Genomic DNA, 56921 nt, shown 5'->3' on the forward strand with positions numbered 1-56921 from the left:
CGCCCCGCGGGCAGCTGGTCGTTTTGGCCGGACCGTCTGCCGTAGGTAAGTCAACGGTGGTTAGCCGCCTGCGTGGCGAGGTGCCGGACCTCTACTTTTCTGTCTCGATGACAACTCGGGCTCCACGCCCGGGCGAAGTCGACGGCAGGGATTACTACTTCGTCTCCTCGAATGATTTTCAACAGCGCATCGATGCTGGTGAGATGCTGGAATGGGCTGACATTCACGGAGGCCTTCAGCGCTCGGGCACGCCTGCGGGTCCGGTCCGTGAAGCTCTTGCAGACGGGCGCCCGGTACTCGTAGAGGTGGACCTCGCAGGTGCTCGCAACATCAAGCAGCTCATGCCTGAAGCGCGTACAGTGTTCCTTGCACCCCCGTCGTGGGAAGTCCTCGTTGAACGTCTCACGGGTCGTGGGACCGAGACGGAAGCTGTGATTGAGCGCAGGCTCACCACCGCGCGCGAGGAGCTCGATGCGCAAGGGGAGTTCGACACCGTTGTTGTGAATGACGATGTCGACGATGCCGTTGCACACATTGCGCGCATCCTTCTAGGCGCAACATCCGACAACAATTAGCGAGTGGGTTTTAGTGACTGAATCAACCAATGACCTGTCGCAGGACACCGCTGTTGAGGAGACTCAGCAGGAACGTGTCTACGACACCCCGGACGGCATTACCGCGCCCCCGATCGATGAACTGCTGACGAAGGTCTCGTCGAAGTACGCTCTGGTGATCTTTGCAGCCAAGCGTGCACGTCAGATCAACAGCTTCTACCAGAACTCCGAAGATGGTGTTTTCGAGTTCATCGGCCCGCTGGTAACGCCAGAGCCTGGTGAGAAGCCGCTGTCGATCGCGCTGCGTGAGATCGAGGCAGGCCTCCTCGAGCACGAGGAAGGCCAGTAAGCGCTTCTGCTAATGACGCCGTTGTGCGAGCCATTGGGGCTTCCGCAACGGCGTTTTTGTATGCTTGGCCCACATGAACGAAGCCACGTCTGCCCCCAAGAACGTTGTGATCGGTGTCTCCGGTGGAATTGCTGCGTATAAGGCATGCCACTTGGTTCGCGACTTTAAAGAACATGGCGATAATGTGCGCGTTATCCCTACGGAAAGCGCGTTGTCGTTCGTGGGCGCAGCAACATTTGAGGCGCTGAGCGGAAACCCAGTTGATACTGGGGTATTCAAACGTGTCGACGAAGTCCAGCACGTCCGTCTCGGTCAAGAGGCCGATCTCATCGTTGTCGCACCTGCAACCGCTGATCTCATGGCCCGTGTCGCAGCAGGCCGAGCAGATGACCTGTTGGCTGCAACCATTCTTGTGGCCACATGCCCCGTCGTGCTTGCGCCTGCAATGCACACCGAAATGTGGCATAACCTAGCGACGCAACACAATGTAGAGGTGCTTCGTTCGCGTGGGATTACGGTTCTTGAGCCGGCGCATGGGCGCCTGACGGGAAAGGACACGGGTCCGGGTCGTTTGCCGGACCCTGAGCCGATTGCGCAGCTAGCTCGTACGGTGTTGGCAACCGGTCCAATGAAGCAGACGCTCGCAGGAACCCGCGTACTTATTAGCGCGGGAGGAACGCAAGAAAATATTGATCCTGTGCGTTTCATTGGTAACCGATCCTCTGGCAAGCAGGGGTTTGCGCTCGGGGACATCGCAGCGCAGCGGGGAGCACAGGTCACGATCGTGGCTGGAGCAACCGCGGAACTATCTGTGCCCTCAGGGGCGGAGGTGGTGCGTGTGCAATCCACACGTGAGATGAAAGACGCGATGGATGAGCGTGCCGCAGACGCAGACATCATCGTGATGGCGGCCGCCGTGGCCGATTACCGTCCAGAATCGGAAGCTACGACGAAACTGAAGAAGGGCAAGAGCGATGACGCGCTCTCCGTTGTTCGCTTGACCGAGAACCCGGACATCCTTAAAGGTCTCGTCGAAAAGCGAGATGCTGGCGAGACTCATGCCACGATCGTCGGGTTTGCAGCTGAGACGGACAACGAACTTGAGAATGGTCGCGCGAAACTCAAGCGTAAGGGCGCGGATTTGCTCATGCTGAACTCGGTTGCTGGTGGCAATGTGTTTGGCCAGTCAACTAACCGCGGTTGGTTGTTGAGTGCGTCTGGCAAAGAACTGGAAATTGAGGACGGAACGAAACACGAGGTAGCTGCTCGGATCTGGAATGCGATTGAAAAGCTTCGCGCTTAGCTTTGCGTACTTAGACCGCTTGGTCTAGTGTGTTGGAGAATCAGCCTCAAGGCCACGTAAAGGAAAGATCCGTTGTCACTCGACACTTACTACCGACTGTTCACCAGTGAGTCCGTCACTGAAGGGCACCCAGACAAAATCTGCGATGCGATCTCGGACGCGATTTTGGACGACATGCTCGCGCAGGACCCACAGTCCCGCGTTGCAGTGGAAACCCTCGTTACCACTGGACAGGTTCACGTTGTTGGAGAGGTGCGCACGTCTGCGTACTCCAATATTGCGAAGATCGTGCGCGACAAATTGGTGGAAATCGGGTTCACCTCTTCCGAGGTTGGTTTCGACGGCAACAGCTGTGGCGTCAACATCGCAATCGGTGATCAGTCGCAGGAGATTGCGGATGGCGTGACCACCTCCCAGGAGGTGCGCGAACAGGCCTCCACTGAAGAGACTGACCAGTCTGGTGCGGGTGACCAGGGGCTAATGTTTGGGTACGCCTCCAACGAGACCCCTGAGTACATGCCGTTGCCGATTGCGACTGCGCACCGCCTTTCACGCCGATTGTCCCAAGTGCGCCACGAGGGCATCGTCGACGGCCTTCGCCCAGACGGCAAGACTCAGGTCACGTTTGCGTACGACGGTGATACCCCGGCGTTTATCGACACGATCGTGATCTCCACGCAGCACGACCCACACTTCACTGGTGAGGCACTTGAGAAGGCGCTGCGAGAGCACGTTATCGCTTGGGTCATGGAAGATGCCGGTCTGGAGAAGTTCTACCGCGAGGACACCAAGGTCCTGATCAATCCGTCTGGCTCGTTTATCTCCGGTGGTCCGATGGCGGACGCAGGCCTGACCGGACGCAAGATCATTGTGGATACCTACGGCGGTATGGCACGCCATGGCGGTGGCGCGTTCTCTGGCAAGGATCCCTCAAAGGTGGACCGCTCCGGCGCGTATGCGACACGTTGGGTGGCGAAGAACATTGTCGCTGCGGGCCTCGCAGACCGTGTTGAGGTTCAGGTTGCGTACGCAATTGGTCGTGCAACCCCGGTTGGCCTGTACGTGGAGACGTTCGGTACCGCCGCTGAGGGGCAGACCAACGAGTCGATCCAGCAGGCAGTGGAGAAGGTCTTCGATCTGCGACCGGATGCGATCATCCGTGATTTGGATTTGAAGCGCCCGATCTACAGCCAAACCGCTGCCTACGGCCACTTTGGTCGCACAGACATCGATGTGCCTTGGGAGCACACCGATAAGGTGGACGACTTGCGCGCAGCCGCAGGCGTTTAAGTTTCCTTCGAAGCCGCTTGGGGTTTGTCCCAGGCGGCTTTTTGCTGTTCAGACTTCTTGTGGTTGCGCAAGGCCACGATTCCGACAACCACGCCAATGAGGATTGGCAGCCAGATCTTGGAGTATTCGAGCGCAACAAGAACCCACTCGGGCAAGTCCGGGAGGTCGAATTCAGGCCAGTTGATCTGGGGGAGCGGAAGATCCATCTGGGGAAGGTGCGGGACCGGAAGATCCATGTGCGGCAAGGTGATGTCGGGAAGTTCCCAGTCCGGAAGGTATCGCAGAAGCCGGTCGATGATTCGGCTTACGATCGGACCGAGGACAATCACCGCCAGCGCCCAGCCACCTTTGCCCAAGCCTTCGGCCATAGGGATGAGTGTGCGCTTGAGCGAACTCGATTCCATTGTCCGACGCCGTTTCGCACCGCGTGAGCCTTCTGGAGGGTCGAACTCGACGATGGTGTCGCCCTCCCGAAACTCGACACTGAGCAGTTCGTCGAAGCCACTTGCACGCAGTTTAAGGTGAGGCTTTTGGCGGTCAACGCCGATCCCCATTGGAGTCTCGAGTTTTGCCCCGCCGTTTCCAAAAAGGGGGAGTCGCCCGCTGTTCACGTCGTTGTAGCGGTGCTGCACGGTGCCGTCGACACACACTTCCATGCGCTCACTCGGATTCTTTGCCCAGAGTTCGATGCGTTCGCGCAGGGTGTGCTCGTCTGTGGCTAGCGTACCTTCCTTGTCAGTCTCATCTCCGGGCCACTCAGGGTCCTCTGCCGCGAAGTCGCGGTCGAATCCCACACGCAGTTCGATAAGCCCATACTTCGGGTGGTTGAGGCTCCAGGTTTCCATCGGCTACACCTGCGCACTGCTTGTCGACGACACCGGGGCCGGCTGCTTGCGCACCAAAGACATCAGCCATGCGCAAAGTGCCGACACGACAGCCACGCCGAGTGCATAGATGAAGGTGCCGTTATTGAAGTAAAGGATCTTCGCCACCCAGAAACCGCCAGCGGCGGATAGTGGCAATGTCCAAGAGGGACGGAAGCAGTAGCCGTCGACAAGCCCCGCGATAGCAGCGACAGCAAAGATGAAACCAACGAGGAGCCATGGCGTGCCAGCGACGGGAATGAGGAGTGCAGGTGCGATCACATACAGTGCAAAAACGGCATAGGGAAGTGCCTTGAGCCAACCTTCGCGGTCTGCAGTGTCTTCCGATTGCTCGTCTGTATGCTCGCCTGGATCAGTCATGGCGACGAAGTCTAACGGCTAATTCGCGTGGGTGTACACACGCCCCGGGACGGGGTCCTTAATCATCTCGTCGAGGCTTACCGGACGCAGCCCCTTGGCGCGCAGACCATCGATGATGCATTCCGCTGCGTTGATGGTCGGCTCGTGGATGTCGTGCATGAGCACAATCGATCCAGCTTGCGCCTGATTGACCGCTATGGAGCAGGTGCGTGCGGTGTCACGGTGGCTCCAATCCATCGTGTCAACGTCCCAAATTGCCAGCGATAGGCCACGGGCCTTGGAAGCATTGATTACACGGCCGTCGTAGGAACCATAGGGCGGGCGCACCCAGTGCACCTTCACTCCCGATTGCTTCTCAATGGCAGCACTCGTGTCGCTGAGCTGTGACCCGATCGTCGCGTCGGACTGGCGCGCCAGGTCCGGGTGTGAATACGAGTGGTTGCCAATCGTGTGGCCCTCGGCGCGGATGCGGCGCAGGATCTTCGGGTTTGCATTGACGTTGTTACCGACGACGAAAAACGTCGCATGCGCATTCTTGCGCTTGAAGATGTCGAGCAGGCGCTCCGTACCGGGAACCGGTCCGTCGTCGTACGTAATTGCTACGCAATTGCTGCAGTTGGCCGCGTTAGGAGACAACGTTGGCTCCGCTGCCGGGACCACGGTTACCGGCACAGTCTCTTCTTCCTGCGGTGCAGGGCGCAGGTGAGGTGGCACGCTATCTCGAACTTGTTGGGGGAGTTGGTTGTATGCCTTGCGCCAGTTGTCCTGTACGGCTTGCTGTGCGCCTTGCGACGAGCCGTGGATGTAGGCGGATACGTTGTCGATCGGCGAGCCGTTACCTGGACTAAGTATCGGGCCAAGGGAGGAGCCTGCAAAAAGCAGTTGTGTCTGCTTGCTTCCTAGCGAAAGATTTGTGACGTCAACCGCATGTGCTTGGGGAGCAGTCATGGCTCCTGCGGCAACTGCAGTGGATATACAGACGGATAAGACTGCGGGAAGCAGACGTTTCATGGCGGAAGCGGGTCCCTCATCGGCGCGATTGATTTGTGATGCATCTATTACTACCGCACTGTTTCGCACAGCTGAGCCTTAGGTCCGGAGTGTCGTGTCGTGGCGTGGTTTAGAATGCTGCACCATGTCCAACACGCGAGCTGCCAACCTGCCTGTGGCCCGCGTGCTGCCTATGTTGGGGCTCGCGCACCTTGATCGGGCCTTCGATTATCTTGTCGACGAGCAGGATGCCGAAGCCGCACAGCCAGGCGTCCGCGTGCGGGTTCGGTTTGCAGGCAGGCTCGTGGATGCGATCGTGCTGGAGCGGGTGTCGTCGACAAGCCATGAAGGCTCACTGCGCTTCATCGAACGCGTTATCTCACCCGAGGTCGTGGCCCCGGAGCACACGCGCATGCTTATCGACGCACTCGCGGACCGGTACGCAGGCATCCGATCCGACATTTATCGCTCTGCAATACCCGCACGACATGCGAAAGCGGAAGAAACGGATACCTCCACACCATGGGTGGAGCTCGGGGAGGTCGCCGAGCCGGACCTTTCCGCATGGACGACGTACACACACGGTGAGTCCTTCGTCGATGCCGTAGTAGAGGGAAAGCTGGCTCGTGCCGCGTGGCAGTTGGTGCCGGGCGAGGATTGGCCTGCCGCGCTTGCCGCACTCGCTGTCAAGGTGGCAAAGGACGGCGGTGGCGCGCTCATCGTGGTTCCGGACCAAGATGCTGTTGACCGTTGCGAGGAAGCGCTACGCGAGCTCGTTGCGGCAAAACAAGTGACGACTTTGACCGCCTCCCAGGGACCCCAAGCACGGTATTCCCGCTACCTGTCCGTTCTGCACGGCCAAGGGCGCATCGTGGTAGGGACCCGCTCCGCCGCGTTCGCGCCGGTGCAGAACTTGCGGTTGATGGTCGTGATGTTCGACGGCGATGACAACCTCGTGGATCCCCGCGCGCCCTACGTTCACGCCAGGGAGGTGCTCACGACGCGCTCGAGCCTTGAGCGCGCATGTTTGGTCATTGGCGGATTCTCACGCACAGCAGAGGCGCAACTGTTGGTGGAATCTGGCTGGATGCACGAACTGGTTGCACCCCGCCAAACGCTTCGTACACGTTCGCCTTACATTCACGCCGCGGGCGATTCTGACTTTGAGCTCGAACGGGATCCAAGGGCGAAACAAGCCCGTCTTCCTTCGTCAGCATTTGCGGCTGCGACGAAAGCCCTTGAGCGAGGCACTCCTGTGTTGTTCCAGGTTCCGCGCACCGGGTATATCCAATCACTCGCCTGTGGGCAGTGTCGTACACCGTCGCGTTGCCGTTGGTGCAACGGACCGCTGGGGTTGCCGTCCGGTGGTGAAGCAGCGGCACCGACATGCCGGTGGTGTGGCCGAATGGACCCTGCACATGTGTGTCCGGCATGCGGTTCCCGGCGTGTGCGGGCTGTCGTACTGGGCACCGAACGCACCGCAGAAGAGCTTGGCCGTGCGTTTGCGAAATATAGGGTCAAAACGTCCGGGGGCGATCGTATTTCGCGCACGATTGACGCGGGGCCTGCGATTGTCGTCGCCACGCCAGGTGCGGAGCCTCGAGTACCAGGCGGATACGGTGCTGCTGTGCTGCTTGACGCGTGGGCGCTCGTGCAACGCCCTGACTTAAGGGCAGTGGAGGACACGCTGTCGAAATGGATGGCTGCTGCCACGCTTGTCCAACCGCATGCCGATGGCGGAGAAGTCGTAGTGGTAGCGGAGCCGAGCATGCCGGTCGTGCAGCATCTCATTCGCTGGGACGCGCCGGGATTTGCAGCTGCAGAGCTGGCTTTGCGCGGCGAGGCGAGATTTCCGCCGGCGGTCCACGTTGCCGTGGTTGACGCGCCCCGAGACGCGCTGGAGCCGTTCTTTGAGCGCACCGACCTGCCGGACTACGCGGAGATCCTGGGGCCTGTGGATTTGCCCCCGGGTGTGCGTTTGCCCGGCGAGTGGGATCAGCGTGAGTACGGTCCGGCGCAGCGCATGCTGGTGCGCGCGCCGTTAACTGGGCGGTCTGCGCTGGGCAAGGCGCTGCGGGCAGGGGCAGTCGCGTGGACGACGTCGAAGCAGGAGCTGCCACTGCGTATCCAGGTCAATCCGGTGGATATCGGGTAAGCGAAATTTCGCTTGTCCAGGTCAGTACACTTGGCGTTCATGGCCATACGCGACATTCGTCTATTCGGGGATCCGGTGCTCAACACGGCAGCGGAGGAGGTGGATGTGTTCGACGAACGCCTGCACAGGCTCGTGGGCGACATGCTTGAGACGATGGATGCGGCTGGGGGTGTTGGCCTAGCGGCAAACCAGGTCGGTGTCGCACAGCGAGTGTTTGTGTTCGATTGTCAGGGCCTTCGGGGACACATCGTGAACCCGGTGTGGACGCCGTTGGGCGAAGATACCCAAATTGGTGTGGAGGGATGTCTTTCGGTGCCTGATGTTCGCGGGACTGTTGAGCGGCACAACACCGTGGTTGCCCATGGCGCCGACATGTGTGGGCGCCCGCTGACACTACGCGGCAGCGGATTGCTCGCACGCTGCATTCAGCACGAAGCAGACCATCTCGACGGCGTGATGTTTACGGCCCGAATGTCGCCAGCTGACCGCAAAGCGGCACTCGATGCGATTGCCGCGGCGGAGTGGAATAAGGAGAACTAACTGTGAGACTTGTATTTGCAGGTACCCCTGAGCCGGCGGCAGTGGCACTGGAGCGGCTGCTGGCATCGGAACATGAGGTAGTGGCCGTGCTGACGCGACCCGATGCACGCAAAGGCAGGGGGCGCACGTTGCATCCGTCGCCGGTGAAGGCAGTTGCACTCGAGCATGGCATTGAAGTGCTCACACCCGAGAAACTTGACGACGACACCGCGGCCCGACTGCGCGACATCGCCCCAGACGCGATCCCGGTCGTTGCGTACGGCAACCTGATTCCTGCTGGCATGCTCGATATTCCGACGCACGGTTGGGTGAACTTGCACTTCTCGCTGCTGCCGCAGTGGCGCGGTGCTGCGCCGGTACAGGCCGCGATCCGCGAGGGCGATGCCTCCACCGGTGCGACGACGTTCCGGATCAACGAAGGGTTGGACACCGGCGACATTTTGGACACGCTCACAGACACAATTTCCGACGACGACACCGCCGGTGTTCTTCTCGAGCGTTTGGCGTACTCCGGCGCAGACCTGCTCGTTCGCACCATGGATGGTCTTGAATCCGGCACACTGACGCCGAAAGCACAGCCTGAAGAGGGAACCTATGCGCCAAAGATTCTCACTGCAGATGCGCGCGTTGACTGGGCCGCCGATTCCACGGTCATCGATCGGGCAATTCGTGCGCATACTCCAGCGCCTGGTGCATGGACTATGCGAGGCGAGGAGCGATTCAAGCTCGGGCCAGTAACGTCTGTCGATTCAACCGAGCTCGCCCCGGGCCAGGTTGCATTTGGCAAGAACGAGGTGCGAGTGGGAACCGGCACTCGTGACGTCGTGCTCAGCACGATTCAGGCACCCGGCAAGAAAATGATGAACGCAGCTGATTGGGCTCGAGGCTTGGCCAACGATGTCCGGGCGGAAGGGATGACGTTCGAATGAGTGGTGGATTCCGGTCACGCGCAGCAGGGCGCCGTGAACACCAGCCGAAGCGAAACGGGCGAGCAAACACGCGGCAGGCGCCGAGGCGTCGCAAAGAAGCAGCACCTGTGAACGCAACCGCACGCATCGGTGACCCGGCGCGCGAGGCGGCATTTGAGGTGTTGGTACGCGTCGAGCGCGACGCGGCGTTTGCAAACCTCACCCTGCCGACGGTCTTGCGTGAGCGAAAGATCACCGGTCGTGACGCTGCGTTTGCAACCGAGCTGACTTACGGCACGCTGCGCAGCCTTGGTGTTCTTGACGCTGTGATTGCAGACAACGCATCCCGCGGCCTGGACCGAATGGCTGTTGAAGTGCTGACTTCGTTGCGGCTCGGCACCTACCAGTTGCTGTACACGCGAGTGGAGGACCATGCGGCCGTCGACACCTCCGTACGTTTGGTTGAAGCGGCCGGTCAATTCAAGGCCAAGGGCTTTGTCAACGGCGTGTTGCGCTCGATTACGCGGACTCCAGCGGAGGAGTGGCTCCGCAAGCTTGAACCGGAGGACCCGCTTGCTGCGGTGGCGTTCCGCCATGCGCACCCGGTGTGGATCGCGGAATCGATCCGTGCTGCACTGGGCTCGAGAGACGACGAGCTTGAGGCTGCGCTTGAGGCTGATTCAGCCCGCCCGGTCGTACATCTTGTTGCTCGACCAGGCGAGATGAGTGCGGAGGAGTTAGCGCTGGTCACTGGCGGAGAAGAGGGGCGCTACTCACCGTACGCCGTCTACCTCCCTGAAGGTGATCCAGGACAGTTGCAGCCGGTACGCGAGGGGCTCGCCGCAGTTCAGGACGAGGGCTCGCAGGTGATTGCGCGTGCAGTAGTGGACGTGCCGGTCGAAGACGACCAAGGCCGATGGCTCGACTTGTGCGCTGGGCCGGGAGGTAAGGCGGCGCTCATGGGGGCGCTGGCTGCTATCGATGGCGCAGTAGTTGATGCCGTCGAAGTGAGTCCGCACCGTGCTGAACTCATTCGGAAAACCGTGCGTGATCTTCCTGTGCGCGTCCATACTGCCGATGGTCGTCGTTCTGGCCTTGAGCCGGGCTACGACCGTGCTCTCGTCGACGCACCCTGTTCCGGTCTCGGAGCGCTTCGCCGCCGCCCAGAGGCGCGTTGGACCAAGCGTGAGGAAGACATCGCGGAACTCAACGTGCTTCAGCGCGAATTGCTCTCGGCTGCAATCGAGCTAGTTAAGTCCGGCGGTATTGTCGTCTACTCCACGTGCTCACCCGATGTGCGAGAAACCAGGGGAATCGTCGACACGATCCTCGCTGATGGCAAGGTCGAGGAGCTCGATGCGAGCCAGTACGCAGCGGGCATGGATGACGTTGGCGACTTGCCAAGCGTCCAGATGTGGCCGCACCGACACGGAACAGACGCTATGTTTTTCGCTGTACTGCGAAAACTCGGACCCGAGCCGACCACCGAAGTTTAAGGACACCTCATGATTTACATCGCACCATCAATTCTTGCCGCTAATTATGCAGCGCTTGGCGACGACGTCCGCAAGGTCCCCAACGCAGACCTGATCCACGTTGACATCATGGACGGCCACTTTGTGCCCAACTTGTCCTTTGGTCCCGACGTGACCAAGGCGGTTGACGGCGTGACGGACCAATTCCTGGATATGCATTTGATGATCGAGGAGCCGGAGCGGTGGTTTGAAACCTACGTCAAGGCCGGCGGCGACCGCCTCGTGTTCCATGTCGAAGCGACCGACGACCATGTAGCTGCTGCGAAGCAGTGCCGCGAACTCGGTGTACAGTCCGGCTTCGCCATCAAGCCAGGGACCGCAATCGAGCCGTACCTCGATGACCTCGAGCATTTTGATCAGGTCATGGTCATGAGTGTCGAGCCAGGATTTGGCGGCCAGAAGTTCATGCCCGAGGTCCTGGGCAAGGTGATGACGCTTCGCGATCGCATTGCGGAAGCGGGCCTGGACACAATCATTGGTATCGACGGTGGCATTGCCAACAGCACTATCGCACAAGCGGCAGCGGCCGGTGTGGACGCATTCGTTGCTGGTTCCGCCGTATTCGGCGCTGATGACCCAGCCCAGGCGGTAGAGCGCCTCCGCGAGTTGGCAACTGAGGCTGCGCAGGCGTGACACGTGATAACCCCGCGTTAGCCAACGCGGTTTCTGCGGCCATAGCGGCGGGTGACGCAGTGCGCGGGACGACCTCGCCGAACCCGCCGGTGGGCTGCGCAATCGTGACCGCATCCGGGGAAGTTATCGCGACTGGCGGGACCTCTCCCGCGGGCGGGCCCCATGCTGAGGTCAACGCCCTGCGTGAAGCGGGACCACGGACGAAGGGCGCGACAGCCGTTGTCACTTTGGAACCGTGCAACCACACTGGCAGGACAGGTCCGTGCACCCAAGCGTTGGTGGATGCCGGAATTGCGAGGGTGGTGTATCTGACCGCTGATCCGTTTGAGCCTGCATCCGGCGGCGCGGATTGGCTGCGAACACATGGATTGGATGTGGCCCTACTTCACACCCGTGTGGAGGCACTGCAGCCCTGGCTTCGCTCGGTGCGCAACAACCGCCCGAGTGTGACGCTGAAGTTTGCGTCGACGCTGGACGGGTTTACGGCAGCGGCCGATAAGACGAGCAAGTGGATCACTTGCGACGAAGCCCGCGCCGCTGTGCACGCAGATCGCACGAAACGTGACGCGATTGTCATTGGCACGGGGACCGCGCTTGCTGACAACCCATCGTTGACCGCCCGCCACAGCGATGGCGCTCTGTATGAGCACCAGCCGCGACGTGTGGTCGTCGGTAAGCGGGCTGTTCCCAGCGGCAACCTGACCGAGCTCGGGTTTGAGCAATACGACACTCCACAGGCCGCGCTGACAGCGCTGTGGGATAGCGGCGCGAGAGATGTGCTTGTAGAAGGCGGGGCAACATTGGCGGCGAGTTTCCTGGAACTCGACCTGGTCGACGCGGTGCAGGCCTACATTGCCCCTGCACTGCTGGGGGCCGGACGGGGAGTGCTCGACTGCGAAATCGCGGGAACGATTGGTGACGCTAAACGTTTCCGCACCACTGATGTGCGCCGGATCGGCAACGATGTGCTTATAGAAATGGAGAAGGACTGAACTGTGTTTACGGGACTCGTTGAGGAGATTGGTGTCGTTGACACGCTTGAACAGCTCGAGGATGCCGTTCGGATCGCGGTACGTGCGTCGAAGGTCACCGAGGATGCATCACCGGGAGACTCCATCGCGGTCGACGGCGTGTGTCTGACGGTGGTTGACAACGTTGCTGGCGTATTCACCGCTGACGTGATGCGCGAAACGCTGGATCGCTCGCGTCTCGGCACCTATAGCGAGGGGAGCAAGGTCAACCTAGAGCGCGCGTTGGCTGCTGGTCAGCGCATGGGCGGACATATCGTGCAGGGCCACGTCGATGGTGTCGCCGAGGTTGTCTCTCGCACGCCTTCGCAGCACTGGGAGGTAGTGCGCTTCACTCTGCCCGCGAATCTTGGTCGGTATGTGGTGGAGAAAGGATCCATTACGGTCAACGGAACATCGCTGACGGTTTCCGCAGTCGGAGACGACTTTTTCGAGGTGTCGCTGATCCCCACCACGCTGCGCGATACCACTGCTGGTGACCTTACGGTCGGTGATCCAGTGAACCTCGAGGTGGATATCGTGGCCAAGTACGTTGAGAAAATGGTGCAGGGCTAGGGTTGAACGGTATGACAGCATCCGCCGGTAGCGCCGGTAATCACACCACCGACTTGGACACCGAGTTGAACACTGTGGAGGAGGCGATTGCCGCCATCCGCGAGGGCAAAGCAGTCGTCGTCGTGGACAGTGAGGATCGCGAAAACGAGGGCGATCTCATCTTCGCTGCACAAGACGCCACGCCGGAGTTGGTGGCGTTTATGGTGAGGTACACCTCTGGCTACATTTGCGTGTCCATGTCGGACGAGCGGGCCACTGCCCTCGATCTGCCCCCGATGGTTGCGCAAAACCAGGACCTTCACGGCACTGCCTACGCCGTGACCGTTGATGCAGCAACCGGCACCACCGGTATTTCCGCACGTTCGCGCGCCACGACGATCGCATTACTTGCCGACGATTCCGCGACCCCAGAGTCGTTTACGAGGCCCGGACACGTTGTGCCCCTGCGGGCGCGTGACGGGGGAGTACTTGTCCGGGACGGACACACGGAGGCAGCGGTAGACCTTGCAACGCTTGCGGGTAAGGCCCCTGTCGGTGCCCTGTGCGAGATCGTTTCTGAAGATGACCCGGCAGACATGGCTCGATTCGACGAGCTCCGCAGGTTCGCGAATACGCACGGGCTTTCGATGATTTCGATCGAGCAGCTCGCTGCGTACCGTCGCCAGCATGAACGATTTGTCGAACGCAGCACTGCTACTCGTTTACCAACGGAGTTCGGTGAATTCACTGCGGTTGGCTACCTGGATACGTTGACTGAGACCGAGCATGTTGCGCTGATCGCGGGGGAACTTGATGCACTGCGCGACGCCGAGGACGTTCTCGTCCGCGTGCATTCGGAATGTCTCACCGGCGATGTGTTTGGCTCCCGGCGTTGTGACTGTGGTCCGCAGCTTCAGGAATCAATGCGCCGCATTCAGCAGGAAGGCCGCGGCGTTATCGTCTACTTGCGTGGACATGAGGGACGCGGAATCGGGTTACTCGCCAAGCTGCGCGCCTACCGTTTACAGGACGACGGGCTCGACACCGTTGATGCAAACCTTGAACAAGGCCTGCCAGTCGACGCACGCGACTATTCCGCAGCAAGCGACATCCTTGCAGACCTGGGTATCGGTTCGGTCGATCTGATGACCAACAATCCCCAAAAAGTCGATGCCTTTGCCGGTCTGATCCCCAAGGTTGCTCACCGCAGTAGGATCGAAGTGGTTCCTAACCACGACAACATCGCCTATTTGCGGACGAAGCGCGACAGGATGGGACACGACCTGCCCGGCATTCTCGGTTGGGCTGAAGAACACAACACACAACACCCACAACACCACACCAACTAGGTATCAAGGAGACCCACCAGTGGCAGCTACTGGAGCACCCGAGGACTATTCCCTGCAAGCGGAGGGGCTTACCGTCGCCGTCGTTTACACCCGCTGGAATGAAAAGATCGTCGAGATGCTGCGCGCTGGCGCACGAGATGAGGCCCGAGAACTGGGCGTTAAAGTCGATGAATATGCGGTAGCAGGCGCGTTGGAGTTGCCAGTTGTGGTGCAGGCATGCGCAAAGCGCTACGACGCGGTAGTGGCCCTCGGCTGCGTCATCCGTGGCGAAACTGCCCACTTTGATTACGTTTGCGACTCTGTCACCGCTGGCCTCACCCGTATTGCATTGGATGAGGAAACGCCGGTAGGCAACGGCGTGCTCACGGTTGAAGAAGAAGACCAGGCTTACGAGCGTGCCGGTGGGGAAGACGCGAAAGAAGACAAAGGCGCCGAAGCGATGCGTGCGGCCGCTGGGGCCTTAGTTGAACTGCAGAAAGTTCGCGCTTTGCCGCTAAAGGGTTAAAGTAGCCGGAGCGAGCGCGGCACGGAGTCGTCGAGAAGCAAGAGCGTTTTCAAGTTGACAAGGAGTGCGGAAGTGACTGATCAACCAGCAGGCACACACATAACGAACGAGCAGGAAGCTGCTTATCTGACTGCGCTTGATCCGCACGCCAACACCTCGACGAAGCCGTGGGAGCTTGAGATTTCGTCGAGGTACCTGCGAACCGTGGCGATCGGCTGGATCATCCTTGTCATGGCCGTGCATTTCTTCATGGCGTGGGCCGTGGACGCGCAATTCTCGGGCATCGCGATTACCAGCGTGGATAAGTTCGCGTTCGTTGGCGTTGGCCTGATTATTTCGGTCCTGTCCTGGATCGCACTGACTCGCCCTCGGGTGCGCGCCAACGAAGACGGTGTCCAGGTAGCCAACATCATCGGCACCCGTTTCTACCCCTGGACCGTCATTTACGGTTTGAGCTTTCCCAAGGGCTCCCGCATGGCGCGACTCGAACTTCCGGAATTCGAGTACGTCACCCTGTGGGCGATCCAATCAGGCGATAAAGAGCGCGCGATTCAGGCTGTCGAGCAATTCCGCAAGCTCGAAGCCAAATACATGCCTAAGGATTAACCCTTGGCTGACCCCCAGTCTTACCGCCCAGCGCCCGGAACGATCCCAACCGATCCGGGCGTGTATAAGTTCCGGGACCGCGACGGGCGTGTCATCTACGTTGGCAAAGCCAAAAATCTTCGTGCGCGCCTGAGCAACTACTTTCAGCCACCGGAGACTCTGCATCCGCGGACCCGGCAGATGGTCTACACCGGCGCTTCAGTCGAATGGACCGTTGTCGCATCCGAGGTAGAGGCGCTCCAGCTCGAATACACATGGATCAAGCGCTTCGACCCATGGTTTAACGTCATGTACCGCGACGACAAGACGTACCCAATGCTTGCCGTCAGCGTGCGCGAACGCTACCCGCGCGCGTTCTTCTACCGTGGCCCCAAACGTAAGGGCGTGCGCTATTTCGGCCCGTACTCGCACGCGTGGGCGGTGCGCGAGACCCTCGATCTGCTCACGCGCGTGTTCCCGATTCGGACGTGTTCCAACGGTGTGTTTAACCGTCACGAATCCCTTGGACGCCCTTGCTTGCTTGGGTACATCGACAAGTGTGCGGCACCCTGCGTCGGTCGTGTCGACGAAGCCGAGTACGACGAGATCGTCCAGGGCTTCCTTGGCTTCATGGCAGGTCGCTCCGAGAAGCTTGTCCGTGGCATCACCGCACAGATGGAGGAGGCCGCGGAAAACCTCGAGTTTGAAAAGGCGGCGCGGCTTCGCGACGACCTCGGCGCCGTCGAAAAGGTAATGGAGCGCCAGACGGTCGTCCTCAGCCAAGACACCGATGCGGACATCATCGCCTTTGATACCGACGAGCTTGAAGCGGCGGTGCAGATTTTCAACGTCCGCGATGGGCGCATCCGCGCACAGCGGGGCTGGGTTGTCGAAAAAACGGGCGATGAGCCCGGAGCCGCAGAACGTCTGGAGGAAGGCCAGACCGACCCAACGTTGCCAACGTTGATGCAGAACTTCCTGGTCCAGTACTACTCGGATGCGGTCGAGCGAGTGAAGCAGGAGCGTGAAGAGGATCGCAAGATCGAAGCGCAGAAGGTTCGTCGCCGAGGCGTAGATCAGGAGTCACGTGCACAGGCGGCGGCACCGATGCCGGTGCCGCGTGAGATTCTCGTCGAGACGCTGCCCGCGGAACTGCCGGAAGTGACCCAACTTCTCGAAGAACTACGTGGCGGGCCTGTGGACCTTCGCGTGCCGCAGCGCGGTGATAAACGTGCACTGATGGAAACAGTGCACAAAAACGCCGCCGAAGCGCTCCACCAGCACAAGTTGAAGCGGGTCGGTGACCTGACCGCACGATCGCAGGCCCTGCAAGATATCCAGGACGCGCTCGGGATGGACGAAGCGCCGCTGCGTATTGAATGCACCGATATTTCCCACATCCAAGGCACCGACGTTGTAGCCTCCCTCGTGGTGTTCGAGGACGGTTTGCCCAAAAAGAACGACTACCGTCGATACCGCATCAAGGAAGCAGCCGGCGATGGTCGATCCAACGACGTCGGGTCCATCGCCGAGGTCACACGCCGGCGCTTCAAGCGCTACAACGAGGACAAACTCGCCAACCCTGATGAGGTCGCTGAGGCGCAGACCTTCGAGGACGAGGCCGACGAATCGACCGGTGCGAAACGCTTCGCTTACCCTCCCCAGTTGTTCATCGTCGACGGTGGCAAACCCCAGGTTAATGCCGCACAGGCTGTGTTCGACGACCTCGGCATCGTCGATGTACAACTCATCGGATTGGCCAAACGCCTCGAGGAAGTGTGGGTGCCAGACGACGACGAGCCGGTGATCCTGCCGCGAAACTCCGAAGGCATGTATCTGCTCCAGCAGGTGCGTGATGAGGCCCACCGGTTCGCCATCACCTACCACCGCCAGCAACGCTCGAAGCGCATGCGAGCGTCCGCCCTCGACGCAGTCCCGGGACTAGGCCCCGCGCGGAGAACCGATTTGGTGAAGCACTTTGGCTCGGTGAAGAAGATCAAAGAGGCTTCTATCGAGGAGATCCAGGAGGTTAAAGGCGTCGGTCCGAAACTCGCCGCGACGATCTACGAGCACCTTCATACGTAGCTGGTTTTGAGGCTGGTTATGAGGCAGGTTTTGCGGCAGCTTTTGCGGAACCGCGACGCGGCTCGCTGCGCTTCGTTAGGATGAGCGCCATGTCCACAGCTTCTGCTCAAGCATTGCCACACGATTTGCGTTCCGCCAGTTGGCGTCCGGTGATCATCACCGGCTTGTCCGGTGGCGGATTGTCCACCGCAGCGAAAGTATTCGAGGACAAAGGTTTCTTCGTTTCACAGAATCTGCCACCCCAGTTAATTCTGGAGCTTGTGGACCTTGCAGCAGCGGACGATTCCCCAGTGGAACGGCTGGCGGTCGTGTCGGACGTGCGCGCAGACCGGTTCAACGGTTCATTGGCCGACACCCTTGAGGGGCTCCGTCGACGTGGTTACTCACCGTTCGTGCTGTTTCTTGAGGCGCGTGACGATGTGCTGATCCGCCGATTCGACTCCGTGCGGCGCACGCACCCGCTGCAGGGCGATGGTACCTTGCAGGACGGCATCGATCGCGAACGCGAGGAAATGGAAGGCATCCGTTCGGCCGCAGATGTCATCATCGACACGTCCAATTTGTCTGTGCACGACCTACGCCGCGCTGTTGAGGCATCGGTCGGCGAGCTGCCGGTGGAGCGTCAACACGTCACTATTGAGTCTTTCGGATTCAAGCATGGTTCGCCACGTGACGCTGATCTGATCATTGATGTGCGATTCCTACCCAACCCATACTGGGTTGAGGAGCTGCGCGACTTCCGTGGTATCGACGCACCTGTAGCAGACTATGTCCTGTCGCAGGATGGTGCGAAGGAATACGTGGACCATTTCGTGGATCTGTTGTCGAGCACGTTGAAGGGCTACCGCCACGAAGGTAAGGACTTCATCACTGTGGGCGTTGGCTGCACAGGTGGGCACCACCGCTCGGTTGCGGTCGCAGAAGCGATCGGGAAGCGACTGCGACAGCAGGGCCAAGTTGATGTCAATGTCATCCACCGTGATTTGGAGAAGCACTAATGCGCGCGACTGATCCCGCGGCGATGACGTACACATGCCTCGGGGGAGGGCATGGGCTCTACCAGACGCTCACGGCCGCGCGCGTTGCCGGCGCAGCTCGTATTAACGCTGTGGTGACAGTTGCCGATGACGGCGGCTCGTCGGGCCGCCTGCGTCGCGAGATGGAGATTGTTCCTCCGGGAGATCTCCGCATGGCGCTGGCAGCGCTTACCGACGACAGCGGGGACGGCGCAATGTGGCGCGACACGCTCCAGCACCGCTTCGGTGGGCATGGCGCAATGGCTGGACACGCCTTGGGAAACTTGATCATCGCCGGACTTGCGGAGCGCCTTGGTGACACACAAGCGGCGCTGGACCAGGTTGGCAAATGGACCGGCTCCCAGGGACGAGTCATTCCAGTGAGCCCACAACCCCTCGACATTGAAGCTGATGTTGCAGGGCTTGACGACGACCCACGGGTGCTGCGCTCTGTACACGGCCAAGTCGCCGTTGCGACGACACCGGGCACTGTGCGCCGTGTGCGGCTGACTCCGTCCGAACCGCCAGCGAGCCGGGACGCCATCCAGGCGATTATGGACGCGGATCTGGTCACCATTGGGCCTGGTTCGTGGTTTTCCTCTGTGATCCCGCACCTGTTGGTGCCTCAAGTGTGTGATGCTCTGAACGAGACCGAAGCAAAGGTGGTTGTGGTACTCAACCTCTCCCCAGAAGCAGGGGAGACCCATGGTTTTACCACCGAGCGTCATATTCATGTCTTTGCGCAACACGCCCCCAACCTGCGGGTTGATTGCTTCCTGGCGGACAGCGACATGGTGACTACGCACGGCGAACGTGAAAACGTCCGTCGTGCGGCGGAACGGCTCGGCGCGGACGTCGAATACCGCTCCTTACGTGTCGAAGGCGACGATGGTGTGAAGCGCAACCTTCATGATCCGTTGAAGCTTGCTGCTGCGCTCAAGGACCTCTCGACGAGCAGCTAAGAGCAGCAAGCTACACTGCTCCGGGTTAAAGGGGGCGATGAAAGGACGGAAACATTGGCGCTTACGGGCAAGGTGAAAGAAGAGCTACTCGCCGTATCATGTGGTACCACCGAGGCTCGGGCGGCGGAAGCCACCGCGCTTATTCGTTTCGCCGGCTCGATCCAGCCTTCCGATAACGGTCTGGCCATCGTCGCAGAATTCGGCGAGAAGCCGGTGGCGGTGAGGCTCGCGGAATCCATTCAAGAACTCTGCTCAGTTCAGCCTGCCATCGAGACCGTACCCCCTGTCCAAGGCAGTAAGGACACCACGTATGTCGTTCGGGTGGAACGTGACGTGGCTGATGTCATCCGCCGGCTGAAGCTTGTGACAGCGTCTGGTCACCCGGTGGTTGGTATGCCGCGACAGGTGATTTCAGGATCAATGGCCGGCGTTGAGGCAGCTTGGCGTGGCGCGTTTCTCGCGCGAGGAAAGCTGATGGAGCCTGGTCGTACCGCGACCCTTGAAGTGGCGTGTCCGGGCCAGGAAGCGGCGCTCGCACTCGTTGGGCTGGCTCGTCGTCTGTCGGTGACCGCGAAGACCCGTGAAACTAGAGGTGTGGAGAGGGTAACTATCCGCGACGGCGAGACCATCGGAATCCTGCTGAGTCGTATGGGGGCACCACTGACCCGCCTGGAGTGGGACCGCAAGCGCGCGGCGAAGGCTGTGACAGCGAAGGTAAACAACCGCTTGGCTACCTTCGATGACGCCAATACGCGCCGTTCGGCGCAGGCTGCAGCAGCTGCTGCAGCTCGGGTGGAGCGTGCGATGGACATTCTTGGCGACGACGTTCCTGAGCACCTTGCAGAAGCGGGCTACCTCCGCGTGGAACACCGTCATGCTTCACTCGAGGAACTTGGTCGTTTGGCTGACCCGCAGATGACCAAGGACGCCGTTGCAGGACGTATTCGACGACTGCTGTCGCTCGCTGACCGTCGAGCAGCCGAGATGGGGATCCCGGACACACACGGAGTGGAAACGGCTCCGAATCCTGTGAATTCAGATTAACGCCCAGAACGTGTCCGGAATCACAGTTGCCTGTGGGATACATGACATGCCCTGAGCGGGCGGTATTTCCCCAAGGGGAGTGGGGGCGCTGAGGTGTCGTGGTGTGGGAAACCACATTCAGAATCGGCACGACGGGGGAATGCTCCCCCTGGTTGTGGGGAGGGGGCCTTGGGGCGAATTTGCGCCCTGCAGGCTGTGAGAGGCGCAGATACACTGGCTTGCGTACGAGGTTTTCTACAACCATCGAGGAGAAAATACAGTGACTACGCGCATTGGCATTAACGGTTTCGGTCGTATCGGACGTTCCGCGCTCCGCATCATCGAGGACGAGTACAAGGGCGAGCTCGAGGTCGTCAAGATCAATGACTTGACGAACAATGAGACTCTCGCGCACTTGCTGAAGTACGACACGGCCTACGGCCAGTTCAAGCACGACATCGAGTACGACGACCACTCGATCTCTATCGATGGCCGCCGTATTGAGGTCTCCGCTGAGAAGGACCCGGCAAACCTCGCCTGGGGTGACCTGGATGTTGACATTGTGCTGGAGTGCACCGGCGTATTCCGCAAGGGGCCGGAGGCTCAGGCACACATTGATGCTGGCGCGAAGAAGGTCATCATCTCCGCACCGGGCAAGGAAGTTGACGGCACCTACGTGTGGGGCGTGAACCACGCCGACTACACGGGCGAGGAGAACATCATCTCCGCGGCATCGTGCACCACGAACTCGCTCGCGCCGGTTGCGAAGGTCCTCGACGAGGCGTTCGGTATCGAGCGTGGCCTGATGACCACCATCCACGCTTACACAGGTGACCAGCGGATCCAGGATGCTCCGCACAAGGACCTGCGTCGCGCCCGCGCGGCAGCGCAGAACATCGTTCCGACGACCACCGGTGCAGCTAAGGCTGTGGCGCTCGTGCTCCCGAGCCTTGAGGGCAAGCTCGATGGCTTCGCAATGCGTGTGCCGACCATCACCGGTTCCGCCACCGACCTCACCGTGACCCTGGGCAAGGATGTCACTGTCGAGGAGGTCAATGCGGCAGTGAAGAAGGCTGTGGAGGACAGCGAGTTCGGCCAGGCGCTGAAGTACACCGAGGACCCGATCGTCTCTTCCGACATCATCGGTGACCCGCACGGCGCTATCTTCGACGCTGGCATGACTCGCGTCATCGACGGCAACCTAGTCAAGATCATCTCGTGGTACGACAACGAGTGGTCTTACACCGCCCAGTACATCCGTCTGACCAAGCTGGTCGCGGACAAGCTCTAAGTTATGGCACCCCCGGGTCCGTGGCGCTTCCAGCGCGGCGGACCCGTTTTTCATACGATGGGATGCGTTCACCGAACTAAAAGGAGAGACCCCTTGACTAAGAACTTGCAGCAGCTTCTCGACGAAGGCGTCGACGGCCGCCACGTCCTCGTTCGTTCCGACTTCAACGTTCCGCTCGACGAGAACGGCAACATCACCGATGCCGGTCGCATTGACGCGTCGCTGCCTACGCTGAAGGCGCTTCTCGACGGCGGCGCGAAGGTCATCGTTATGGCACACCTCGGCCGCCCGAAGGGCGAGGTGAACCCGAAGTTTTCTCTCGCACCGGTTGCAGAGGCGCTGTCGGAACGTCTCGGGCAGTTTGTCCCGCTGGCAGGCGACGTCAGTGGCGAGGACGCCCACGAGCGTGCCAACGGCTTGACCGAGGGCGAGATTCTGCTCCTGGAGAACGTCCGTTTCGATCCGCGCGAGACTTCAAAGGACGAGCCGGAGCGCGCTGAATTCGCAGCTGAGCTCGCTGCGTTGGCGGCTGACAACGGCGCGTTCGTATCTGACGGTTTCGGCGTTGTGCACCGTGCCCAGGCGTCCGTGTACGACGTTGCGAAGAATCTACCGGCGTACGCGGGCTTCCTCGTCGATAAGGAAGTAGAGATCCTGTCTGCGGTCAAGGACAAGCCAGAGAACCCCTACATTGTGGTGCTCGGTGGCTCGAAGGTGTCCGACAAGCTCGGTGTGATCGAGGCGCTTGCAGAGAAGGCAGACAAGATCATCATCGGTGGTGGCATGTGCTTCACCTTCCTTGCGGCCCAGGGCCACAACGTGCAGAAGTCGCTGCTGCAGGACGACATGATCGATACCTGCAAGGAGCTCATCGCACGTTTCGGCGAGAAGCTGCTTCTGCCGGTTGATGTCGCTGCGGGTGCTGGCTTTGACAAGGACACCGAGAAGAAGGTCGTCGGTCTGGATGAGATTCCGGAGGGATGGATGGGCCTGGATATCGGACCGGAGACCGCAAAGAACTACGCCGAGGCAATTAAGGGCTCCAAGACGGTGTTCTGGAACGGCCCCATGGGTGTGTTTGAGTTCCCGAACTTCGCCGACGGCACCAAGGCAGTGGCTGAGGCAATGATCGCAGCGACGAAGGACAACGGTTCCTTCACGGTTGTCGGCGGCGGCGACTCGGCGGCATCCGTGCGCACTCTGGGCCTCGACGAAGAGGGCTTCTCCCACATTTCGACCGGCGGTGGCGCTTCCCTCGAATTGATTGAGGGTAAGGACCTGCCTGGCGTTTCTGTTCTGCAGTAAGGAGGTCTATCCATGGCACGTACACCACTCATCGCGGGCAACTGGAAGATGAACCACGATCACCTTGAGGCGATCCAGAGCGCGCAGAAGCTTGTCTTCGCGTTCCCGAAGGATGGTTACGAGGTAGTCGATATCGCCCTGACTGTCCCGTTCACAGACCTTCGTTCAATCCAGACGTTGGTGGAAGGCGACAAGCTCCAGATCACCTACGGCGCGCAGGACGTGTCTGAGCACGACAACGGCGCGTACACCGGCGACATTTCTGCCGCGATGCTGGAGAAGCTCGGCTGCACCTGGGTGGTCGTCGGACACTCGGAGCGTCGCGAGTACCACGGCGAAACCAATGAGCAGGTCGCTGCCAAGGCGAAGAAGGCCCTTGAACACGGCATCACGCCAATCGTCTGCGTCGGCGAGCCACTCGAGGTCCGCGAGGCGGGCGACCACCTCGACTTCGTGGTCAAGCAAACGCGTGAGTCGTTAGCTGGTGTGGATGCGTCCAAGGTCGTCATCGCCTACGAGCCCGTCTGGGCAATCGGTACTGGCAAGGTAGCCTCCGCCGCGGACGCGCAAGAGGTCTGCCACGGCATCCGTGAACTTGTCCGTGAGCTTGCGGGCGACGACGCAGCCGAGCAGGTCCGCATCCTCTACGGCGGTTCGGTGAAAACGGACACCGTCGCAGAGATCGTGGGCCAGCCCGACGTCGACGGTGGACTCGTCGGCGGTGCCTCCCTGGATGGCCAGGAGTTTGCGAAGCTTGCTGCCGCTGCCGCGAACGCGTCGATGTAAGTTCCCACCAGAAAGTGGTGTAGGCTCAACAGAGTTTGCACCAATGTGATTTGGAAAGGTATCGCAGATGGCTCTTGCTCTCGAGATCGTGCTGGTGATTTCGGCGATCCTCATGACCGTGTTCGTCTTGCTGCACAAAGGCAAGGGCGGCGGTCTGTCCAGCCTCTTCGGTGGCGGTGTTCAGGCGAACCTGTCCGGCTCCACCACCGTGGAGCGCAACCTGGACCGCGTGACCGTGCTGATGGCGATCATCTGGATCGCCTGCATCATCGGTCTGAATCTGATCCAGACGTTCGCGTCCTAACAGCGAATTAGTTCAACGGTCCTGCTGCATCCTCGGTGATGCGCAGGACCGTTTCTTTACGCCCAACTGCGCCGGCGACCGGCCAATCCTGAGCTGCCGTAACACCGTCACCTGCGTGGGAGGCAGCCTCGGCTTTCTCTGCGCCGGAAACGAGCAACCACACACGGTCGGCTGACTGGACCGCAGGCAGGGTCAGGGTCGCCCGCTCGGCTGGCGGCTTGGGGGAGTCAGTAACCGTGACGACCATGGCATCATGTTCGCGCACGGCGCTGGTGTGAGGGAACAGTGAGTTGATGTGACCCTCGCCGCCCATACCGAGCAAGTGGAGGTCGAAGCCATCCGGCGCAAACTTCGCTAAGGCTGCTTCATAACGCGCTACCGCGGCATCCATGGGCCCACCGTCCAACCCGTAGCCGTGGATGTTCGCTTCGGGTATGTCGACATGGTCAAGCAACGCCTCCCGGGCCTGGCCCTCGTTGGACTCGGGGTGGTCTACCGGTACGTTGCGTTCATCGCCGAAAAATATGTCTACGTTTGCCCAGTCGATCGCTTCGGTGCGCAGACGTCGCAGGAGAGCGATGCCCGCGGTTCCGCCGGTCAGTACCACTCGAGCGCGGCCGTCGCCTGAGCGCTGAGCGTCGCGGATGGCGGCCGCAACGTCGGCGGCGGTGTCGTCGATAAGAGCCTCGAGATTCGGATAAATCATGCGTGTCGTACCTTTCCTAAGCCGTTCAAAGCGTTGCCGTAGATGGCATCGGGACCGAGGTGGCGAAGTTCTTCGGCAAGACATTCGGCGTCAGTGCGCTCACCCATTGCGACGCGCGAGTCAGCCATGTCTGGTACCGAAATGCGTACCGTGTACTCACCCTCAGCAACGACTTCAACATCGCCGCCGTCAGTGTGGATGATGGTGTGGGCGATGGGGAAGCCGGAGATATGCTCGTCGCAACGTGTTACCTCCACATCGAGGCTGTCAGCGAGCCAGCCGGCCGCAAGATCCACGCTGGGGTCTCCAGGAGCACCGGCGACCTCTGCACCCGTGATTGTGTGCTCAGGGAACCGGTCAAGCGCCGAAGCGAGAATTCCCCTCCAGGGAGTGATTTGAGACCACAACATATCGGAATCGCCGGGCGTATAGCCTGCCGCCAACTCCGCGAGCGATCCATCGCGGCTCGCACCACGAATGTTGGTAATGCGACGTTGCGCAATGTGTCCCAACTGCTCTTCGGCGGGCCGTTTTGGAGCAGCGCCTGGCCAATATGAGACAACGGGGGTGTCGGGAAGCAGAAGGGGTGTCACCACCGCACCGAGGTGCTGCGTCAATTCCCCGCGCAGATGCATGACGACGACCTCGGAGGCGCCTGCGTTGGACGCAACCATCACTTGGGCGTCGAGACGCGATTCCTTAGCCGGGTCGCCGGAGACCAGCACGAGTACACGTGCTGGGTGCTCGAAAGAGGCGTCCCGGAGGGTGGACAAGGTGTTGTCGAGAAGCTCGCTGTCTTCATCTACCGCAACCAAAAGCGTCAGGACGCGACCGGTAGCTAGCGAATGGCTCTCGCGCACGCGTGCGAGTGACGTCTCAATTTGTTTCGTGGTGGTGTTAGGAAGATCGATGATCATACGTCGAACCCTTTCTGCTCCGTTACGGACGACGCCACGCCCGGCCCTCGCGGGCAAGCATCTCATCAGCGGACGCAGGACCCCAGGTGCCTGCCTCATAGTCTTCAGGGGCGCCATGTTCCGCCCAGTAGTCCAACACCGGATCCAGAATCTGCCAACTGCGCTCCACCTCGGCGTTGGTGGGGAACAGGCTGGACTCGTCAAGCAGCGCATCAAGGATGAGACGCTCGTACGCCTCTGGGGACTGTTCCGTGAACGCCTCCGAGTAGTGGAAATCCATGTTCACGTCCCGAAGCTCCATACCCGCACCAGGGACCTTCGAACCGAAGCGCATGAGAACACCTTCGTCGGGCTGGACGCGGATGACCACTGCGTTGTTGGTCAGCAAATCCGTCTGGCCTTCTGTAAACGGCTGGTACGGGGGTTGTTTGAAGACAAGCGCGATTTCGGTCACCCGTCGGCCTAGGCGCTTGCCGGTGCGCAGATAAAACGGCACACCAGCCCAGCGTCGCGACGCGATTTCTAGCGTGCATGCTGCGTACGTCTCAGTTGTCGAATTCGGATCGAATCCGTCTTCCTCCCGCAGCCCTACGACGCGTTCAGAGCCCTGCCAACCCGCGGTGTACTGGCCGCGTGCCGTCGTCTCAGAGAACGGACCGACAGCGGTGGTGGCACGAAGCACCTTAAGCTTCTCCGCGCGCAGCTGCCGTGGCGAGAACGATGTCGGCTCCTCCATGGCAACCAACGCGAGCAGCTGAATCAGGTGGTTCTGGATAACATCGCGCGCTGCGCCGATGCCGTCGTAGTAGCTCGCCCGACCACCGAGGCCGATGTCCTCGGCCATGGTGATCTGCACATGGTCGATGTAGTGCGAGTTCCACACGGGCTCGAAGAGCTGGTTAGAAAAGCGCAGGGCCAAAATATTTTGGACGGTTTCTTTGCCCAGATAATGGTCGATGCGGAACACGGAGCGCTCGTCGAACACGGCGCCTACCACCTCGTTGAGCTGGTGTGCTGACTGCGCGTTGTGCCCAAATGGCTTCTCGATGATCACGCGCCGCCACTCGCCTTCACCTGCGTGGGCCATACCACTGCGATCAAGTTGGTGGATCACATCCGCGAAAAAATCGGGAGGTACCGACAGGTAGTACGCCCAGTTGCCAGCAGTGCCGCGTTCCGCGTCGCTGCGTTTCAACGTGGCCGCAAGGGCGTCGAAGGCGTCGTCGTCATCAAAGTTGCCCTTGACAAACTGAAGACCTTCAGCGAGGCGCTGCCACACATTCTCGTGAAAGCTAGTGCGCGCGCCCGCATCGATTGCTTCACGGACATAGGCCTGAAAATCAGCCTGTGTCCAGTCCCTCCGCCCGTAGCCGACGAGCGTGAACCCGCCGGGGAGGAGGCCACGATTCGCTAGATCATAGATCGCGGGAAGAAGCTTTTTGCGGGCCAGATCGCCGGTCACACCGAAGATAACCATGCCGGAAGGTCCAGCGATCTTGGGCAGCCGCTTGTCCTCAGCGGAACGGAGTGGGTTAGTCACATTAGGCGAGTTTAGCTGTCATCGAATCGAGCAGCTCCTGCCACGCGTCCACAAACTTCTCTACGCCTTCGCGCTCTAGCGTGGCGACGACATCCTCAACGTCAATGCCAACCTCACGCAGCGCCGCAAACACCTCGCGGGAGACAGCTTCGGTGCCGGTGAGCGTGTCGCCGTGCACACCGCCATCCGCGAGCGCCGCGTCAAGAGTCTTCTCCGGCATCGTGTTTACAGTATCCGGTCCGGCCAGCTCCGTGACGTACATCGTCGCAGGGTACTCAGGGTTCTTCACACCCGTTGACGCCCAAAGCGGACGCTGCTTGTTCGCGCCGTTAGGCAGTTCGTCGATGAGCTCCGCCTCGAACTCCTTTTGGAACAGCGCATACGCCAAGCGGGCGTTCGCAATGCCTGCCTTGCCACGAAGCGCGAGAGCCTCGTCGGTGCCGATGACCTCGAGGCGCTTGTCCACCTCGCTATCCATACGGGATACGAAGAACGATGCCACCGAATGGATAGTGCTGACATCGTGGCCGTTCGCGGCAGCCTGACGGATGCCCTCCTTGTACGCGTCGATGACCTGCTGGTAGCGCTCTACCGAGAAGATCAGCGTCACATTGACCGAAATGCCTTCAGCGAGGGCGGCGGTGACGGCCGGAAGCGACTCGTCGGTCGCGGGAATCTTGATCATCAAGTTCTCCCGGTCGACCTGATTCCAGAGCTCCTTTGCCTGTTCGATGGTCTTTGCCTCGTCGGCTGCGTAGCGAGGATCTACTTCAATGGACACGCGACCGTCCTTGCCACCCGTTGCCTCGAACGTATCGCGGAACAGGTCGCACGCATCTTGAACGTCCTTGACGCTCATTGCGTAAACCGCTGCATCAGCAGCAGATCCAGCAGCCTTCAACTCGGCGAGTTGCTCGTCGTAGTGTGTGCCCGAGCTCATCGCCGCAGCGAAGATCGCCGGGTTAGTGGTTACGCCGACAATCGATTTCGATGCCTTCACTTCAGCAAGGTTGCCGGTAGCAATGCGTTCACGCGACAGGTCATCCAGCCACGTTGACGTGCCTACGTTGTACAGATCGTCGATAGCAGTCATGCACTCCTACTTTCCGTCGCCGCGGGTTGGTTCGGACTCGGTGTCGCCAACACGCTGGCTCGTTGGCACGCTGCGGTTATCTCGCACGCATGCAAGAGTCTCGCGGGCGACGCGGACAACGTTGTCGGTGGTGAAACCAAAGCGTTCGAAAAGCTCCGCGCCCGGGGCAGAAGCACCGAAGTGCTCCAGCGACACAGCGCGGCCGAACTCGCCGAGGAAGCGGAACCACGGCATGGAGGTTGCTGCCTCGACAGACACACGGGCCTTGACCTCGCGAGGCAAAACAGCGTCGATGTAGTCTTCGTCCTGTTCCATGAACCAATCAATGGACGGCACGGAAACCACACGCGTTGCGGTGCCATCTTCCTCGAGCACCTTGGCGGCCTCAACCGCGTACTGCACCTCGGAGCCGGTCGCCATGATGATCAGGTCCGGAGTCTCCTTCGAACTCTCAACCAGGACGTAAGCGCCGCGGACGACACCGTCGAACGCCTTCTCCTTGGTGCCCTCGAGCACCGGCAGGTTCTGGCGCGACAGGGCCAGGGCCTTCGGCTGTTCCTTCGCCTCGAGTGCCGCGATCCACGCAGCAGAAGTCTCGTTCGCATCTGCCGGACGAATCACTGCAACGTCCGGGATAGCGCGCAGCGCAGCCAGAGTCTCCACCGGCTGGTGAGTTGGGCCGTCCTCGCCAAGGCCGATCGAGTCGTGCGTAAACACGTAGTAGCCATCGATGCCGGACAGTGCGGCAACGCGGATGGCGGGGTAGAGGTATTCAGAGAAGATGAGGAAGGTGCCACCGTATACGCGAGTACCACCGTGCAAGGCAATGCCGTTCATGACAGCGCCCATCGCGTGCTCACGAATACCGAAGTGGAGGTTGCGGCCGTACGGGTTCGCCGTGAACATCTCCGTAGAGATCGACTCAGGACCGAACGACGGCTCGCCCTTAATGAGGGTGTTGTTGGAACCAGCAAGATCCGCAGAACCGCCCCAGAGCTCAGGCAGCATAGCGGCCGCAGCCTGGATCGCAGCTTCAGAAGCCTTTCGGGTAGCTAGGCCCTTGGCATCCGGTTCCCAAGTGGGGAAGTCCTTCTTCCAATCCGCAGGCAGCTCACGGGCAGTGAGGCGATCCAGCAGCGCCTTGCGTTCCGGGTTTGCCGCAGCCCAGGCGTTGAACTTCTCATCCCACTGGGCACGCTTTTCGGCTGCGCGCTCACGCAGCTTGCGGGTGTGGTTGATCACGTCGGCTTCCTCAGGGAAGTGAACGTCGGTATCGAAGCCGAGTTCAGCCTTCACCGCAGCTACCTCGTCCGCGCCGAGAGCTGCGCCGTGGATAGCACCAGTGTTCATCAGGTTCGGGGCCGGGTAGCCGATGACGGTCTTCACACGGATAATGGTCGGCTTCGTGGTCTCGGCCTTCGCCTCTGCGACGGCTGCTTCGATTGCCACGACATCCTCGCCCGACTCGACGGTCAGCGTCTGCCAACCGTAGGCCTCGTAACGCTTCATCACGTCTTCGGTGAACGCGATTTGGGTGTCGTCCTCAATGGAGATCCGGTTGTCGTCCCAGAACAAGATGAGGTTGCCCAGCTGCTGGGTACCTGCAAGCGAAGATGCCTCTGCGGTGACGCCTTCTTGGAGGCAGCCGTCGCCAGCGATGACATAGATGTAGTGATCGAACGGGGACTCGCCAGCAGGCGTCTCAGGGTCGAAGAGGCCGCGCTCTCGTCGAGAAGCCATTGCCATGCCCACAGCGGAGGCAAGGCCCTGGCCGAGTGGACCCGTAGTGATCTCCACATGGTCAGTGTGGTTGTACTCCGGGTGCCCCGGCGTCTTTGCACCCCAGGTGCGCAGATCCTTCAAGTCCTGCAGCTCGAGGCCGAAACCACCGAGGTAGAGCTGCACGTACTGGGTCAACGACGAGTGGCCGTTGGACAACACGAAGCGGTCGCGGCCAACCCAATCCTTGTCGGACGGGTCAACATTCATCACACGCTGGAACAGGGTGTAGGCGAGCGGCGCCAGGGACATCGCCGTACCCGGGTGTCCGGACCCGCAGTTCTCCACCGCGTCGGCCGCCAGCACGCGGGCGGTATCAACCGCGCGGGTGTCAGTATCGGTCCAATCCGACGGGTAGTTGCGGACAGTCATGGCTTGCAGCTCGGGTGGCAGCGTCACTTCATTCCTCGCTTAAGTTGAGTCTGATGAGGTCTCCCAAGAGCATACTGCGTGACCCTTATGGCGTGTTCGATTCGTGCCTACAGTGGGGGAACGGCTACCATCGTCCAAAGGTATGAGTGCCCTGCGCCACCTGAAGAATAAAAAGGAGAGAGTTGTTGGAGACCATTAAGGCATATTTCGCGTTGACGAAGCCGAGGGTCATTGAACTACTCCTGGTCGCCGCAATCCCGGCGATGCTCCAGGCTGACCGCGGCGAAGTTCACGTTTGGCTCGTCTTCGCAACTCTCCTCGGAGGCTGGATGGGTGCCGGCGCTGCAAACACGTTCAATATGGTGGCCGACTACGACATCGACCAGAAGATGGGGCGTACGCGCGCCCGCCCGCTGGTCCGTCACAAGATCACCAAGCAAAAGGCCGCCATCTTTGCATGGGCACTGCTGATCATCAGTGTGCTGTGGCTTGGTTTGCTCTGTAAGTCCTGGTTGGCGGCGTTCTTCATCATCTTGACCAACGCGTTCTACATCTTCGTCTACACGAAGTGGCTCAAGCGCCGCACGTGGCAAAACGTGATTTGGGGCGGCGCGGCTGGCTGCATGCCGGTGCTCGTCGGTTGGGCCGTGATCCGCGACAACGTCACCGACGGAACGCCAGACCACTGGTGGCAGGCCATCGTGATGTTCCTGATCATCTTCTTCTGGACACCACCGCACACCTGGGCGCTAGCAATGAAGTACAGGGAAGACTACGCGCGTGCGAATGTGCCGATGCTGCCGGTGGTGGCCTCGCCAGAAGAAACCAGCCGTCAGATCGTGCTGTACTCCTGGCTGACCGTCATTGTCTCGTTTGGCCTCGTGCCGGCTGCGTCGTGGATTTACCTCGTGATTGCCGTGGTATCCGGTGTCGCATTCCTCGTCATGGCGACCAAGCTGCACAACGGCATCGTCCGTGGCGAGAAGGTCAAACCGCTGAAGCTGTTCATCTTGTCGAACAACTACCTCGCGGCCCTGTTCCTCGGTCTGTCCTTTGACGCCGTGCTTGGCTGGGAGACTATCGGAGAACTGCTCTTTTAATCCCGCTCGATCTTGAGCACCACAGAACCTGTGGTCTTACGCGCCTGCAGATCCTCATGGGCTTTGCGGGCGTTCTTGAGCTCATACGGCGGGTGGACGCGCATCCGGACGGTACCGTCCTCGATAGCACGGACAACTGCCTGTGCGCGCATGAGGAACTCCTCGTCTGTGGCAACGTAGTGCTTCAGCGAGGGGCGGGTGAGGAACAGCGCTCCGTGCTGGTTCAACTCTTGAATCTTGAACGGCTCCACGTCGCCCGACGCGGAACCGAAGGAGCACACGAGGCCGCGCGGACCTGTGACCTCAAGGGCAAACTGGAAAGTGTCCCTGCCAACGCCGTCGTAGACCACGTTGACGCCCTTGCCACCGTTGGCTTCCTTGATTTCCTCTGCGAGAGCGGAGCCCTTGTCTCCGTATCGGAACACCTTGGTCGCTCCGGCTTTGTACGCGAGATCCTCTTTCTCGTCACTAGAAACAATCGAATAAACCGTGGTTTCGAGCGCCGCAGCCATCTGGGTCAGGATAAGGCCGACGCCACCGGCGCCAGCAGTGATGACCATGGTGTCTCCCGGCCTGGTATCTCGAACACCGTGGAGAAGGTAGTGCGAGGTCATCCCCTGTAGAAGCATGGATGCCGCAACCTCGGGCTGCACGCCTTCCGGCACTGCGACGAGACGGTTGCGGTCGACGGCAACCTTCTCTGCGTAGGACCCTGGAGCGTCGTGCCAAGCGACGAGCGTACCCGGCGCGATTTCCCCCAATGGGTCGTCGACCACTCGGCCGCAACCTTCGGTGCCGGGGACGTAGGGAGGCTCAGAGGCGTACGTTCCGGAGCGGAAGTACGTGTCTATGTAGTTGACGCCGGCATAGTCGACGTCGACAAGCAATTGCCCCTCGCCTGGAACGGGATCGGCGATCTCGGTGTATTCGAGTACCTCCGGGCCGCCATGTTTGGTAACAAGAATTGCCTTCATGTCACACTAGCGTAGGCAAACGACGCTTTCCGTGTGCGAAAAGGAATGCACTAAATGCCACGACCGTTGATGACATGCCGATGTGGACTGGGATTGTCCAGCGTGGAACACCCATCCTGAACTGGATGACGCCGATGGCCCACTGCACAAAAATCAATGCAATGAGCACCCAGACGGTTCGTTTTGCGTCTGCAGGGGCATCAGAGCGGCGCAAGATGAAAGCGACGACGAAGGTTGCGATGAGGTAGACGTACATGCAGATGGCGTGGACATAGGCGAGCATCCGGGTGTCGAGGTCGAGACGACCTTCCATGCCAACACCGGAATCACCCGAGTGTGGACCCGAGCCGGTAACCATAGTGCCGGTAACGAGGACAAAGCAGAGCGCGACGGCGGCGATGACGGTCCAGGTCTGAGCATGCGCGGGAAAGCGGCGCGTCGGATCGGCCGCATCGGTTTCTGCGATGCGCATGTAGAGCACTGCCGCAACCCACACGAGCAGCATCGACGGCAGGAAGTGCACCGCGACGGACCACCATTGCAGGTCGAGGCGTACTGAAATGCCGCCGATGACGGCCTGGACAACAACGCCGAGGAAGGAAACCCAAGCCATCGTCTTGATTGCGTCGCTGCGCTTCGCTTTGTATACCGCAATTAGGACAAGGACTGCGGCAGCGGCGACGACGAAGGCGAGCAGGCGGTTACCAAACTCGATTGTCTGGTGAATCCAAGGTGCAGCGCCCGCAACCGGCACGAGTGAGCCCTCGTGGCACAGCGGCCAGGTGTCGCAACCGAGACCGGAACCGGTCACGCGGACAAGCGAGCCGGTGACCGTAATGCCACCTTGGCAGATGAGCAGCACCATGCCGAGAACGCGCTGCAGGTGGAGTGAGGGATCTTCCCAGGCCTCTTTGAAACGGCTTTGGGACTTTGGTTGGGCAGTGGTGGTCGACAAAACTTCTCCAACTTTCGGATGAATAACGGCTTGAGTGTATCGCGGTTAGTCGTCAAAGCGGAACAGGCGCACCGCCCCGATGATCGCTAGGACAGTCCATACTGCGAGCGAGACCCAAGCGGACACGTTAAAACGCAGGTCAACAGCATCTGCCAAAGCGCCGGCTAGCGCGACCGTGGGCACAGCATTCCAAACACCGGCACTAGAAAGGTCTCCGGAATAGACCACCCATCCAACGATGCCCATGAACGCAATCCAGATCAGGTTTGCCAGCGCAAGGACTAGCTCGGAGCTCAACGTGCCGCCCATCAGTAGTCCCATGGCGGTAAACGCCGCCACGCCGAACAGCAGGGTAATCAGGCCGAATCCAGCGCCTGCGACCGAGACCCGCCAGCCCAGGTACAGGGCAATCGCGCCGAGGACGACGATCTGTACCAAAACGGTGGCGAGAACACCGAAGATTTTCCCGGCGACAATGGTCCATGGTGGCACGCCCGAGGCGCCCACGCGCTTGAGCGCTCCGTATCGACGATCAAACGCAAGGGCAATCGCCTGGCCCGTGAAGCCAGCCGAGGTAGCAGCAACAGCAAACACCATCGGAACGAGTGCGTTGAAGTCGGTGTCGTCGCCAAACATCGGTATGTGCGTGGCTGCGATGAGCACCGCAGCAGGGATGATGAGGTTGACGAGGAGCTGTTCGCCGTGGCGCAGCATCAGCCTTGCTTCAACGCGGCCTTGTGCCAGTGCCATCTGTGCAAGTGATGCACGTTGCGGGTTCGGCGTGAAAATACCAGGGGTAAGAGCTCGGTCGGTGGTCTGGGCTTGCGTGGTCATTGCGTTAGCTCCTCAACTCTCGTCCGGTGATATCCAAAAAGACGTCCTCAAGGTCGCGGTGCGACATCGACAAATCCCGGATCAGCACGTTTTGCTGGGCAGCACTTCGCGCAAGCGCTTCGATGACGGCCGGGGAACCGGCGCCAAGAATTCGGTAGCGCTGAGGGCTGACTGCCTCGGCGGTAATGTCGAGCGCTCGGAGTTCGTCGTTAAGCAGGTGCACATCGAGCTTACGGTCCGTGCGGACAGCAACAACCGGGTACTCCTCATGACTGGTCAACTCCGCTGGGGAGCCTTGGGCGACGAGTTTGCCATGGTCAATGATCGCAACGTCGTCGGCGAGCGTTTCCGCTTCGTCCATCAAGTGGGTGGTAAGGAGCACAGTGGTGCCGTCACGCTTCATCGCCTGGATGATGTCCCATACTGCGAGGCGCGACTGGGCATCCATGCCTGCAGTGGGTTCGTCGAGGAAGATTAGTTCTGGGCGACCAATCATCGCGAGCGCGAGCGACAGTCGCTGCTGTTGGCCGCCCGACAGGCGGCGGTACGTGGTCTTCGCTACGCCTTCAAGCCCGAGCAGCTCTATAAGCCAGTCCGGGTCGTGAGGATTGGTGTTGTACCGCGCAGCGAGCTGCAGGATCTCGCGAACCTTCAACGACGCATAGGATCCGCCCCCTTGCAGCATGATGCCGATGCGGTCACGGACCTTCTGCGGTTGCGTAACAGGGTCGATGCCAAGCACCCGGATAGACCCGGAGGTTGGTGTGGTAAACCCCTCGCACATCTCAATCGTCGTCGTTTTGCCGGCACCATTCGGGCCGAGCAGTGCCAAAAGTTCACCACGTCGCGCGGTAAACGTCAGCCCGTCGACAGCCCGCTTTTCGCCGTACTCCTTGACGACATTGTCGACTTCAAGAGCAAGATCACTCATGGCCGATCAGTCTAGCCCGCGGCCCCGCCAGTACCGGAAACCCAACCAGGCAACGAGCACCAACGCAGCGAACGCAACAGCAGCAGACCCGTAGATTGTCACCACAGCAAACGGCGGCAGTGCCAGCCCGCGCGGGAGTACAAGGAAACTAAAAACCGCGCTATAAGACGCCACAATCACCCGGAAAAAGAACCGGTTCGCCCAAGCCGCTAGCGGCAAGATCGCCCAGAGCGGATACCAAGGGTGCACCACCGGGAACAGAATCACGAGCACCAGCATGGATACGCCGAGCCCGCCGACGGGGTGGATCGTGCCCTTGAACGTGGCCCACAACATGCGGACCGCGAACGCTGCAGCTACGGCGAGCCCTGCGCCACGCGTAATGACGAGTATCGCCTCGGTCTGATCGCCAAGTCCCAGCAGCATCCCAATGAATCCGCTGATGACGCCGATGTCGGTGGTCAGCGAGAGCCAACTGCGTATCGACGCAGCACCGCCCTGTCCCGTCACCCACCCGAACCCGATGCCGGTACCGAGGGAGACGAGTGTGATCGTCGCTAAGAAAATAAGCGTTTGCACGGCGACTGCCCGCGCAATGGAGCGCACCGTAGAGACTCCCTTGAGGTGAAAACTGCGCGCGAGCGCCATGCCAATAAACCCCAGCGGGATGAACCCGGTCACCTTCACCAACCCCGCACAGGAGAGGAGAACGCCCGATGCTATCAGGGTGATCCAGGTACGGAACGTTGCGTCGCCAGTTCGGATCGGATCGACTGCTCTGAGCCCGAGCTCGAGGCCGACGAGGACGAAGCCGACCAGTAACGCCTCGTTGTGAATACCTCCGACCAGGTGCAGGATGGTCAGTGGGTTGAGCAGGCCGAGCCACAGCGCAGCCGAGGCGTTGACGCCACACCGTTGCGCAAGGGCGCGCAGCCCCCACGATGCTGCGAGCAATCCCGCGACAGAAAGCACACGGTGCAGGAAGACCCCCCAAAACACTGCATCGGCGGTAACAATGGAAATTAACGCCGCGATGCCGAGTGCGACCGGCCCGTACGGGCTTGGAGAGTGCGCCCAAATGAACGGCACAGATCTGGCCAGTGGGTGGTCGACGCCGAGGATCTCTACTGGCCCGGCGGCGTACGGGTCAAGGCCCATGCGCACAATCGCGCCGTTAGCCAAATAAGAATAAATGTCCTGAGTGAACAGGGGCACGGTCAACATTAATGGCAGCACCCATGCGACGAACGTGCGCTGCAGCGCCGGTGCTCCGATGCGTGGTGCGTGCCCACCTGCGCCGACAAACGGCGCCATAATCAGCCATGACGCGACAAGCATGCCCACGCCGATGAGCACGATGGCGTTAGAAGCCAGCATCATTCGGCTCATGGTCGCCCCAAAGGGGAAGGCGAACCACGGATTATCGACGACTGGGAGCGCCCCGCCACCTAAACCACCGAGCGCGATGAGACACGCGCCCAGGGCTCCGAGCCAGCGCAAAAGGAAAAACCGGTCCCGCTCCCGGTAAGACGGTTGTGGAATGGACGAACCACCATCAAACCCGGGCGACGGATTGTGCAGTTCCGAGGAACGCGAACCGGGCCGCCCCATGTGGGGAAACTCCGCAAGGACCGCACGGCCAGGGCGCCGCAGACGCGGCAATCTCGGCGAGCGGGGAGGCTGGGCAGTCACGTCGCTAGAGCTTACTTGGTGCGCGCCACGCCAAGGAGACCTGCTTCGGCGGGAATAATTACGACACACTAGTGTTGTGTAAAGGCGAGCAGAGAGCCAAGGAAAGGGGTTGCATGGTGGCAGAGAAAGACACTGCATACCGCGCGAACGGAACAACCCGTTCGCAGGTGATGTCTATCCTGCTCAAACAAGGGCCCGTTGCGGCGGCCGAAATCGGCACCGAGCTTGGACTTTCGCCCGCCGGCGTACGACGCCATCTGGACAAACTCGTTGAAGAAGGGATGGCAGAAACCTGCCCGCCGCGTGCGGTAGCAGGGGATCAGGCATCCCGCGGCCGTCCGGCAAAGCACTTCCAGCTCACCGTCAAGGGCAGAGAAGAGTTCGGTACGAGCTACGACACCATCGCACTTGAGGCCGTTGATGTGATCGAATCTATCGGCGGCGAGGAAGCGGTGCGTGAATTCGCTCGCAGGAGGGCCGAACGCATCTTCGCAGATGTCCAGACTGGTGCTGACAGTGACGACCCGGAAGCAGCAGTGCAAGCTGTTGCTGCCGCGCTCGAAGCCCACGGATACGAGCCCACCGTCAGGCGTACGCCAGCAGGTATCCAACTGTGCCAACACCACTGTCCAGTCTCCGCGGTAGCGGCTGAGCATCCAGAATTGTGCGAGGCGGAACACGAGGCCATTGCGCGCATCGTCGATACGCATGTGCAACCGCTCGCCCTTATTGTGGACGGACACGGCATCTGCACGACTAACATCCCTCTCGCCCCAAAGGCGGGAAACGAAACGAAAGGAGCGGCTGACAATGACTGAAGCGAAGCCAACGCCAGGTCTTGAAAAGCCGATGAACGACGACGAGATCATCGAGTCCATCGGCGCTTACAACTACGGCTGGCACGACTCCGATGTTGCCGGCGCATCCGCGCGACGCGGCCTCAACGAGGACGTTGTCCGCGACATTTCCGGCATCAAGGAAGAGCCGGAATGGATGCTGAACCAGCGTCTCAAGGCGCTCGAGATCTTTGAAAAGAAGCCGATGCCGACCTGGGGCGCAGACCTCTCCGGCATCGACTTTGACAACATCAAGTACTACGTCCGCTCCACCGAGAAGCAGGCGACCTCCTGGGAAGATCTGCCGGAGGACATCAAGAACACCTACGACAAGCTGGGCATCCCCGAGGCAGAGAAGCAGCGCCTCGTTGCAGGCGTTGCAGCACAGTACGAGTCCGAGGTTGTCTACCACCAGATCCGCGAGGACCTGGAGGAAAAGGGCGTCATCTTCGTCGATACTGACACCGCGCTGCGTGAGCACGAGGACCTGTTCAAGGAGTACTTCGGCTCCGTCATTCCAGCCGGCGACAACAAGTTCTCCGCGCTGAACACCGCAGTGTGGTCTGGTGGCTCCTTCATCTACGTCCCGCCGGGGGTCCACGTGGACATCCCGCTGCAGGCCTACTTCCGCATCAACACCGAGAACATGGGCCAGTTCGAGCGCACGTTGATCATTGTCGACGAAGACGCGTACGTGCACTACGTCGAGGGCTGCACCGCTCCGATCTACAAGTCGGACTCCCTGCACTCCGCGGTGGTGGAAATCATCGTGAAGAAGGGCGGCCGCTGCCGCTACACCACCATTCAGAACTGGTCGAACAACGTCTACAACCTGGTCACCAAGCGTGCTAAGGCTGAAGAGGGCGCGACCATGGAGTGGGTCGATGGCAACATCGGATCCAAGGTGACCATGAAGTACCCGGCCGTCTGGATGACCGGTGAGCACGCCCGTGGCGAGGTGCTCTCCGTCGCCTTCGCAGGCGAGGGCCAGTTCCAGGACACCGGTGCGAAGATGACGCACATGGCTCCGCACACGTCGTCGTCGATCGTGTCCAAGTCCGTCGCCCGCGGCGGTGGCCGTGCCGCATACCGTGGCTTGGTCCAGGTCAACGCCAACGCGCACAACTCCGCATCTAACGTGGAATGTGACGCGCTGTTGGTTGACAACATTTCCCGCTCGGACACGTACCCCTACAACGACATTCGTAACGACCGCGTCACGCTCGGCCACGAGGCGAAGGTGTCCAAGGTCTCCGAAGATCAGCTGTTCTACCTCATGTCCCGCGGCATCGCCGAGGAAGAGGCAATGGCCATGATCGTGCGCGGCTTCGTCGAGCCGATCGCCAAGGAGCTCCCAATGGAGTACGCCCTCGAGCTGAACCGTCTCATCGAGCTGCAAATGGAAGGATCGGTGGGCTAAATGGCTGAAACCGTCAAGAACGCCACCACACATAACAACAAGGGCGACCTGTTCTCCTCCTTCAATGTCGAGGATTTCGAGGTCCCAGGCGGCCGCGACGAGGTCTGGCGCTTCGTCTCCCTACGTCGCCTGCGCGGCCTGCACAACGGCCAGTTCGCACCGCAGGCTCCCGCCCAGATCACCGTTGACGCTCCGTCCGAGGTAACCGTTGAGCAAGTTGCGCTTGACGACGACCGCGTGACCGCCGCCGGAGCCCCCGTCGACCGCATCGCCGCCCAGGCGTGGACCTCCTCCGAAAACGCCACCCTGGTATCGGTGCCAGCAAACGTCGAGCTCAACGACACAATCACCATCACTGTGACCGGTGCAGGCGCAGACGTCACGACGTTTGGCACCATCGTTGTCGAGACCAGCGCAAACTCCGGCGCAACCGTGCTGGTGCGCTACGAGGGATCCGGTACTCACGCCGACAACGTCAACTGGGTCATCGGCGAGGGCTCCCGTGTGAACGCCGTCATCGACGCCAATTGGGATCTTGATGCGGTGCACGTTGGCCAGCAGGCGATCGTCGTCAAGCGAGATGCAACCCTGCGCCACCATGTCGCCACCTTCGGCGGCGAGGTCGTGCGAATCTCCCCACGCGTGTCCTTCGAAGCACCGGGCGGCGACGCCGAACTGACCGGCGTGTACTTCGCCGACGCTGGCCAGTACATCGAAAACCGCCTGCTCGTCGATCACGGTGTACCGAACTGCCGCTCCAATGTGCTCTACAAGGGCGCCCTCCAAGGCGACAAGGCCTCCGGCTTGCCCGAGGCACGCACCTGCTGGGTCGGCGACGTGCTCATCCGCGCGGAGGCGCAAGGCACTGACACCTACGAAACCAACCGCAACCTGGTGCTTACCGACGGTGCACGCGCCGACGCGATCCCGAACCTGGAAATCGAAACCGGCGAAATCGCTGGTGCAGGCCACGCAGCAACCGTCGGCCGCTTCGACGACGACCAGCTGTTCTACCTGCGCTCCCGCGGTATCCGCGAGGAAGACGCCACCCGTCTGATCATCCGTGGCTTCTTTAACGAGGTCCTCAACCAGATCCCAATCGAGTCGGTCCGTGAAGACCTCATCGCCCGCGTCGCCGGCGAACTCGAGCGCAACGAAAACTAAAAGGAGCTTCTATGTCCACCCTCGAAATTAAGAACCTGCACGCCAACGTCCTTCCGTCCGAGGAAGGCCAGGAGCCGAAGCCCATCCTCAAGGGCGTCAACCTGACCATTAAGGGCGGCGAAACCCACGCCATCATGGGCCCCAACGGCTCTGGCAAGTCCACCCTTGCCTACACCTTGGCCGGCCACCCGAAGTACGAGGTAACCGAAGGCGAGGTTCTCCTCGACGGCGAGAACATCCTGGAGATGGATATCGACGAGCGCGCACGCGCAGGCCTCTTCCTTGCCATGCAGTACCCGGTCGAGGTCCCAGGCGTGTCCTCCTCGAACTTCATGCGCTCCGCTGTCACCGCAGTGCGCGGTGAGGCTCCGAAGCTGCGCGAGTGGGTTTCCGAGCTCAACGCAGCGCGCGAGGCACTCCAGATGGATGCTTCCTTCTCCGAGCGCTCCGTCAACGAAGGCTTCTCCGGTGGTGAGAAGAAGCGCCACGAGGTCATGCAGCTTTCCCTGATGAAGCCGAAGTTCGCCGTCATGGACGAGACTGACTCCGGCCTCGACGTCGACGCGCTTCGCATCGTCTCTGAGGGCATCAACCGCTACCAGGACGAAACCGGTGGCGGAGTGCTCATGATTACGCACTACAAGCGCATCCTGAACTACGTCAAGCCGGACTTCATCCACGTCTTCGCGGACGGCAAGATCGTCAAGACCGGCGACGCTTCCCTCGCTGACCAGCTCGAGGCTGAAGGCTACGAGAAGTTCATCTAATGGCGCTCGACGTATCTGCAATCCGGCAAGAGTTCCCGATCCTGGGGCGCACCGTGCGCGGCGACAAACCGTTGGTGTACCTGGATTCGGGGGCGACGTCGCAACGCCCGCAGCGGGTGTGGGACGCTGAGCGCGACTTCGTGCTCGGCTACAACGCTCCCGTGCACCGCGGTTCATACCTTCTCGCAGAGGAGGCGACCGACGCCTACGAATCAGCCCGCGAGGCGATCGCGGCGTTCGTAGGCGCGCGTAACGACGAGATCGCGTTCACCAAAAACGCCACCGAAGCCCTGAACTTGGTTGCGTACGTCCTGGGTGACTCGCGGGCGGGCTCGCTCGCGGTCGGGCCCGAGGACACGATCGTGATCACCGAGCTCGAACACCACGCAAACCTGGTGCCATGGCAGGAGCTCGCCCGTCGCACAGGCGCGACGTTGAAGTGGTACAAGATGACCCCGGACGGGCGCATCGACCTCGACTCGCTTGAGCTCGACAACTCCGTCAAGGTGGTCGCCTTTACCCACCAGTCAAACGTCACCGGTGCAGTTGCAGATGTCGAGGAGATGGTGCGCCGCGCCAAGGCTGTCGAGGCTCTCACCGTGCTCGACGCTTGTCAATCCGTGCCCCACATGCCCGTGGATTTCCATGCCCTTGACGTAGACTTTGCTGCCTTCTCCGGGCACAAGATGTGCGGGCCCAGTGGCGTGGGCGCGGTGTACTCCAAGCACCTCAACGATCTGCCGCCGTTCTTGACCGGTGGCTCCATGATCGAGGTTGTGCGCATGGAGGAATCCACCTTCGCGCCCGCCCCGCAGCGCTTCGAGGCGGGAACCCAAATGACCTCGCAGGTCGTCGGGCTCGGTGAGGCAGTGCGTTTCCTCACCGAGATCGGAATGGACGAGATCCAAGCCCACGAGCATGAGCTCACCGCGTACTCCCTGGAGCAGATGCAGGCGATCGACGGGCTGCGCATCGCTGGCCCGCTGACGGCGGAGAATCGCGGTGGCGCGATCTCGTTCACTGTCGACGGCGTCCACCCGCATGACTTGGGCCAGGTGCTCGATGCTGAAGGTGTTGCGATCCGCACCGGCCACCACTGTGCGTGGCCGGCCCACCGGGGCCTCGACCTGCAGTCGACCTCGCGGGCCAGCTTCTACCTGTACAACACTCTCGACGAGGTAGACACGCTGGTGGCCTCTATTGCCAAGGCGAAGGAGTTTTTCGCACGATGAACCTCGAATCCATGTACCAGGAAGTCATCCTGGACCATTACAAAAACCCGCAGCACGCCGGGCTTCGCGAGCCATACGAGGCGGAGGTGCACCACGTCAACCCGTCCTGCGGCGACGAGCTGACCCTGCGCGTGCACCTGTCCGAAGACGGCTCCACCGTCGAGGACGTTTCCTACGAAGCAGTGGGGTGTTCCATCTCGCAAGCTTCGACTTCCGTGATGGCTGAGGAGGTCATCGGGCTGCCGGTTGCTGAAGCAATGAAGAAGCTCGAAGCTTTCGACGAGATGATCACCTCCCGCGGCACCCTCGAAGGCGACGCGGAGATGATCGGCGATGGCGTCGCCTTCTCGGGTGTGTCGAAGTTTCCGGCCCGCGTCAAGTGCGCGCTGCTCGGCTGGAAGGCATTCCAGGCGGCAACGTCGGATGCATTGGAAGAAAAGGAGTAACTGTGACCGAATCGAACAAGCAGTCCGAGCGACCACAGCAAACCGAAGAGCAACTCAAGTTGGTCGGTGAAGTAGAGGAGTACCTCCACGACGTCATCGACCCGGAGCTGGGTATCAACGTTGTTGACCTCGGCCTGGTCTACGACCTGTGGATCGAGGAGCGCGAGGGTAAGACTGTCGCGGTGCTCAACATGACGCTCACCTCGCCGGCGTGCCCGCTCACCGACGTGATCGAGGAGCAGGCCACCAATGCGGTGGTGTCGAATACCGCGGTCGACGAGCTTGAGCTCAACTGGGTATGGATGCCGCCGTGGGGCCCGCAGTTCATCACGGAAGAGGGCCGCGAGCAGCTGCGTGCGCTTGGCTTCGCTGTCTAGACATCTATCTTGATCTTTCCCCGTCACGGATTGACTGTGGCGGGGAATTTTCGTTTAGGGGTGGTTGATAGAGTGGTGCCCCGTGATTGTTACGAATGATCTCGAGGTCCGCGTCGGCGCGCGCACGCTTCTCGACGCCCCAGGCCAGCACCTCCGCGTCCAACCCGGCGACCGCATCGGACTCGTCGGCCGCAATGGTGCCGGTAAGACAACGACGATGCGCATCCTGGCGGGGGAGACCGAACCATACGGCGGCTCGGTGACCCGGGCGGGCGAGATCGGCTACCTTCCGCAGGACTCCAAGGAAGGCGACATCGAGCAGACCGCTCGGGACCGTGTGCTTTCGGCCCGTGGGCTTGATCAGATTCAACGCTCCATGGCGAAGCAGCAGAAGATCATGGAGGAGACCGACGGGACGGAGCGCGACAACGCGATTGCGAAGTTCTCTCGCCTGGAGGAGCGCTACCAGGCCCTTGGCGGTTACGAGGCCAACGCTGAGGCGGCGCAGATCTGTGACAATTTGGGGCTGCCGGCGCGGGTGCTTGATCAGAAGCTCAAGACGCTTTCGGGCGGTCAGCGTCGCCGCGTCGAGCTGGCGCAGATCCTGTTTGCCTCCCGGCAGGGATCGGGTAAGTCGAAGACGACACTGCTTCTCGACGAGCCCACCAACCACCTCGACGCCGACTCCATCACTTGGCTGCGTAACTTCCTGTCCAAGCACGAGGGCGGGTTGATCATGATCTCGCACGACGTCGAGCTACTCGACGCTGTCTGCAACAAGGTCTGGTTCCTCGACGCCGTCCGCGCGGAGGCCGACGTGTACAACATGGGCTTTTCCAAGTACAAGGACGCACGCGCCCTCGACGAGGCCCGGCGACGCCGCGAGCGCGCCAACGCGGAGAAGAAGGCCTCGGCCCTGCAGAAGCAGGCCGCCAAGCTCGGCGCGAAAGCCACTAAGGCGGCCGCGGCGAAGCAGATGCTGGCGCGTGCCGAGCGCATGATGGGGGAGCTCGACGAGGTCCGCGTCGCCGACAAGGTCGCCTCCATCTCGTTCCCTGAGCCGGCGCCGTGCGGCAAGACCCCGCTCTTCGGCAAGGGGTTGACAAAGATGTACGGCTCGCTCGAAGTCTTCGCGGGCGTCGATCTTGCGGTGGACAAGGGATCCCGGGTGGTCGTTCTCGGCACGAATGGTGCGGGCAAGACTACTTTGCTCAAGCTGCTCGCCGGGGTGGAGCGCACCGACGGGGAGGGTGGCGTCGTCTCCGGCCATGGCCTCAAGATTGGCTACTTTGCCCAGGAGCACGACACGATCGACGGCTCCAAGTCGGTGTGGGAAAACACGATCGAGGCTTGCCCCGACGCTGGCCAACAGGACCTGCGTGGGCTGCTTGGTGCCTTCATGTTCTCCGGCGACAAGCTCGATCAGCCGGCGGGCACCCTTTCTGGCGGCGAGAAGACTCGCCTAGCGCTGGCGACGCTGGTTTCCTCGCGTGCGAACGTGTTGCTTCTCGACGAGCCCACCAACAACCTCGACCCACAATCCCGCGAACAGGTCCTCGATGCGCTGAAGACGTACACGGGAGCGGTGGTGCTGGTCACCCACGATCCGGGTGCGGTGCGGGCGCTCGAGCCAGAGCGGGTCATCATCATGCCGGAGGGCGATGAAGATATGTGGAGCGACGAGTACATGGAGATCGTCGAGCTGGCTTAGCAATTCGCCATTGGGGCTTGGGCAGGCTAGCGCCCACCAACGTTCGAGGCAGGCGAGTTTCCGGTGGCAGCCTAAAACGGCGGGTAAGGGGATTGGTGTTTAGCCCATGATGGCGGCTCGGCAGGCTCGCGCGGTGGTGGTTTCGCTGTGGCTGTGTTCAGTCGGTGGTTTCGTTTACGGATCCGATTGACGGCTGAGTTTTCTGCAGCATCGGCATGATTGAACCTGATTTCGGTGGACCCGGGTTGCTTCACGCCGGCACGACCAGCTGCGTGGTCCCGTTCGATGTGACTCGTGTTATTTCTGTGGTCTTTGAAGTCGTTGTTGCACCGGTGATGGGTTCTACAGAGTGCGGCGAGGTTGTCGATGTTGGTGTCGCCGCCCTGCAGCCACGAGGTGATGTGGTGGATCTCGGCCTGGGTCAGCGGGGCGGTGCACCCCGTCCAGGCACATACGCCCTGCACCGCGAGCAGTGTGATCCTCTGCGCCAGTGATGCAAGGCGGTTTGTGCGGTAGAGGTTCAACGGCAGTGCGGTGGCGCCATCAACGGTCAGGATGAAATCAGCGGTACCGTCCATGCCGAGGCGGACGAGGTCGAACGCGGTGAGGTCGATGCCGGTATTGGTTTGAAACCTTGTGGTTGGGGAGGCATCGGCGATCTCGTCGAGCGTCACGGAGACGACGACAGATGCGCAGCCGCCACCCGTTGGCTTCTGGCACGTGTCGTAGTGCTTCAGCATTTTTGCGAACTGGTCGTAGGCCCGTTGTGCTGGGGACCGGTAGTCGTCGACATCCTTTGGCATGTTTGAGTTTGGCGCTAGCCCCTTATCGGTGAGCGCCTTGAACAATGCGGTGTCGCTGGCGGTTGCGTCGATGGTGATCTTGTGGGTGCCGTCGGCACGCTGCGGCCCGATATGGAGTCCGCGCTTTTCCATCCCTGCGTTCGGATTCGCCGGGTCGAGGTGTTCGCGGTTGGCTTCTTCGACCCAGCGTCGTACGGTTGCGCGGAGGTCTTTGACGGTACGGCGCGGAGCCTCCTCGAGCGCCTTAGCCTGGAGGCGAGCACGAGCACCTTTAGCAGCCTCAACGAGGCGATCCAGTTCGAGGCGGATCACGCGCTGTTTCTCGGCGTTAACGCGCTCGGCGTTTCGGCGTGCCGTTTCCTGCTCGCGGCGCGCCTGTTCGCGTGCCGCTTGCTGTGCAGCTGCTTTCGCCGCCGCGTGTGCGGCATCGTCGACTATGGATTCAGCATCGGAGTCGAAGAGGTCTCCATCAGCAGTGTCCTGTGTGGTCTGCTCGCAGTCGGGCTCGCCGTAGTAGTCGCGGCCACGGGCGAGGCGGTCGTAGGCTTCCTTGGGGTCAAGACCAAGCTTCTTCTGCAAATACTGGGTCGGATGTTTCGCGCCGACGGTGCGGCCAGCTTCGTCGCGTTCGCAGAGGAAGGCGAAAAAGGCGTCGAGGCTTGCCTTGACGTTGAAGGCTGCCTCAAAGCGTTCCATTTCTTCGTGGATGTCGTCGAAGTGCAACGTTGCCGGGTCGTGAAAGAGGTCCTTGATTGCGAAAAGGGCATGGGAGATGGTGTCGACGTGGCGCGAAAGATCCGTTGACATGGTTTCTCTCCTTTCTCGCAATCGGAATCAGTGTTAGAACGGACCTTTAACAGATGTAGGGATGGAGTCGGTCCAGGGCACAGCGGCAAGAAAGCTAGATGCGATGGATTCTCGGCGTGGTTGTATCAGCCGTTCATGTATGCGGTTCATCGAGTCTTCGTTGACATCGACCACCATGATCAACCGGCCGGAGCTATCGCTCAGGCGCAATGAATTTTCCGGCGAATCAATGGTGAGGAAGGGATGGTCGCTCGGGAAGTGTGGTTTCACTTCGTTCTCGTATTCGTCGCCAAGCAATGCATCTTGGAATGGGCGAATCTGGACGTGTGGTGGCTCCCAGTGGAATAGGGTTTGCGCCAAAATCTCCGCAGTAACGGATCCATCATCCCGGAGTGAAAGCAGATTGGTCAGGATCCTGTTCCCATCGGTCGGAAGCAGGATATCCAGGCCAGAGCAGTACTCGCCGTTGCGCTTTGAGATAACGCGTATGACTTTGCGTTCAAGAAGTGGCGGCGGCTGCATATACATGTCCGTGTTGTGAGCACGAGCCAATTCGTAAAGTGGCTTAACGTTCTCATGGTCAAACGTGCAACGGTCCGGCTTATAATTGTCGATCCTGAGCGTCACTTCGCGCCGGGCGTAGTCGAGGATTAGGTATTTTTCGCAGAGCTCATCGAGGTAAGGCGTGTCCACATATTGTGTGGATAAAGGCTCTGGAAGTTGGCCGAGAAGATTTGCGATGTCGCCGAGTCCCCGTGTCGGATTTTTTGCGTCGATCCGATATGCGTAAATAGATTCGAGTATGAATGCGAATCCATCCCCGTGAAGATGAAATGTTGCGCCGACAGGCTCGCATTCATTGCGTTCGGTTATGACATGTAGCAGCGGTTCTGGGAACATTTCTGCGCTCCTTAGATCGTAAAAATTGCGTTACCAGTGACCGTAATGAGCTAAACACTGATCGCACAAGTGTTTGATCACTATATTGTGCATTGGACCCTAGATAAAAGAAATATTCGAAATTTTGCGAGAATAGCAACACGCTTATCGACGATCAACCCAACCGGCTAAACTTCAAGCCATGGCTAAAAACAATGAGTTCATCGACACCATCAAGGACGCATGGAACAGCTTGTCCTCTGACCAGAAGACCATCGCTGGCGTCTTGGCCACGATCGATACGGCAGGCAAGGCCTTCGCGTTGCGTGACCTTGCCCGCACCAACTCCAACAAGATCCGTGGTCCAAAGTGGCTATGGACTCCGATTATCGGTGCGGTGAACACGTTGGGCTGGGTCGGCTACTTCATCATTGGGAAGAAGCGCTAGGTCCCACGGCAGAGGATCCGCGGTAAAAGCGGATCTTGCTGATGTTTTGGGGGTCGGGCCGCTGCCAGGGATAGCGGTCGGGGTAGGCCCGTACCTCTTCGCTCAGGCGCATGAGTGTGTCTGTTCCAGCAGGACCGCCCAGAGTAAGCACTCCGTCGACGATCTCGACCGCCGATGAGTAAGAAGGTTCGTCCGACATGCTTTGCACCGAAGCCGTTGGGAATTCCGCGAAGAGTGTCCGGCCGCGCCTGAAAACGAAGACGTTCTCGTCGTAATAGCTAGGACGAATTCGCTCCGCGGCGATCAAGCCCCACACGTACACCACTGCCCACAGCGACACCAGCAACGCGGCAATACGAAGGGCCCCTGCAGGCAGTACAAGGTGGACAACGACTGCCTCGACGGCAAGCACCGCTGTGACCATCCCAAGCAATTGCAATCGACCAGGTTGATGGGGCAGCGCCGTAGCCTCTTCGGGGATGAGTGTCTCCCGGCGGATCCAACGCAAGAGATCTCGGTATAGACCGAGTTCATACTTGGTCAGGCGGAAGCCGGGGTGTTTTCGGAACAAGCGGAGGAAGCTACGCAAGGGGATCACCTGCCAGCACTTGAAGCACTAATCCCTGTGCGCCCTTCGTAGGTACATCCGACGACGCAAGTGGCACGTCTCCGGGGCTGAGGGTGGGGAAAATGTCTCGCATCAGTCCGGCTTGCGCCAGCGGGCGCAGCCTATCGACGATTACTTCGACGGAAGGGTCTCCAGGCCGCAATTCACCGAGTTTTAGCCAGAGGTCCGCAGCCTTTCGAGCTGCGGCGAGACAGCTGGGATCTTGAAGATTCTTCCGGAGCTGCTCCCAAGTGTCCGGCGTAGCAACGCCGGTAAGGGCCATGAGATCCCATGAATCCAGTTCGATCCGCAAAAGTGACGAATCATCGATTAAGGAGCCGAGCGAAAAACGGATGTCGTCCGGGGTCCCATGTGGCGATATAGACAGGGCGAGAAGGCGCTGTTTTTGCCGTTGGAGCTGTGTGATGCGTTCGTCGAGAAGGACGAGCGATTGCTCTACGGCCTTCGGGCTCTGGACTTCAGATACCGGAACGCCGGCGTCGATAAGTGCTCTGGCGCGAAGGACCGCCGCGAGATCGGATACGGAATAGTTGCGGTAGTTACCACTGGTCCGAGCAGGTTCGGGAACTGCGCCACTCGTATGCAGGTGACGCACGGCCCGCACGGAGCAGCCTGCGACTGCAGCGACTTCTGAAATCTTCACACGACCATTCTCAACCCTGACACTGTGTCAGGGTCAAGAAGTCGGAGGAACTAATTAGTTCCTAAACCCGTGCACCGGTGCGGGGATGAATCCGCCACGGTGGATGAATTCGTCGTTGCCCACCTTGTTTACCGGAATGACCGGTGCGTAGCCGAGGAGGCCGCCGAAGTTGACTTCGTCGCCAGGCTTGGTGCCCGGCACGGGGATCAGGCGTGCTGCGGTGGTCTTATGGTTCATGACACCGATTGCCGCTTCGTCGGCAATCATGCCGGCGATGAGTTCGGCAGAAGTGTCGCCTGGGATTGCGATCATGTCGAAGCCGACGGAGCAGATGGAGGTCATTGCCTCGAGTTTGTCCATGGAGATCGCACCGGAGTTTACGGCGTCGATCATGCCTTTGTCCTCGGAGACCGGGATGAACGAGCCTGACAGGCCACCGACGCGGGAGCATGCCATCATGCCGCCCTTCTTCACGGCGTCGTTAAGCAAGGCTAGCGCTGCGGTTGTGCCGTGGGTGCCGACCTGGTCGAGCCCCATGCGTTCGAGGACGTGTGCGACGGAGTCGCCCATTTCTGCGGTAGGCGCAAGGGAGAGATCGACGATGCCAAACGGGACGCCAAGTCGCTCAGCAGCAAGGGTGCCGACGAGCTGGCCCGCACGGGTGATCTTGAACGCGGCCTTCTTGATCTCCTCGGCGACCTCGTTGAGCGTTGCGCCCTTGAGCGGAGCAATAGCATTGTCGACGACACCTGGGCCCGACACACCGACAGAGATGACGGTGTCTGGTTCTTCGATGCCGTGGAATGCACCGGCCATGAACGGGTTGTCGCCGACTGCGTTGGCGAAGACGACGAGCTTCGCACAGGCGATGGAGGAGCGGTCCTTGGTCAGTTCCGCCGCTTCCTTCACAATCTCGCCCATCTTGGCCACGGCGTTCATGTTGATGCCGGCGCGCGAGGATGCGATGTTGACGGAGCTGCAGACGTTGTTGGTCTCCGCCAGAGCTTCCGGGATGGAGTAGATCAGGTTCTTGTCGGCGCGGGTGCCGCCCTTCTCGACGAGTGCGGAGTAGCCGCCGACGAAGTTCACACCGAGTTCGGCTGCAGCGCGATCGAGAGCTCGCGCAATCTCGACCGGGCTACCCTCTACACCTGCTGCAACAAGTGCGACGGGGGAGACCGAGATGCGTTTATTCACAATCGGGATGCCGAGCTCGCGCTCGATGCCTTCACAGACGGGAACGAGGTCGCGGGCGCGTTCGGTGACGCGGTCGTAAACCGCCTGTGCGGTGGCCTCCATCGTGGCGCGGGTGCAACCGATGAGTGAGATGCCCATGGTTACGGTGCGGATGTCCAGGCGGTAGTCCTCGATCATCCGGATGACGTCGAGGAATCGTGCGTCAGAAAACTCGAGTTTCACGGAACTCCCTTAGATGTCGTTGATAGCGCTGAAGAGTGCTTCAGATTGGATCCGGACTACCATGCCGAGCGGCTTGCCGCAGGCGTCGAAGGCGTCCTGGAGGACACCCATGTCAACATTTCCTTCGGGGAGCTCGACGCGCATGATCATGGTGAAGAAGTCATCCATGATGGTTTGCGATACATCTACGATGTTAAGGCCCTGGTCGGCTGCGGTTTTCGATACCGCTGCAATCACGCCCGGGCGATCCTTACCTGTGGTTGTAATAATTGCATGCATGCGAAAAGTATAGGCAGGAAATGTGCGTTAAGGTCGCATTTATGAAAACTCAGCATGTACTTGTTCTCGGTGCGGGTGGAAACGTCTCGCGCTTCACTGTGCCCAAACTAGTGGGCAATGGCCATAACGTTAGTGCTCTTGTCCGGAATCCTGACCACGCCAAGCAGCTTGTCGACGATGGCGCCACCGTCATCGTTCGCGATCTCACCACTCTCGACCAGGAGGGATGGGCACGCCTCCTTACACCATTCGATGTGGTTGTCTGGTCCGCGGGCGCAGGCGGGGGATCTGCGGAGCGGAGCTGGGCGGTGGATCGCGACGCTGCGATGACGATGATCGACGCGCTCGAAGAGCTAGACGAGTTCGCTCCTTTTCTCGTCATGGTGTCCTATGCAGGTGCCACCGAGGCCTCCACTGAGGATGATGGCGGTTCGTGGTACGCCTACGTTGAGTCGAAGAAGGCCGTTGATCGGCGCCTGCTTGATTCGAGCCTGCCACACCAGATCGTCGGCCCAACGCTGCTGACCGATGACCCAGCAGAGGGCATCGCGCTTCTCGACGAACCACGTGGCACCGAATCCGAAACCCCTCGAGAGCTCGTAGCAGATGTGATCGTCGAATCGGTTGGCCGTGGCGAGCCGTTTGCACGTAACCCGCTGGACTTTGAGGGTGGCAGCGGGTCAGTCGCAGGACTTTAAATGTCGAGGGAAAAGTAGTCCTCGCGGCACAGCCGGGCGAAGTTGCGAAGAAGCAGGTTTGCCCGGCTGACGTCGTGATTGGGCAGATCTGCGACGATGCGGGCGTACTCCTCGGCAGGGAAGTAGCCGTAGTCGTGGAAGAAATCCATGCGTGTACGCATGGCGTCGGCGTCCATTTCGGCGTGAAACTGTGTGGCCCACACGTGGTCGTCGTAACGCACCATCTGCACTGGGCAGGAGGGACCTGTAGCGAGCACGGTCAACGAATTGGGCAACTCTACGGGGTTCTCTGTATGTCCCGTCAGCGCGGTAAACGTGCCGGAGCCACTGACTACGGGGTCAAGCTCCCCTTCGGCTGTCACGTCAACGATGGTAGGTCCAGAAGGCTCAGGCGAGGTGCACCCAACGGTGCCGCCGAGGTGGTCGACGAGCCAGGAGATGCCGAAGCAGACGAAAAAGACGGGCTTGCCAGATGCAACCACGGTGGATAGCACGTCGTCGATATGCAGGTGCCAGGCACCACGTTCTTCATTGGTGACGTTCAGCGAGCATCCGCCGACGATAATCCCGCTGACCGTGTCGAGCGGGCCTAATTCAGCGTCAGGCGAATTGATGATGCGAAGCTCCATATCCAATTCGCTGAGGCCAGTTGCGCGCAGCGTGTCGTGATACTCGGCGTGCGCGACATCTGGGCCGATCTCGCCGTTGCGAAGTGAAAGGAAAAGGAGCTTAGCCATGCCGGCTACTCTATACCGCTCGGTCTATTCCTGATTCATTGGGTGCCGAACGGCTTGCTCCACGATGTCAAGCATCGATTCGAGGCGTTCCACAGGCTCACCGGCAGCGAGTTTGGTGATAAACCCTTCGAGAACAGTCTCCAGGTAGGTCTGCACTACCTCCACGGGGACGTCGTCGCGCATATGCTTGTTCGATTCCAAGCGCGTGCGCACCGCCTGGTCGAGCACCTCTTGATGTTCCCGCCAGCGTGCTTCGAACTTCGGGTCAGTTCGCAGTCTCCGCAGGATTTCCGCACGGGTGGTGAACCAATCGTTTGCTTCAGTGTCGTGGAGCATCCCACGCATGACCTCAACCAAACCCTGCTCACTGACCACTTGTGCCTGGCGCTCCGCGTCCGCTTTCGCAATAGCAAGGAACAGTGATTCCTTGTCTCCGAAGTGATGGAAGATCGCGCCTCGGGTTTTACCGGTGGCTTCCTCGAGCCGTGCAACAGTGGCGCCCTCGTAGCCGTAATGGGCGAAGCATTTGCGTGCGGTATCGATAATCTCGCTACGGCGGCGTGCGAGCTCGGCCTCGCTCACGATAGGCATGTCAGTGCTCCTTGGCGTAGTTCTAGGTCAAAAGTGGTCGAAGACTAGCGGAGTGCGGAAACAAAGGATTAGGGGGTAAAAATGCGGAAGGGGCCCCGCGTAGTGCGGTGGCCCCTTCGCGGCGATGGCGTCAGGAGAGCTGACTAGCTCTTGACCATCTGGCGAAGCACGTACTGCAGAATGCCGCCGTGGCGGTAGTACTCAGCCTCACCTGGGGTGTCCACGCGGACAACAGCGTCGAACTCGACAGCGTCAGCGCCGTCCTTCTCAGCCTTGACGTGAACCGTTGCCGGGATGTCACCCTTGTTGAAGTCGGTGATACCGGACAGGGTGAAGGTCTCGGTGCCGTCGAGGCCGAGGGACTCGTGGGACTGGCCCTCCGGGAACTGCAGCGGCAGAACACCCATACCGATCAGGTTGGAACGGTGGATGCGCTCAAAGGACTCGGCGATAACTGCCTTCACACCAAGCAGGTTGGTGCCCTTAGCAGCCCAGTCACGGGAAGAACCGGTGCCGTATTCCTTACCAGCAAGGACGACGAGCGGAATGTTCTTCTCGGCGTAGTTCATCGCAGCATCGTAGATGTATGCCTGCGGTGCACCCTCCTGGGTGAAGTCGCGGGTGAATCCACCCTGCTCATCAACCAGCTGGTTGCGCAGACGGATGTTTGCGAAGGTACCGCGAACCATGACCTCGTGGTTGCCACGACGGGAGCCGAAGGAGTTGTAGTCCTGGCGCTCAACACCGTGGGAATCGAGGTAGTTCGCAGCCGGGGTGCCCGGCTTAATGGAGGAAGCAGGGGAGATGTGGTCCGTGGTGACCGAGTCGCCCAGCTTCGCCAGAACGCGAGCACCCTCGATGTCCTTGACATCCTCCGGCTCCTCCGGCATGCCGTCAAAGTACGGTGCCTTGCGGATGTAGGTGGAGTCTTCGTTCCACTCGAAGGTCTTGCCGGTCGGGATGTCGAGACCCTGCCACTGTGCGTCGCCCTTGAAGACGTCGGCGTAGTCAGCCTCGTACATCTCACGGGAGATGGTGCCAGCGATGGTCTCTTCGATCTCCTCGGTGGACGGCCAGACGTCCTTGAGGAAGACGTCGTTGCCGTCTGCGTCCTGGCCGAGCGGCTGGGTTTCGAAGTCGAAGTCCATCGTGCCGGCGATGGCGTAAGCGATGACCAGCAGCGGGGACGCGAGGTAGTTCATCTTCACGTCCGGGGAGATACGACCCTCGAAGTTGCGGTTGCCGGAAAGCACTGCGGTTGCGGTGAGGTCAAACTCGTTGACAGCCTCGGAGACCTCAGCCGGCAGCGGGCCAGAGTTGCCGATGCAGGATGCGCAGCCGAAGCCGGACAGGTAGAAGCCAACAGCCTCGAGGTCCTTCCAGAGGTCTGCGCGCTCGTAGTAGCCGTCGACAACCTGGGAGCCCGGAGCCATGATGGTCTTGACCCACGGCTTAGCCTTCAGGCCCTTCTCAGCAGCCTTGCGTGCGAGCAGGGCAGCGCCAACCATGACGGACGGGTTGGAGGTGTTGGTGCAGGAGGTGACTGCAGCAATTGCGACGAAGCCGTGGTCGAGGGTGTACTCGCCACCCTGTGGGGACTCGACGATGACCGGCTTGGAAGCGCGGCCCTCAGCACCCACAGCAGCGGACTCGCCGTTTGCCGGCCAAGACTCGTTGTAGGAGACGCTGTCGACCTTTGCTGCACGAACCGGCTCGGACGTGCCCTCGCCAGCGGTGTTGTAGTCCGGCAGCTGCTTGCGGAAGGTCTCCTTGGACTCCGCGAGCAGGATCCGGTCCTGCGGGCGCTTCGGGCCAGCGATAGACGGCTTGACGGTGGAGAGGTCGAGCTCGAGGTACTCGGAGTACTCAGCTTCCGCAGCGTCCTGCTCAAGCCACATGCCCTGTGCCTTGGCGTATGCCTCGACGCGGTCGATGTCCTCCTGGTTACGACCGGTCAGGTGCAGGTAGTTGATGGTCTCCTCGTCGATCGGGAAGATCGCGCAGGTCGAGCCGAACTCTGGGGACATGTTGCCGATGGTGGCGCGGTTTGCCAGCGGGATCTGCTTGACACCGTTGCCGTAGAACTCGACGAACTTCTGGACCACGCCGTGCTCACGCAGCATCTCGGTGATGGTCAGCACCACGTCGGTTGCGGTCACGCCGGTCGGAATCTCGCCGGTGAGCTTGAAGCCGACAACGCGCGGGATGAGCATGGAGACCGGCTGGCCAAGCATCGCTGCCTCAGCCTCGATACCGCCGACGCCCCAGCCAAGGATGCCCAGGCCGTTTTCCATGGTGGTGTGGGAGTCGGTACCAATGCAGGTGTCCGGGTATGCAACGCCGTCGTTGTCAAAGACAACGCGGGAGAGGTACTCGATGTTGACCTGGTGGACGATGCCGGTTCCCGGTGGGACAACGCGGAAGTTAGAGAAGTTCTCTGCACCCCAGCGCAGGAACTGGTAGCGCTCCTCGTTGCGCTGGTACTCAATCTCTACGTTCTTCTCGATGGCGTCGGTGGAACCAAAGGCCTCGATGATCACAGAGTGGTCAATAACCATCTCTGCCGGGTTCAGGGGGTTGACCTGATCCGGGTTGCCGCCGAGCGACGATACGGCCTCACGCATGGTGGCAAGGTCGACGACACACGGCACGCCCGTGAAGTCCTGCATCAGCACACGTGCTGGGGTGAACTGGATCTCAACGCTCGGCTCTGCCGACGGGTCCCAGTTTGCAATGGCCTTGATGTGGTCTTCGGTGACGTTCTTGCCGTCCTCGGTGCGCAGGAGGTTCTCGCCCAACACCTTAAGGGAGTAGGGGAGTTTCTCCATGCCTTCAACAGCATCGAGAGCGAAGTAGTCGTAAGACTTACCGCCAACCTCGAGCGTCTTCTTGGCACCGAAGGAATTCTTGCTTTCTGCCACGGTGAGCTCCATTCCTCGTCGTAATCAAAAACAGGGATGATGACCCTATGGTCAAGTCCCATACTAAGCGACCCGCCATAGATCCGTACTGATGATAACAGTACGTTCGTTATGTTTTCATATTTTGCTTATCGACTACAGCAAAATCACTCAGATTAGAATCGGCCCAGCAGTTTGGCATGAAGGAGTAATCGTGGAGCCGGAGACGACATTGGACGAGCTAATCGGCCAGCTTGAAACCTCTGCCGTGGCTTTTGGTACGGAGAATCCGGTAAACGATGACCTGCGAAATGGCATTGAAGGCGTGCTGAGCTCGCCGCATTCGGATTCGATTGACCCTGCCGCAGTAGTCGTTTTAGAGCGCACTCCAGAAAAGGTTGCCCAGCTCCGAGATCTTGCCCAGGACATTGCAAACGCTACGGAATATTCAACGGTGCTGATCCGCACACCCCACACCGCAGTGGGGGTAAGCGAAGAGTTGAGTCGTGCGCAGATAGAGACAGGGGAGCTCGCGATGATGTCGCATGCGGATTATGTCGAAGGACTGAAAGCGTTTACAGGGGAGGCGAGTTCCTTCTCTCCAATGTGGCCGGTAGTTGTTGGGGTGGTGCTGGTCGCGTTTGCCCTCCTCGCGATCGCTGCGCGGCGCCCAAAGCCGTCGCGCTAGACAAGTTGCAAGACTTGACGGAATTAATGCCAGGAGCATCTCGGGTTGCTGAAGGGTGCCTGCTCCGCGGCCCTTATTTCGCCATTTGCCCACGTCAAAACATATAAGTAACGGTTCGGTAACCTTGGATGTGAGCAAACTCACACATCAAATAAGCGTGTCAATACATGCAGGTGAGGCGCGTGTGAATCATGTGACAAGACTTGACTTGATCAACTTTATGTAACGAAAGGGATACAAGTCGGTTGGCTTGACGTATGGTGCTCCTATCGGCTCGCGGG

Annotated in this window: 56 protein-coding genes (1 of these 56 only partly in view); 34 read left to right on the plus strand and 22 right to left on the minus strand. The window is 60.5% G+C overall.

What is annotated here, in order from left to right:
* From gmk to metK, 4 genes are all read left to right on the plus strand, one after another.
* Window positions 1–575, plus strand: the 3' portion of a protein-coding gene (gene gmk, locus HMPREF2785_RS08930; protein ID WP_070423104.1) for a guanylate kinase. 13 nt of this gene lie to the left of the window's left edge; the window shows 575 of its 588 coding nt (coding positions 14–588); its start codon lies off the left edge, out of view; it ends in the stop codon at window positions 573–575.
* A gap of 13 nt (window positions 576–588) precedes the next feature.
* On the plus strand, window positions 589–903 hold the full coding sequence (gene rpoZ, locus HMPREF2785_RS08935; protein ID WP_371325710.1) for a DNA-directed RNA polymerase subunit omega: 315 nt from the start codon (window positions 589–591) through the stop codon (window positions 901–903).
* A gap of 73 nt (window positions 904–976) precedes the next feature.
* Entirely contained in the window at window positions 977–2206 is a 1230-nt protein-coding gene (gene coaBC / locus HMPREF2785_RS08940; protein ID WP_141750678.1) for a bifunctional phosphopantothenoylcysteine decarboxylase/phosphopantothenate--cysteine ligase CoaBC, read from the plus strand.
* Between the two features lie 72 nt (window positions 2207–2278).
* Window positions 2279–3496: a methionine adenosyltransferase gene (gene metK / locus HMPREF2785_RS08945; protein ID WP_070423106.1), complete on the plus strand. Its 1218-nt coding sequence runs from the start codon at window positions 2279–2281 to the stop codon at window positions 3494–3496.
* On the opposite strand, the gene HMPREF2785_RS08950 is transcribed toward metK, so the two are convergent.
* The 3 genes from HMPREF2785_RS08950 to HMPREF2785_RS08960 are packed head-to-tail and all read right to left on the minus strand — an operon-like array spanning window position 3493 to window position 5688.
* Entirely contained in the window at window positions 3493–4341 is an 849-nt protein-coding gene (locus HMPREF2785_RS08950; RefSeq protein WP_070451389.1) for a hypothetical protein, read from the minus strand. The two genes, metK and HMPREF2785_RS08950, sit on opposite strands and share 4 nt — an antisense overlap.
* A gap of 3 nt (window positions 4342–4344) precedes the next feature.
* Window positions 4345–4740 (minus strand): hypothetical protein, encoded by a 396-nt coding sequence (locus HMPREF2785_RS08955; protein ID WP_070451390.1) that lies wholly within the window; start codon window positions 4738–4740, stop codon window positions 4345–4347.
* Window positions 4741–4758: 18 nt separating this feature from the next.
* On the minus strand, window positions 4759–5688 hold the full coding sequence (locus HMPREF2785_RS08960; protein ID WP_070451392.1) for a polysaccharide deacetylase family protein: 930 nt from the start codon (window positions 5686–5688) through the stop codon (window positions 4759–4761).
* A 187-nt stretch (window positions 5689–5875) separates the two neighbouring features.
* Here HMPREF2785_RS08960 and HMPREF2785_RS08965 point away from each other — a divergent pair, with 187 nt between their 5' ends.
* The 18 genes from HMPREF2785_RS08965 to secG all read left to right on the plus strand — a co-directional run bounded on the left by HMPREF2785_RS08965 (window position 5876) and on the right by secG (window position 24274).
* On the plus strand, window positions 5876–7885 hold the full coding sequence (locus HMPREF2785_RS08965) for a primosomal protein N' (protein ID WP_070614995.1): 2010 nt from the start codon (window positions 5876–5878) through the stop codon (window positions 7883–7885).
* Between the two features lie 39 nt (window positions 7886–7924).
* Window positions 7925–8425 (plus strand): peptide deformylase, encoded by a 501-nt coding sequence (def, locus tag HMPREF2785_RS08970; protein ID WP_070423242.1) that lies wholly within the window; start codon window positions 7925–7927, stop codon window positions 8423–8425.
* 2 nt (window positions 8426–8427) lie between these two features.
* Window positions 8428–9354 (plus strand): methionyl-tRNA formyltransferase, encoded by a 927-nt coding sequence (gene fmt / locus HMPREF2785_RS08975; RefSeq protein WP_070423111.1) that lies wholly within the window; start codon window positions 8428–8430, stop codon window positions 9352–9354.
* Window positions 9351–10829, plus strand: a complete 1479-nt coding sequence (locus HMPREF2785_RS08980; RefSeq protein WP_070570384.1) for an RsmB/NOP family class I SAM-dependent RNA methyltransferase — start codon at window positions 9351–9353, stop codon at window positions 10827–10829. Before fmt ends, HMPREF2785_RS08980 begins: the two co-directional genes overlap by 4 nt.
* Window positions 10830–10838: 9 nt before the next feature.
* Window positions 10839–11501 carry a ribulose-phosphate 3-epimerase gene (rpe, locus tag HMPREF2785_RS08985; protein WP_070423113.1) on the plus strand — a complete coding sequence of 221 codons (663 nt, stop codon included), beginning with the start codon at window positions 10839–10841 and terminating at the stop codon, window positions 11499–11501.
* The gene (gene ribD, locus HMPREF2785_RS08990) at window positions 11498–12493 is read left to right on the plus strand and encodes a bifunctional diaminohydroxyphosphoribosylaminopyrimidine deaminase/5-amino-6-(5-phosphoribosylamino)uracil reductase RibD (protein ID WP_070614998.1); all 996 of its coding nucleotides are present in this window, start codon (window positions 11498–11500) and stop codon (window positions 12491–12493) included. The genes rpe and ribD overlap by 4 nt, the downstream gene beginning before the upstream one ends.
* A gap of 3 nt (window positions 12494–12496) precedes the next feature.
* On the plus strand, window positions 12497–13084 hold the full coding sequence (locus tag HMPREF2785_RS08995) for a riboflavin synthase (RefSeq protein ID WP_070614999.1): 588 nt from the start codon (window positions 12497–12499) through the stop codon (window positions 13082–13084).
* A gap of 11 nt (window positions 13085–13095) precedes the next feature.
* On the plus strand, window positions 13096–14412 hold the full coding sequence (locus HMPREF2785_RS09000) for a bifunctional 3,4-dihydroxy-2-butanone-4-phosphate synthase/GTP cyclohydrolase II (RefSeq protein ID WP_070615002.1): 1317 nt from the start codon (window positions 13096–13098) through the stop codon (window positions 14410–14412).
* 19 nt (window positions 14413–14431) lie between these two features.
* Complete coding sequence (gene ribH, locus HMPREF2785_RS09005; protein WP_070423117.1) at window positions 14432–14917, plus strand: 6,7-dimethyl-8-ribityllumazine synthase; 486 nt, start codon at window positions 14432–14434, stop codon at window positions 14915–14917.
* 72 nt (window positions 14918–14989) lie between these two features.
* Window positions 14990–15523, plus strand: a complete 534-nt coding sequence (locus HMPREF2785_RS09010; RefSeq protein WP_244268731.1) for a PH domain-containing protein — start codon at window positions 14990–14992, stop codon at window positions 15521–15523.
* A gap of 3 nt (window positions 15524–15526) precedes the next feature.
* Complete coding sequence (gene uvrC, locus HMPREF2785_RS09015; RefSeq protein WP_070423119.1) at window positions 15527–17587, plus strand: excinuclease ABC subunit UvrC; 2061 nt, start codon at window positions 15527–15529, stop codon at window positions 17585–17587.
* An 89-nt stretch (window positions 17588–17676) separates the two neighbouring features.
* The gene (gene rapZ, locus HMPREF2785_RS09020) at window positions 17677–18585 is read left to right on the plus strand and encodes an RNase adapter RapZ (protein WP_070615004.1); all 909 of its coding nucleotides are present in this window, start codon (window positions 17677–17679) and stop codon (window positions 18583–18585) included.
* On the plus strand, window positions 18585–19565 hold the full coding sequence (yvcK, locus tag HMPREF2785_RS09025) for a gluconeogenesis factor YvcK family protein (protein ID WP_070423121.1): 981 nt from the start codon (window positions 18585–18587) through the stop codon (window positions 19563–19565). Before rapZ ends, yvcK begins: the two co-directional genes overlap by 1 nt.
* Before the next feature lie 54 nt (window positions 19566–19619).
* Window positions 19620–20609 carry a DNA-binding protein WhiA gene (gene whiA / locus HMPREF2785_RS09030; protein ID WP_070615006.1) on the plus strand — a complete coding sequence of 330 codons (990 nt, stop codon included), beginning with the start codon at window positions 19620–19622 and terminating at the stop codon, window positions 20607–20609.
* A 259-nt stretch (window positions 20610–20868) separates the two neighbouring features.
* Window positions 20869–21879: a type I glyceraldehyde-3-phosphate dehydrogenase gene (gene gap / locus HMPREF2785_RS09035; protein ID WP_070423123.1), complete on the plus strand. Its 1011-nt coding sequence runs from the start codon at window positions 20869–20871 to the stop codon at window positions 21877–21879.
* Between the two features lie 93 nt (window positions 21880–21972).
* Window positions 21973–23184, plus strand: coding sequence for a phosphoglycerate kinase (gene pgk / locus HMPREF2785_RS09040; protein ID WP_371440499.1), 1212 nt, complete (start codon window positions 21973–21975; stop codon window positions 23182–23184).
* Window positions 23185–23196: 12 nt separating this feature from the next.
* Window positions 23197–23970 (plus strand): triose-phosphate isomerase, encoded by a 774-nt coding sequence (gene tpiA, locus HMPREF2785_RS09045; RefSeq protein WP_070615009.1) that lies wholly within the window; start codon window positions 23197–23199, stop codon window positions 23968–23970.
* Window positions 23971–24037: 67 nt separating this feature from the next.
* Complete coding sequence (gene secG / locus HMPREF2785_RS09050) at window positions 24038–24274, plus strand: preprotein translocase subunit SecG (protein ID WP_070423126.1); 237 nt, start codon at window positions 24038–24040, stop codon at window positions 24272–24274.
* Window positions 24275–24281: 7 nt separating this feature from the next.
* Here the strand turns inward: secG and pgl are convergent, their stop codons facing one another.
* Genes pgl through tkt form a run of 5 tightly spaced genes read right to left on the minus strand, consistent with a single transcriptional unit; the run spans window position 24282 to window position 30708 of the window.
* Window positions 24282–24980: a 6-phosphogluconolactonase gene (gene pgl / locus HMPREF2785_RS09055; RefSeq protein ID WP_070615010.1), complete on the minus strand. Its 699-nt coding sequence runs from the start codon at window positions 24978–24980 to the stop codon at window positions 24282–24284.
* Window positions 24977–25897 carry a glucose-6-phosphate dehydrogenase assembly protein OpcA gene (locus tag HMPREF2785_RS09060; RefSeq protein WP_070615011.1) on the minus strand — a complete coding sequence of 307 codons (921 nt, stop codon included), beginning with the start codon at window positions 25895–25897 and terminating at the stop codon, window positions 24977–24979. Before HMPREF2785_RS09060 ends, pgl begins: the two co-directional genes overlap by 4 nt.
* Window positions 25898–25919: 22 nt before the next feature.
* Window positions 25920–27437: a glucose-6-phosphate dehydrogenase gene (gene zwf / locus HMPREF2785_RS09065; protein ID WP_070615012.1), complete on the minus strand. Its 1518-nt coding sequence runs from the start codon at window positions 27435–27437 to the stop codon at window positions 25920–25922.
* 1 nt (window position 27438) lies between these two features.
* Window positions 27439–28530, minus strand: coding sequence for a transaldolase (gene tal, locus HMPREF2785_RS09070; RefSeq protein ID WP_070451418.1), 1092 nt, complete (start codon window positions 28528–28530; stop codon window positions 27439–27441).
* Window positions 28531–28536: 6 nt separating this feature from the next.
* The gene (gene tkt, locus HMPREF2785_RS09075) at window positions 28537–30708 is read right to left on the minus strand and encodes a transketolase (RefSeq protein WP_371440500.1); all 2172 of its coding nucleotides are present in this window, start codon (window positions 30706–30708) and stop codon (window positions 28537–28539) included.
* Window positions 30709–30863: 155 nt separating this feature from the next.
* Here tkt and HMPREF2785_RS09080 point away from each other — a divergent pair, with 155 nt between their 5' ends.
* Window positions 30864–31781 carry a heme o synthase gene (locus HMPREF2785_RS09080; RefSeq protein ID WP_288870091.1) on the plus strand — a complete coding sequence of 306 codons (918 nt, stop codon included), beginning with the start codon at window positions 30864–30866 and terminating at the stop codon, window positions 31779–31781.
* On the opposite strand, the gene HMPREF2785_RS09085 is transcribed toward HMPREF2785_RS09080, so the two are convergent.
* Genes HMPREF2785_RS09085 through mptB form a run of 5 tightly spaced genes read right to left on the minus strand, consistent with a single transcriptional unit; the run spans window position 31778 to window position 37086 of the window.
* On the minus strand, window positions 31778–32755 hold the full coding sequence (locus tag HMPREF2785_RS09085) for a quinone oxidoreductase family protein (protein WP_070615014.1): 978 nt from the start codon (window positions 32753–32755) through the stop codon (window positions 31778–31780). The two genes, HMPREF2785_RS09080 and HMPREF2785_RS09085, sit on opposite strands and share 4 nt — an antisense overlap.
* 1 nt (window position 32756) lies before the next feature.
* Window positions 32757–33710, minus strand: a complete 954-nt coding sequence (locus tag HMPREF2785_RS09090; protein ID WP_070615015.1) for a COX15/CtaA family protein — start codon at window positions 33708–33710, stop codon at window positions 32757–32759.
* 45 nt (window positions 33711–33755) lie between these two features.
* Window positions 33756–34544: an ABC transporter permease gene (locus tag HMPREF2785_RS09095; protein WP_070615016.1), complete on the minus strand. Its 789-nt coding sequence runs from the start codon at window positions 34542–34544 to the stop codon at window positions 33756–33758.
* 4 nt (window positions 34545–34548) lie between these two features.
* Window positions 34549–35475: an ABC transporter ATP-binding protein gene (locus HMPREF2785_RS09100; protein ID WP_070615017.1), complete on the minus strand. Its 927-nt coding sequence runs from the start codon at window positions 35473–35475 to the stop codon at window positions 34549–34551.
* A gap of 6 nt (window positions 35476–35481) precedes the next feature.
* Entirely contained in the window at window positions 35482–37086 is a 1605-nt protein-coding gene (mptB, locus tag HMPREF2785_RS09105; protein ID WP_141750680.1) for a polyprenol phosphomannose-dependent alpha 1,6 mannosyltransferase MptB, read from the minus strand.
* 194 nt (window positions 37087–37280) lie between these two features.
* Between mptB and HMPREF2785_RS09110 the strand changes: the two genes are divergently transcribed.
* From HMPREF2785_RS09110 to HMPREF2785_RS09145, 8 genes are all read left to right on the plus strand, one after another.
* Entirely contained in the window at window positions 37281–37985 is a 705-nt protein-coding gene (locus HMPREF2785_RS09110; RefSeq protein WP_070423137.1) for a helix-turn-helix transcriptional regulator, read from the plus strand.
* Window positions 37978–39423, plus strand: coding sequence for a Fe-S cluster assembly protein SufB (gene sufB / locus HMPREF2785_RS09115; protein WP_070615024.1), 1446 nt, complete (start codon window positions 37978–37980; stop codon window positions 39421–39423). Before HMPREF2785_RS09110 ends, sufB begins: the two co-directional genes overlap by 8 nt.
* Window positions 39424–40587: a Fe-S cluster assembly protein SufD gene (gene sufD, locus HMPREF2785_RS09120; protein WP_070615026.1), complete on the plus strand. Its 1164-nt coding sequence runs from the start codon at window positions 39424–39426 to the stop codon at window positions 40585–40587.
* 11 nt (window positions 40588–40598) lie between these two features.
* Entirely contained in the window at window positions 40599–41354 is a 756-nt protein-coding gene (gene sufC, locus HMPREF2785_RS09125) for a Fe-S cluster assembly ATPase SufC (RefSeq protein ID WP_070484815.1), read from the plus strand.
* Window positions 41354–42586 carry a cysteine desulfurase gene (locus tag HMPREF2785_RS09130; protein WP_070615029.1) on the plus strand — a complete coding sequence of 411 codons (1233 nt, stop codon included), beginning with the start codon at window positions 41354–41356 and terminating at the stop codon, window positions 42584–42586. The genes sufC and HMPREF2785_RS09130 overlap by 1 nt, the downstream gene beginning before the upstream one ends.
* Window positions 42583–43032, plus strand: a complete 450-nt coding sequence (gene sufU, locus HMPREF2785_RS09135) for a Fe-S cluster assembly sulfur transfer protein SufU (protein ID WP_070484813.1) — start codon at window positions 42583–42585, stop codon at window positions 43030–43032. Before HMPREF2785_RS09130 ends, sufU begins: the two co-directional genes overlap by 4 nt.
* Window positions 43033–43034: 2 nt before the next feature.
* Window positions 43035–43409 (plus strand): metal-sulfur cluster assembly factor, encoded by a 375-nt coding sequence (locus HMPREF2785_RS09140; RefSeq protein WP_070423143.1) that lies wholly within the window; start codon window positions 43035–43037, stop codon window positions 43407–43409.
* 82 nt (window positions 43410–43491) lie between these two features.
* Window positions 43492–45120 (plus strand): ABC-F family ATP-binding cassette domain-containing protein, encoded by a 1629-nt coding sequence (locus HMPREF2785_RS09145; RefSeq protein ID WP_070615032.1) that lies wholly within the window; start codon window positions 43492–43494, stop codon window positions 45118–45120.
* A 71-nt stretch (window positions 45121–45191) separates the two neighbouring features.
* Here HMPREF2785_RS09145 and HMPREF2785_RS09150 read toward each other — a convergent pair whose 3' ends face one another.
* Both HMPREF2785_RS09150 and HMPREF2785_RS09155 read right to left on the minus strand, forming a co-directional pair.
* Complete coding sequence (locus HMPREF2785_RS09150) at window positions 45192–46730, minus strand: HNH endonuclease signature motif containing protein (RefSeq protein ID WP_070615034.1); 1539 nt, start codon at window positions 46728–46730, stop codon at window positions 45192–45194.
* 33 nt (window positions 46731–46763) lie between these two features.
* Complete coding sequence (locus tag HMPREF2785_RS09155) at window positions 46764–47630, minus strand: hypothetical protein (protein ID WP_070615036.1); 867 nt, start codon at window positions 47628–47630, stop codon at window positions 46764–46766.
* Window positions 47631–47811: 181 nt separating this feature from the next.
* Here HMPREF2785_RS09155 and HMPREF2785_RS09160 point away from each other — a divergent pair, with 181 nt between their 5' ends.
* Window positions 47812–48057, plus strand: a complete 246-nt coding sequence (locus HMPREF2785_RS09160; RefSeq protein WP_083308126.1) for a PLDc N-terminal domain-containing protein — start codon at window positions 47812–47814, stop codon at window positions 48055–48057.
* Here HMPREF2785_RS09160 and HMPREF2785_RS09165 read toward each other — a convergent pair.
* Genes HMPREF2785_RS09165 through HMPREF2785_RS09180 form a run of 4 tightly spaced genes read right to left on the minus strand, consistent with a single transcriptional unit; the run spans window position 48038 to window position 51026 of the window.
* A complete protein-coding gene (locus tag HMPREF2785_RS09165; RefSeq protein WP_070615182.1) occupies window positions 48038–48646 on the minus strand; it encodes a hypothetical protein in 609 nt (202 codons plus the stop codon). The genes HMPREF2785_RS09160 and HMPREF2785_RS09165 overlap by 20 nt on opposite strands.
* Entirely contained in the window at window positions 48639–49328 is a 690-nt protein-coding gene (locus HMPREF2785_RS11635; RefSeq protein ID WP_083308953.1) for a MerR family transcriptional regulator, read from the minus strand. The genes HMPREF2785_RS09165 and HMPREF2785_RS11635 overlap by 8 nt, the downstream gene beginning before the upstream one ends.
* A gap of 54 nt (window positions 49329–49382) precedes the next feature.
* Window positions 49383–50747, minus strand: a complete 1365-nt coding sequence (locus HMPREF2785_RS09175; RefSeq protein WP_083279522.1) for a PFL family protein — start codon at window positions 50745–50747, stop codon at window positions 49383–49385.
* A 9-nt stretch (window positions 50748–50756) separates the two neighbouring features.
* Window positions 50757–51026 (minus strand): ACT domain-containing protein, encoded by a 270-nt coding sequence (locus HMPREF2785_RS09180; protein ID WP_070423148.1) that lies wholly within the window; start codon window positions 51024–51026, stop codon window positions 50757–50759.
* Between the two features lie 41 nt (window positions 51027–51067).
* Between HMPREF2785_RS09180 and HMPREF2785_RS09185 the strand changes: the two genes are divergently transcribed.
* Window positions 51068–51724 carry an NAD(P)H-binding protein gene (locus HMPREF2785_RS09185; RefSeq protein ID WP_070615040.1) on the plus strand — a complete coding sequence of 219 codons (657 nt, stop codon included), beginning with the start codon at window positions 51068–51070 and terminating at the stop codon, window positions 51722–51724.
* On the opposite strand, the gene HMPREF2785_RS09190 is transcribed toward HMPREF2785_RS09185, so the two are convergent.
* The 3 genes from HMPREF2785_RS09190 to acnA all read right to left on the minus strand — a co-directional run bounded on the left by HMPREF2785_RS09190 (window position 51721) and on the right by acnA (window position 55973).
* Window positions 51721–52461: a glutamine amidotransferase-related protein gene (locus HMPREF2785_RS09190; RefSeq protein WP_070615042.1), complete on the minus strand. Its 741-nt coding sequence runs from the start codon at window positions 52459–52461 to the stop codon at window positions 51721–51723. The two genes, HMPREF2785_RS09185 and HMPREF2785_RS09190, sit on opposite strands and share 4 nt — an antisense overlap.
* A 24-nt stretch (window positions 52462–52485) precedes the next feature.
* Window positions 52486–53052 carry a TetR/AcrR family transcriptional regulator gene (locus tag HMPREF2785_RS09195; RefSeq protein ID WP_070570340.1) on the minus strand — a complete coding sequence of 189 codons (567 nt, stop codon included), beginning with the start codon at window positions 53050–53052 and terminating at the stop codon, window positions 52486–52488.
* A gap of 143 nt (window positions 53053–53195) precedes the next feature.
* On the minus strand, window positions 53196–55973 hold the full coding sequence (gene acnA / locus HMPREF2785_RS09200) for an aconitate hydratase AcnA (RefSeq protein ID WP_208856595.1): 2778 nt from the start codon (window positions 55971–55973) through the stop codon (window positions 53196–53198).
* 193 nt (window positions 55974–56166) lie between these two features.
* Here acnA and HMPREF2785_RS09205 point away from each other — a divergent pair, with 193 nt between their 5' ends.
* Window positions 56167–56640 carry an Rv1476 family membrane protein gene (locus tag HMPREF2785_RS09205; RefSeq protein WP_083279523.1) on the plus strand — a complete coding sequence of 158 codons (474 nt, stop codon included), beginning with the start codon at window positions 56167–56169 and terminating at the stop codon, window positions 56638–56640.
* Window positions 56641–56921 lie beyond the last annotated feature (281 nt).

The sequence above is a fragment of the Corynebacterium sp. HMSC067D03 genome, from assembly GCF_001811185.1.
GTDB classification, from domain to species: domain Bacteria; phylum Actinomycetota; class Actinomycetes; order Mycobacteriales; family Mycobacteriaceae; genus Corynebacterium; species Corynebacterium coyleae.

Excerpts from the sequence above, each read along its gene's own strand:
- mptB (WP_141750680.1), bottom strand. The coding sequence starts at position 37,086 with ATGGGGCGGCCCGGTTCGCGTTCCTCGGAACTGCACAATCCGTCGCCC.
- HMPREF2785_RS09180 (WP_070423148.1), bottom strand. The coding sequence starts at position 51,026 with ATGCATGCAATTATTACAACCACAGGTAAGGATCGCCCGGGCGTGATT.
- HMPREF2785_RS09190 (WP_070615042.1), bottom strand. The coding sequence starts at position 52,461 with ATGGCTAAGCTCCTTTTCCTTTCACTTCGCAACGGCGAGATCGGCCCA.
- tal (WP_070451418.1), bottom strand. The coding sequence starts at position 28,530 with ATGACTGCTATCGACGATCTGTACAACGTAGGCACGTCAACGTGGCTG.
- sufD (WP_070615026.1), top strand. The coding sequence starts at position 39,424 with ATGGCTGAAACCGTCAAGAACGCCACCACACATAACAACAAGGGCGAC.
- coaBC (WP_141750678.1), top strand. The coding sequence starts at position 977 with ATGAACGAAGCCACGTCTGCCCCCAAGAACGTTGTGATCGGTGTCTCC.
- HMPREF2785_RS08955 (WP_070451390.1), bottom strand. The coding sequence starts at position 4,740 with ATGACTGATCCAGGCGAGCATACAGACGAGCAATCGGAAGACACTGCA.
- yvcK (WP_070423121.1), top strand. The coding sequence starts at position 18,585 with ATGCGCGCGACTGATCCCGCGGCGATGACGTACACATGCCTCGGGGGA.
- HMPREF2785_RS09185 (WP_070615040.1), top strand. The coding sequence starts at position 51,068 with ATGAAAACTCAGCATGTACTTGTTCTCGGTGCGGGTGGAAACGTCTCG.
- HMPREF2785_RS08980 (WP_070570384.1), top strand. The coding sequence starts at position 9,351 with ATGAGTGGTGGATTCCGGTCACGCGCAGCAGGGCGCCGTGAACACCAG.
- sufU (WP_070484813.1), top strand. The coding sequence starts at position 42,583 with ATGAACCTCGAATCCATGTACCAGGAAGTCATCCTGGACCATTACAAA.
- pgl (WP_070615010.1), bottom strand. The coding sequence starts at position 24,980 with ATGATTTATCCGAATCTCGAGGCTCTTATCGACGACACCGCCGCCGAC.
- HMPREF2785_RS09060 (WP_070615011.1), bottom strand. The coding sequence starts at position 25,897 with ATGATCATCGATCTTCCTAACACCACCACGAAACAAATTGAGACGTCA.
- HMPREF2785_RS09085 (WP_070615014.1), bottom strand. The coding sequence starts at position 32,755 with ATGAAGGCAATTCTTGTTACCAAACATGGCGGCCCGGAGGTACTCGAA.
- HMPREF2785_RS09110 (WP_070423137.1), top strand. The coding sequence starts at position 37,281 with ATGGTGGCAGAGAAAGACACTGCATACCGCGCGAACGGAACAACCCGT.
- HMPREF2785_RS09150 (WP_070615034.1), bottom strand. The coding sequence starts at position 46,730 with ATGTCAACGGATCTTTCGCGCCACGTCGACACCATCTCCCATGCCCTT.
- HMPREF2785_RS08950 (WP_070451389.1), bottom strand. The coding sequence starts at position 4,341 with ATGGAAACCTGGAGCCTCAACCACCCGAAGTATGGGCTTATCGAACTG.
- sufC (WP_070484815.1), top strand. The coding sequence starts at position 40,599 with ATGTCCACCCTCGAAATTAAGAACCTGCACGCCAACGTCCTTCCGTCC.
- HMPREF2785_RS09155 (WP_070615036.1), bottom strand. The coding sequence starts at position 47,630 with ATGTTCCCAGAACCGCTGCTACATGTCATAACCGAACGCAATGAATGC.
- HMPREF2785_RS09130 (WP_070615029.1), top strand. The coding sequence starts at position 41,354 with ATGGCGCTCGACGTATCTGCAATCCGGCAAGAGTTCCCGATCCTGGGG.
- rpe (WP_070423113.1), top strand. The coding sequence starts at position 10,839 with ATGATTTACATCGCACCATCAATTCTTGCCGCTAATTATGCAGCGCTT.
- tpiA (WP_070615009.1), top strand. The coding sequence starts at position 23,197 with ATGGCACGTACACCACTCATCGCGGGCAACTGGAAGATGAACCACGAT.
- HMPREF2785_RS09100 (WP_070615017.1), bottom strand. The coding sequence starts at position 35,475 with ATGAGTGATCTTGCTCTTGAAGTCGACAATGTCGTCAAGGAGTACGGC.
- HMPREF2785_RS09195 (WP_070570340.1), bottom strand. The coding sequence starts at position 53,052 with ATGCCTATCGTGAGCGAGGCCGAGCTCGCACGCCGCCGTAGCGAGATT.
- secG (WP_070423126.1), top strand. The coding sequence starts at position 24,038 with ATGGCTCTTGCTCTCGAGATCGTGCTGGTGATTTCGGCGATCCTCATG.
- HMPREF2785_RS09000 (WP_070615002.1), top strand. The coding sequence starts at position 13,096 with ATGACAGCATCCGCCGGTAGCGCCGGTAATCACACCACCGACTTGGAC.
- sufB (WP_070615024.1), top strand. The coding sequence starts at position 37,978 with ATGACTGAAGCGAAGCCAACGCCAGGTCTTGAAAAGCCGATGAACGAC.
- rapZ (WP_070615004.1), top strand. The coding sequence starts at position 17,677 with ATGTCCACAGCTTCTGCTCAAGCATTGCCACACGATTTGCGTTCCGCC.
- HMPREF2785_RS09095 (WP_070615016.1), bottom strand. The coding sequence starts at position 34,544 with ATGACCACGCAAGCCCAGACCACCGACCGAGCTCTTACCCCTGGTATT.
- HMPREF2785_RS09160 (WP_083308126.1), top strand. The coding sequence starts at position 47,812 with ATGGCTAAAAACAATGAGTTCATCGACACCATCAAGGACGCATGGAAC.
- def (WP_070423242.1), top strand. The coding sequence starts at position 7,925 with ATGGCCATACGCGACATTCGTCTATTCGGGGATCCGGTGCTCAACACG.
- HMPREF2785_RS08965 (WP_070614995.1), top strand. The coding sequence starts at position 5,876 with ATGTCCAACACGCGAGCTGCCAACCTGCCTGTGGCCCGCGTGCTGCCT.
- HMPREF2785_RS08960 (WP_070451392.1), bottom strand. The coding sequence starts at position 5,688 with ATGACTGCTCCCCAAGCACATGCGGTTGACGTCACAAATCTTTCGCTA.